48 protein-coding genes are annotated in these 48,924 nt (G+C 64.9%); 24 read left to right on the forward strand and 24 right to left on the reverse strand.

The window, feature by feature from the left end; genetic code table 11:
• Positions 1-149: 149 nt before the first annotated feature.
• The 5 genes from denD to ACP16H_RS14625 form a co-directional block, all read right to left on the reverse strand.
• Complete coding sequence (gene denD, locus ACP16H_RS14605) at positions 150-1,121, reverse strand: D-erythronate dehydrogenase (protein WP_425072829.1); 972 nt, start codon at positions 1,119-1,121, stop codon at positions 150-152.
• Positions 1,118-2,035, reverse strand: a complete 918-nt coding sequence (locus ACP16H_RS14610; RefSeq protein WP_425072830.1) for a sugar kinase — start codon at positions 2,033-2,035, stop codon at positions 1,118-1,120. The genes denD and ACP16H_RS14610 overlap by 4 nt, the downstream gene beginning before the upstream one ends.
• Positions 2,032-3,153, reverse strand: coding sequence for a fumarylacetoacetate hydrolase family protein (locus ACP16H_RS14615; RefSeq protein ID WP_425072831.1), 1,122 nt, complete (start codon positions 3,151-3,153; stop codon positions 2,032-2,034). The genes ACP16H_RS14610 and ACP16H_RS14615 overlap by 4 nt, the downstream gene beginning before the upstream one ends.
• 67 nt (positions 3,154-3,220) lie before the next feature.
• The gene (locus ACP16H_RS14620) at positions 3,221-4,609 is read right to left on the reverse strand and encodes an FAD-binding oxidoreductase (protein WP_425072832.1); all 1,389 of its coding nucleotides are present in this window, start codon (positions 4,607-4,609) and stop codon (positions 3,221-3,223) included.
• Entirely contained in the window at positions 4,602-5,201 is a 600-nt protein-coding gene (locus tag ACP16H_RS14625) for a LysE family translocator (protein WP_425072833.1), read from the reverse strand. The genes ACP16H_RS14620 and ACP16H_RS14625 overlap by 8 nt, the downstream gene beginning before the upstream one ends.
• A gap of 168 nt (positions 5,202-5,369) precedes the next feature.
• Here ACP16H_RS14625 and ACP16H_RS14630 point away from each other — a divergent pair, with 168 nt between their 5' ends.
• The 3 genes from ACP16H_RS14630 to ACP16H_RS14640 all read left to right on the forward strand — a co-directional run bounded on the left by ACP16H_RS14630 (position 5,370) and on the right by ACP16H_RS14640 (position 8,060).
• Complete coding sequence (locus tag ACP16H_RS14630) at positions 5,370-6,131, forward strand: SDR family oxidoreductase (protein WP_425072834.1); 762 nt, start codon at positions 5,370-5,372, stop codon at positions 6,129-6,131.
• A gap of 87 nt (positions 6,132-6,218) precedes the next feature.
• A complete protein-coding gene (locus tag ACP16H_RS14635; RefSeq protein WP_425072835.1) occupies positions 6,219-7,139 on the forward strand; it encodes an NAD(P)-dependent oxidoreductase in 921 nt (306 codons plus the stop codon).
• A gap of 30 nt (positions 7,140-7,169) precedes the next feature.
• A complete protein-coding gene (locus tag ACP16H_RS14640; RefSeq protein WP_425072836.1) occupies positions 7,170-8,060 on the forward strand; it encodes a phytanoyl-CoA dioxygenase family protein in 891 nt (296 codons plus the stop codon).
• Between the two features lie 115 nt (positions 8,061-8,175).
• Here the strand turns inward: ACP16H_RS14640 and ACP16H_RS14645 are convergent, their stop codons facing one another.
• Positions 8,176-8,874, reverse strand: a complete 699-nt coding sequence (locus tag ACP16H_RS14645; RefSeq protein ID WP_425072837.1) for an RraA family protein — start codon at positions 8,872-8,874, stop codon at positions 8,176-8,178.
• A gap of 9 nt (positions 8,875-8,883) precedes the next feature.
• Entirely contained in the window at positions 8,884-9,363 is a 480-nt protein-coding gene (locus tag ACP16H_RS14650) for a hypothetical protein (RefSeq protein ID WP_425072838.1), read from the reverse strand.
• A gap of 228 nt (positions 9,364-9,591) precedes the next feature.
• Between ACP16H_RS14650 and ACP16H_RS14655 the strand changes: the two genes are divergently transcribed.
• Together ACP16H_RS14655 and ACP16H_RS14660 are read left to right on the forward strand one after the other, a co-directional pair.
• Entirely contained in the window at positions 9,592-11,373 is a 1,782-nt protein-coding gene (locus ACP16H_RS14655) for an IlvD/Edd family dehydratase (protein WP_425072839.1), read from the forward strand.
• Positions 11,374-11,465: 92 nt separating this feature from the next.
• Complete coding sequence (locus ACP16H_RS14660) at positions 11,466-12,209, forward strand: SDR family oxidoreductase (RefSeq protein WP_425072840.1); 744 nt, start codon at positions 11,466-11,468, stop codon at positions 12,207-12,209.
• A 40-nt stretch (positions 12,210-12,249) separates the two neighbouring features.
• Here the strand turns inward: ACP16H_RS14660 and ACP16H_RS14665 are convergent, their stop codons facing one another.
• The 8 genes from ACP16H_RS14665 to ACP16H_RS14700 form a co-directional block, all read right to left on the reverse strand.
• Positions 12,250-13,158, reverse strand: coding sequence for a DMT family transporter (locus ACP16H_RS14665; protein WP_425072841.1), 909 nt, complete (start codon positions 13,156-13,158; stop codon positions 12,250-12,252).
• A 56-nt stretch (positions 13,159-13,214) separates the two neighbouring features.
• The gene (locus ACP16H_RS14670; protein WP_425072842.1) at positions 13,215-13,937 is read right to left on the reverse strand and encodes an SDR family oxidoreductase; all 723 of its coding nucleotides are present in this window, start codon (positions 13,935-13,937) and stop codon (positions 13,215-13,217) included.
• A 22-nt stretch (positions 13,938-13,959) separates the two neighbouring features.
• Positions 13,960-15,021, reverse strand: a complete 1,062-nt coding sequence (locus ACP16H_RS14675) for a Gfo/Idh/MocA family protein (RefSeq protein ID WP_425072843.1) — start codon at positions 15,019-15,021, stop codon at positions 13,960-13,962.
• Between the two features lie 149 nt (positions 15,022-15,170).
• A complete protein-coding gene (locus ACP16H_RS14680; RefSeq protein WP_425072844.1) occupies positions 15,171-16,664 on the reverse strand; it encodes a UxaA family hydrolase in 1,494 nt (497 codons plus the stop codon).
• A 148-nt stretch (positions 16,665-16,812) separates the two neighbouring features.
• Positions 16,813-17,763 carry a phytanoyl-CoA dioxygenase family protein gene (locus ACP16H_RS14685; RefSeq protein WP_425072845.1) on the reverse strand — a complete coding sequence of 317 codons (951 nt, stop codon included), beginning with the start codon at positions 17,761-17,763 and terminating at the stop codon, positions 16,813-16,815.
• A gap of 117 nt (positions 17,764-17,880) precedes the next feature.
• A complete protein-coding gene (locus ACP16H_RS14690) occupies positions 17,881-19,473 on the reverse strand; it encodes a TRAP transporter large permease (protein WP_425072846.1) in 1,593 nt (530 codons plus the stop codon).
• Positions 19,473-20,282 (reverse strand): TRAP transporter small permease subunit, encoded by an 810-nt coding sequence (locus ACP16H_RS14695; RefSeq protein WP_425072847.1) that lies wholly within the window; start codon positions 20,280-20,282, stop codon positions 19,473-19,475. The genes ACP16H_RS14690 and ACP16H_RS14695 overlap by 1 nt, the downstream gene beginning before the upstream one ends.
• Before the next feature lie 99 nt (positions 20,283-20,381).
• On the reverse strand, positions 20,382-21,392 hold the full coding sequence (locus ACP16H_RS14700) for a TRAP transporter substrate-binding protein (protein WP_425072848.1): 1,011 nt from the start codon (positions 21,390-21,392) through the stop codon (positions 20,382-20,384).
• 226 nt (positions 21,393-21,618) lie between these two features.
• On the opposite strand from ACP16H_RS14700, the gene ACP16H_RS14705 reads away from it, so the two are divergent.
• The 7 genes from ACP16H_RS14705 (at position 21,619) to ACP16H_RS14735 (ending at position 29,614) form a co-directional block, all read left to right on the forward strand.
• Entirely contained in the window at positions 21,619-22,311 is a 693-nt protein-coding gene (locus ACP16H_RS14705; protein ID WP_425072849.1) for a GntR family transcriptional regulator, read from the forward strand.
• A 46-nt stretch (positions 22,312-22,357) separates the two neighbouring features.
• Positions 22,358-23,203, forward strand: coding sequence for a fumarylacetoacetate hydrolase family protein (locus ACP16H_RS14710; RefSeq protein ID WP_425072850.1), 846 nt, complete (start codon positions 22,358-22,360; stop codon positions 23,201-23,203).
• Positions 23,204-23,396: 193 nt separating this feature from the next.
• Entirely contained in the window at positions 23,397-24,557 is a 1,161-nt protein-coding gene (locus ACP16H_RS14715; RefSeq protein ID WP_425072851.1) for an acyl-CoA dehydrogenase family protein, read from the forward strand.
• Positions 24,557-26,668 carry an acetate--CoA ligase family protein gene (locus ACP16H_RS14720; RefSeq protein ID WP_425072852.1) on the forward strand — a complete coding sequence of 704 codons (2,112 nt, stop codon included), beginning with the start codon at positions 24,557-24,559 and terminating at the stop codon, positions 26,666-26,668. Before ACP16H_RS14715 ends, ACP16H_RS14720 begins: the two co-directional genes overlap by 1 nt.
• A gap of 1 nt (position 26,669) precedes the next feature.
• Complete coding sequence (locus ACP16H_RS14725) at positions 26,670-27,581, forward strand: 3-keto-5-aminohexanoate cleavage protein (protein WP_425072853.1); 912 nt, start codon at positions 26,670-26,672, stop codon at positions 27,579-27,581.
• A gap of 127 nt (positions 27,582-27,708) precedes the next feature.
• Positions 27,709-28,851 (forward strand): Gfo/Idh/MocA family protein, encoded by a 1,143-nt coding sequence (locus ACP16H_RS14730; RefSeq protein WP_425072854.1) that lies wholly within the window; start codon positions 27,709-27,711, stop codon positions 28,849-28,851.
• A 208-nt stretch (positions 28,852-29,059) separates the two neighbouring features.
• On the forward strand, positions 29,060-29,614 hold the full coding sequence (locus tag ACP16H_RS14735) for an NADPH-dependent FMN reductase (RefSeq protein WP_425072855.1): 555 nt from the start codon (positions 29,060-29,062) through the stop codon (positions 29,612-29,614).
• 88 nt (positions 29,615-29,702) lie between these two features.
• Here ACP16H_RS14735 and metF read toward each other — a convergent pair whose 3' ends face one another.
• Positions 29,703-30,569 carry a methylenetetrahydrofolate reductase [NAD(P)H] gene (metF, locus tag ACP16H_RS14740; protein WP_425072856.1) on the reverse strand — a complete coding sequence of 289 codons (867 nt, stop codon included), beginning with the start codon at positions 30,567-30,569 and terminating at the stop codon, positions 29,703-29,705.
• A gap of 133 nt (positions 30,570-30,702) precedes the next feature.
• On the opposite strand from metF, the gene ACP16H_RS14745 reads away from it, so the two are divergent.
• Complete coding sequence (locus ACP16H_RS14745; RefSeq protein WP_425072857.1) at positions 30,703-31,608, forward strand: LysR family transcriptional regulator; 906 nt, start codon at positions 30,703-30,705, stop codon at positions 31,606-31,608.
• Between the two features lie 3 nt (positions 31,609-31,611).
• Here the strand turns inward: ACP16H_RS14745 and ACP16H_RS14750 are convergent, their stop codons facing one another.
• From ACP16H_RS14750 to ACP16H_RS14760, 3 genes are all read right to left on the reverse strand, one after another.
• On the reverse strand, positions 31,612-31,977 hold the full coding sequence (locus tag ACP16H_RS14750; RefSeq protein WP_425072858.1) for a hypothetical protein: 366 nt from the start codon (positions 31,975-31,977) through the stop codon (positions 31,612-31,614).
• A gap of 146 nt (positions 31,978-32,123) precedes the next feature.
• A complete protein-coding gene (locus tag ACP16H_RS14755; protein WP_425072859.1) occupies positions 32,124-32,459 on the reverse strand; it encodes a hypothetical protein in 336 nt (111 codons plus the stop codon).
• A 127-nt stretch (positions 32,460-32,586) separates the two neighbouring features.
• Complete coding sequence (locus ACP16H_RS14760) at positions 32,587-32,793, reverse strand: cold-shock protein (protein WP_425072860.1); 207 nt, start codon at positions 32,791-32,793, stop codon at positions 32,587-32,589.
• 249 nt (positions 32,794-33,042) lie between these two features.
• Here ACP16H_RS14760 and ACP16H_RS14765 point away from each other — a divergent pair, with 249 nt between their 5' ends.
• Complete coding sequence (locus ACP16H_RS14765) at positions 33,043-33,357, forward strand: arsenate reductase family protein (protein WP_425072861.1); 315 nt, start codon at positions 33,043-33,045, stop codon at positions 33,355-33,357.
• A gap of 25 nt (positions 33,358-33,382) precedes the next feature.
• Here the strand turns inward: ACP16H_RS14765 and ACP16H_RS14770 are convergent, their stop codons facing one another.
• From ACP16H_RS14770 to thrS, 5 genes are all read right to left on the reverse strand, one after another.
• Complete coding sequence (locus ACP16H_RS14770; RefSeq protein ID WP_425072862.1) at positions 33,383-33,949, reverse strand: DoxX family protein; 567 nt, start codon at positions 33,947-33,949, stop codon at positions 33,383-33,385.
• On the reverse strand, positions 33,946-34,707 hold the full coding sequence (locus ACP16H_RS14775) for a putative DNA-binding domain-containing protein (RefSeq protein ID WP_425072863.1): 762 nt from the start codon (positions 34,705-34,707) through the stop codon (positions 33,946-33,948). Before ACP16H_RS14775 ends, ACP16H_RS14770 begins: the two co-directional genes overlap by 4 nt.
• Positions 34,704-35,576, reverse strand: coding sequence for a DUF692 domain-containing protein (locus ACP16H_RS14780; protein ID WP_425072864.1), 873 nt, complete (start codon positions 35,574-35,576; stop codon positions 34,704-34,706). The genes ACP16H_RS14775 and ACP16H_RS14780 overlap by 4 nt, the downstream gene beginning before the upstream one ends.
• Positions 35,577-35,631: 55 nt before the next feature.
• The gene (locus tag ACP16H_RS14785) at positions 35,632-35,934 is read right to left on the reverse strand and encodes a DUF2282 domain-containing protein (protein ID WP_425072865.1); all 303 of its coding nucleotides are present in this window, start codon (positions 35,932-35,934) and stop codon (positions 35,632-35,634) included.
• 391 nt (positions 35,935-36,325) lie between these two features.
• Entirely contained in the window at positions 36,326-38,269 is a 1,944-nt protein-coding gene (thrS, locus tag ACP16H_RS14790; protein WP_425072866.1) for a threonine--tRNA ligase, read from the reverse strand.
• Positions 38,270-38,385: 116 nt separating this feature from the next.
• On the opposite strand from thrS, the gene ACP16H_RS14795 reads away from it, so the two are divergent.
• From ACP16H_RS14795 to ACP16H_RS14840, 10 genes are all read left to right on the forward strand, one after another.
• Positions 38,386-39,630 (forward strand): MFS transporter, encoded by a 1,245-nt coding sequence (locus tag ACP16H_RS14795; RefSeq protein WP_425072867.1) that lies wholly within the window; start codon positions 38,386-38,388, stop codon positions 39,628-39,630.
• A 33-nt stretch (positions 39,631-39,663) separates the two neighbouring features.
• Positions 39,664-40,335, forward strand: a complete 672-nt coding sequence (locus ACP16H_RS14800) for a DNA-3-methyladenine glycosylase I (protein ID WP_425072868.1) — start codon at positions 39,664-39,666, stop codon at positions 40,333-40,335.
• Between the two features lie 186 nt (positions 40,336-40,521).
• The gene (locus ACP16H_RS14805; RefSeq protein ID WP_425072869.1) at positions 40,522-41,964 is read left to right on the forward strand and encodes a hypothetical protein; all 1,443 of its coding nucleotides are present in this window, start codon (positions 40,522-40,524) and stop codon (positions 41,962-41,964) included.
• A 245-nt stretch (positions 41,965-42,209) separates the two neighbouring features.
• Entirely contained in the window at positions 42,210-42,950 is a 741-nt protein-coding gene (locus tag ACP16H_RS14810; protein WP_425072870.1) for an alpha/beta hydrolase, read from the forward strand.
• A complete protein-coding gene (locus tag ACP16H_RS14815) occupies positions 42,947-43,858 on the forward strand; it encodes an alpha/beta hydrolase (RefSeq protein WP_425072871.1) in 912 nt (303 codons plus the stop codon). Before ACP16H_RS14810 ends, ACP16H_RS14815 begins: the two co-directional genes overlap by 4 nt.
• Before the next feature lie 31 nt (positions 43,859-43,889).
• Positions 43,890-44,324, forward strand: coding sequence for a VOC family protein (locus ACP16H_RS14820; protein WP_425072872.1), 435 nt, complete (start codon positions 43,890-43,892; stop codon positions 44,322-44,324).
• Positions 44,325-44,503: 179 nt separating this feature from the next.
• A complete protein-coding gene (locus ACP16H_RS14825) occupies positions 44,504-45,466 on the forward strand; it encodes an ester cyclase (protein WP_425072873.1) in 963 nt (320 codons plus the stop codon).
• A 296-nt stretch (positions 45,467-45,762) separates the two neighbouring features.
• On the forward strand, positions 45,763-46,878 hold the full coding sequence (locus ACP16H_RS14830) for a LysM peptidoglycan-binding domain-containing protein (RefSeq protein WP_425072874.1): 1,116 nt from the start codon (positions 45,763-45,765) through the stop codon (positions 46,876-46,878).
• 3 nt (positions 46,879-46,881) lie between these two features.
• On the forward strand, positions 46,882-47,934 hold the full coding sequence (locus ACP16H_RS14835; RefSeq protein WP_425072875.1) for a transporter substrate-binding domain-containing protein: 1,053 nt from the start codon (positions 46,882-46,884) through the stop codon (positions 47,932-47,934).
• 212 nt (positions 47,935-48,146) lie between these two features.
• Entirely contained in the window at positions 48,147-48,857 is a 711-nt protein-coding gene (locus tag ACP16H_RS14840) for an alpha/beta fold hydrolase (protein WP_425072876.1), read from the forward strand.
• Positions 48,858-48,924 lie beyond the last annotated feature (67 nt).

A 48,924-nucleotide genomic window follows, 5' to 3' on the forward strand; every position in this document is an offset into this window, starting at 1 on the left:
AAAAAGGGTTTGGCCCTTGTGGTTGGTGTAGTGGGCGAATGGGTTCATGTGGGGCCTTGCTTGGGGGGGGGGGGGGGGCGCTGCCCCCTCGGCCCGTGCCGGGCCTCCCCCCGGAGGTATTTGGACCAGGAAGAAACAGGCGCGCGCGCTCAGGATTGCGCCGGTGCAATGTCTTCTTCGAGGAAGTAGCGGATGTTGTCCTCGAAGCTGTCGTCGGCTTTGAGGCCGAGGCGGGCGGCCTTTTCCGGGCGGATGTCGAGGCGCCAGCCCTTGAGGATCTCGGCGATCTCGGGCTGTTCTTCCCAGCGGATGAGTTTTGCCGGTTCCGGGCCTGCCACGGCGGTCATGGCGTCGATCATCTGGCGGATGGTCCAGACGCGGCCCGGCATGGTCATTGTCGGGTTCTTGCCCATGTCCTCGGCGGGGATTTCCGCGCCTTTGACGAGGTTCAGCGCGCATTGCTTCGGCGAGAGGTAGAAATGCGGGAAGTCGGGGTCGACGGGGCAGATCGCCTCCTGGCCTTGCAGCGGTTCGCGGAAGATCGAGGACATGAAGGAGGAGGCGGCGCGGTTGGCCTTGCCCGGGCGGACGGAGATGGTCGGCAGGCGGAAGCCGCGCCCGTCGATGAAGCCGCGCCGCGTGTAGTCGTTCACGAGGATCTCGCCGATGGCCTTTTGTGCGCCGTAGCTGATCTGCGGGTTGAGCGCCGAGTGGTCGGTGTAGGGCTGGGGCACCTCGCCGCCGAAGACAGCGATGGAGGAGGTGAAGACCAGAACGGGCTTCGTGCCGAGGGCGCGGCAGCGGTCGAGCACGTTGAGGGTGCCGAACATGTTGACCTTGTAGCCGAAGTCGAAGTCCTGCTCGGCGTGGGCCGAGACCACGGCGGCGAGCAGGTAGATGACATCCGTGTCTTCGGTGATGTTTGCCGCGACCGAGGCCGGGTCGGTGATGTTGCAGGTCGTCGCCTCGACCGGGAAGGGGGCGTCGATCAGGGGCGCGTCCGAGAGGTCTGCGAGGGTGAGCTTCGTGATGGGTTTGCCGCGCAGGGTGCCCTTGGCTGCGAGGGCGCGGGCGAGTTTCTGGCCGACAACTCCGGCGCCGCCGATGATGAGGATGTTCATTTGGATTCTCCTTCGAAGAGGGCGGGGGCGAGCGCTCCGCGATGTTGGATGACGTTCGAGGCGAGGGTAGCGGCCTGTTCGGTGGCCTGTTGCAGCGATTGGCCGAGGGCGCGGGCGGCGAGGAAGCCTGCGGCGAAGCTGTCGCCTGCGGCGGTGCTGTCGGTGACTTGCGCGACGGATGGCGGGGTGACTTGGACCGTGCCCTCGGTGGTGTGCCAGGCCGTGGCGGGGGCGCTGCCGTTCTTGACCACGACGGTTGTCGCGCCGCCCCTGGCGTAGCGGGTGACGGTGTCCCGCGGAGTCTGATCGGGGAAGATGCTTTGCTCTTCGTCGAAGGAGGGCAGGACGGTGTCCGCCACCGAGGCACCGAGGGTGAGGCCGTCGCGCATGGCGTCGATGGAGCCCCAGAGTTTCGGGCGCAGGTTGGTGTCGAAGCTGACATGTGCGCCTTGCGCGCGGGCGCTAGCGAGGGCAGCGCAGAAGGTGGAGCGCGCCTTGGGCGGCAGGATGGCGAGGGTGATGCCGGAGAAGTGGATGTTACGCCGACCCTTCAGCATGGCGGCGAGGCGGTTGGGATCGTCGGCAAGGGTCTTTGCCGCCGACTGGCCGCGCCAGTAGGAGAAGCTGCGCTCGCCGTCCTTCAGCGAGATCATGTAGAGGCCGACGGTGCGCTCGGGGTGGCGGGCCAGCGCGTCGGTGTCGAGGCCCTGGGCGCGGATGAAGTCGGCCATGTCGTCCGAGATGGCGTCCTGCCCGATGACGGTGCCGTAGGAGACGGACCACTCAGGCGGGAGCAGGCGGCGAGCGTACCACGCGGTGTTGAAGGTGTCGCCGGCAAAGCCTTGTTTCAGCAGGCCGTCCTGTGCCGGAGCCAGTTCGACCATGATTTCGCCAAGCGAGAGGAAGCTGCTCATAGCAGGCCTCGGGCGGCGAGGTTCTTCATCAGGGCGGAGACGCCGAAGTCCCACGGCGCGCAGTCGGTAGAGAGGCGCACGGTGTTGGTGAGCGCACCCAGTTTCGGTTCCGCGATGGTCACAATGTCGCCGATTTTATGAGTGAAGCCCTGGCCGGGGGCGTCGCGGTCCTCGGTGGGGGCGAAGAGCGTGCCGAGGTAGAGGAAAAAGCCGTCCGGGTACTGGTGATGCGCGCCGATGGTCTGGGCGACGATCGACCCCGGTTTGCGGCTGATCTTCGACATCGACGAGCGGCCATTGAGGGTGAAGTCATCCTCGCCCGTGACGGTGAGGGTCAGTTCGGCGTTTTCCATGTCCTCCATCGTGTAGCTCTCGTCGAAGAGGCGCAGGAAGGGGCCGATGGCGGCGGAGGCGTTGTTGTCCTTGGCCTTGCCCAGCAGGAGCGCGGAGCGGCCCTCGACGTCGCGCAGGTTGACGTCGTTGCCGAGCGTGGCGCCCACGATCTTGCCCTGCGAGGTCACGGCGAGGACGATTTCCGGCTCGGGGTTGTTCCATTTCGACATGGGGTGCAAGCCCACGTCCGCGCCGTGGCCCATGGCGGCCAGCGTCGGGCATTTGGTGAAGACCTCGGCGTCCGGGCCGATGCCGACTTCGAGGTATTGTGACCAGAGGCCCTCGGTTTGCAGGACGCGCTTGACCTCCATGGCCTTGTCCGAGCCGGGCACGATGCCTGCGAGGCTGTCACCGATCACGGCTGTGACCTTCTTGCGGATGGCGTCGGCGCGGTCGGGGTTGCCGGCGGCCTGTTCCTCGATCACCCGTTCGACCATGGACTGGGCGAAGGTGACGCCCGATGCCTTCACCACTTGCAGGTCGCAGGGGGCAAGGAGGCGCATGTCGGGGGGCATCTGGTCGACGCGGCCTATGTCCTCGCCCCGTTGCGCGTGGACGTAGGTCAGCAGGTCGTCGCGTTCGAGCAGGTCGCGCATGGTGGGGGTGTCGCGCGAGGTTATGTCGAAAAGACGGTCGTCGCGCAGAACGCAGATGGCGGGACCCGTGTTCGGGCGCCAGACGCGGGCGAGGAAGGTGCCTTTGGGATCGGGGTTTTGCAGGGTCATCGGGTCATTCCGTTTTGGACAGGTGCGGACGAATTTTCTGCGAAAATTCAGACGTGGGTGTGCGAGGTCAGGCGGGGGGCAGCATCTTGCCCGGGTTGAGGATGTTGGTGGGGTCGAGCGCGGCCTTGATGGCGCGCATGGTGGCGACGGCGACACCGTGTTCGGCCTCCATGAAATATTGCTTGCCGACGCCGATCCCGTGTTCGCCGGAGACCGTGCCGTTCATCGTGAGGGCCATGGCGCCAAGTTGGTGCACGTAATCCTCGGCGCGTTGCATGACCTCGGGGTTGGCGGGATCGACCGAGAGGCCCACGTGGAAGTTGCCGTCGCCCACGTGGCCGACGATGGTGGCGGTCAGGCCCATCTCGGCGGCCTTGTCCTGCGCCCAAGTGACAGCTTCGGCCAGTCGCGAGATCGGCACGCATGTGTCGGTGGGCCAGATGTTTCCGGCCTGTCCGTCCTTGGCCCCCAGCGCGGCGGAGGCGTAATGCGCGTTGTGGCGCATGGCCCAGAGGGCGTTGCGGTCCTCGGTCGTGGTGGCGGTTTGCCAGCCGGAGACGCCGAAGTCCTCGGCAATCGCGCTGAAGGCGTCCGTCTGTTCCTGCACGCCCGCTTGGGAGCCGTGGAATTCGAGGAAGAGGTGGGGGACTTCGGGGAGGCTGCTTTTGGCGTATTTGTTGAAGCCCTTGACCATGAACTGATCGAGCAGTTCGATCCGGGCCATGGGGATGCCGGACTGGATGGTCAGGATCACGCAGTTCACCGCTTCCTCGACGGTGGCAAAGCGGCAGGTGGCGGCGGCGGTGGCCTCGGGCTGGCCGTGCAGGCGGACGGTCATTTCCGTGATGATGCCGAGCGTCCCTTCGGAGCCGATCATGAGGTGGGTCAGGTCGTAGCCGGTGGCGGACTTGCGCGCCTGCGTGCCGGTGCGGATCACGGTGCCGTCGGCGAGGACGACCTCGAGGGCGAGGATGTTCTCGCGGATGGTGCCGTAGCGGACGGCGGTCGTGCCAGACGCACGGGTCGCCGCCATGCCGCCGAGCGAGGCATCGGCGCCCGGGTCGACGGAGAAGAACAGGCCTGTCGCCCTCAGCTCCTCGTTCAGGCGCTTGCGGGTGATGCCGGGTTGCGCGACGCAGAGCAGGTCCTCGGGGGCGACATGCAGCACCTTGTTCATGCGGTTCATGTCGAGGCACAGCCCGCCGTTCAGCGCCAGGTGCTGGCCTTCGAGGCTGGAGGCCGCGCCATAGGCGGTGACGGGCAGCCCGTGGCGATGGCAGATCTGCATGATCTGCGAGACCTCGGCGGTGGTCTCGGGGTAGGCGACGGCGCAGGGCAGGGTTTCCGGGTAATAGGTCTCGTTCTGGCCGTGCAGGCGGCGGTCGGCCTCGGAGGTGGCGAGGCGGTCGCCCAGCAGGGCGGACAGGTCGGCGAGGGCGGTGGACGTGTCAGGCATTCTTGAGACCGGAGATGAGGGCGAGAGCGACCACCATGAGCATGGAGGCGGCCATCGCGTAGTTGATGCGGCGCTGGGTGCGGTCGGAGAGGTTCATGCGGTGCAGCGAGGCTCCGGCGAACAACCAGCCGAGGTGGATCGGGATCCAGATGGCGTTGACGATGACCAGCTTGGCGAGGGTTTCGAAGACGAGGTTGTCGGGGGCAAAGGGGAAGCCCGCGTAGAGGGTTGTGTTGACGGCGTAGGCCTTTGGGTTGATCGCCTGAAGCGCGATTCCGGCGAGGATGGCGGGGGGGGCCTTGGCCTCGATGAAGGCAATGCGCGCGCCGGCAAAGGCGATGCGGGAGGCGAGGTAGAGCAGGTAGGCCAGCGAGGCGGCCATGAGCAGCCAGCGCACCACGGGAACGGACAGGATGATCGCGGCGATGCCGGTGATGACGGCGAGGGTCACGAGGTTGGTGCCGATGAACAGACCCGTCACGTAGCGCAGCCCGGCGCGGAACCCGTAGGCCGCACCAAGCCCCGCCGTGGACAGAACCCCCGGTCCCGGCGTGACGATCAGGAAAAACACGGCTGCGGCAAAGGTCAGCATGGCGCGACCCCGGCGCGGACCATCTGGTCCTGTTTCAAGATGAATCCTCCCTCGCACCGTCCCGGTGCTTGCATCGGCCCCCGGATGGTATACCATTTTGAAGAAAGCGGCTGACGCGGCGGATGTCAACACGGGGGACGGCTGCGCGATGCCCCGCGAAGGAGGAATATGGAACTTTTCAGTCTGACGGGCCGTCGCGCCCTGATCACCGGCTCGTCGATGGGCATCGGGTTTGCACTGGCGCGCGGGTTGGCGCAGGCCGGGGCGACGGTGGTGTTGAACGCGCGCAATGCGGAGCGGCTGGCCGACGCGGCAGAGGTGTTGCGCGGCGAGGGGCTGGCGGTGGAGACGCTGGTCTTTGACGTGACGGACGTGGCGGCTGTGCGCGCAGCGGTGGATGGGTTCGAGGCCGAGCATGGCGCCATCGACATCCTGGTGAACAACGCCGGGATGCAGCATCGCACGCCGTTGGAGGATTTCCCGCCGGAGATGTTCGACCGGCTGATGGTGACCAATGTCAATTCGGCGTTTTACGTCGGGCAGGCCTGTGCGCGGCACATGATCGCGCGGGGCGCGGGGCGGATCGTCAATATCGCCTCGGTGCAGACCTTGCAGGCGCGGCCCGGGATCGCGCCCTACACGGCGTCCAAGGGCGCGATTGCCAACCTGACCAAGGGCATGGCGACGGATTGGGCCCCCAAGGGCCTGAACGTGAATGCCATCGCGCCGGGATATTTCGACACGCCGCTGAATGCGGCGCTGGTGGCCGATCCGAAGTTCTCGGCCTGGCTGGAGGAGCGCACGCCGCAGGGGCGCTGGGGCCGGGTAGAGGAACTGGTGGGCGCTTGCGTCTTCCTGTGTGCGGAGGCGTCGAGTTTCGTGAACGGGCACGTGTTGTTCGTCGACGGCGGGATCACGTCGCGGCTGTAAGGGTCGGGGGCGGCTCTGTCTGGCCCTTGGCCAGAAGCGCCCGCCCGCCGACCCTTGGGCCGTTTGGGACAATTGGGAGGAGAGACTATGACTGACAAACCGATCATCGGCTTCATCGGGCTGGGCTACATGGGCCATGGCATGGCGAAGAACCTCGTGGAGAAGGGCTACACCGTCTTCGTGAAGGGCAACCGCAACCGGACCCCGGTGGACAGCCTCGTGGCGAAGGGGGCGACCGAGGTGGCGACGGCGCGCGAGATGGCGGAGCGCTGCGACGTGATCCACACCTGCCTGTCGAACTCGCCGCAGGTGGAGGCGGTGTTTCGCGGTGCGGATGGTATCCTGGCCGGGGCGCGCGCGGGGCTGGTGGTGATCGAGACCTCGACCGCCGATCCGGTGTCGACCGAGGCGCTGGCGGCGGAGCTGGCTGAGAAGGAGGGGCACATGGTGGATGCGCCGCTGGGCCGGACGCCGAAGGAGGCGGAGGCCGGGACGCTGGATTGCATGGTGGGGGCCGATGAGGACGTGTTCGAGCGTGTCTTGCCGGTGATCCAGTGCTGGGCGGGCAACATCAACCGCGTGGGTGGTGTCGGCGCCGGGCACAAGATGAAGCTGCTGATGAACACCATCAGCATGGGGTATGCGGCGCTGTATGCCGAGGTGACCGTGCTGGGGGCGAAGTCCGGGATTTCACCGCAGACCGTGCAGAAGGTCATCGGGTCGTCGCGGCTGGGCAACGGGTTCTTTGACACGTTCATGCGTTGCGTCGTGGATGGGGAGCGGGACGTGCATAAGTTCTCGATCGCCAATGCGTCGAAGGATCTGCGCTATGCGTCGAACATGGCGGCAGCGGCGGATGTCATGACGCTGTGCCTGTCGGCGGCACGGCAGTATTTCGTGCATGCCGAGGCGACGGGTCATGCGCAGGATTACGTGCCCTGGCTGGCCGACCACGTCGGCGCGCTGAACGGGATCGACATGGTGAAAGAAGCAGAGAAGGGGCGCTGAGGCGTCCCTTTTTCTTTGGGAGGATTGGAGATGCTGACGGAATACCAGAGGGAGTTTTATGCGCGTGAGGGCTATCTGAGGGTCGAGAACGTGCTGACGCCGGAGGAGCTGGCGCGGGCGCAGGAGATCGTGGCGGAATGGATCGAAGGGTCGCGGAGGGTCAGCGAGAGCGATGAGTTGTTTGATCTTGACCGAGGGCATTCGGCGGAGACTCCACGCCTCACGCGGGTGAAGCTGCCGCATCGCAACCATCCATTCTTTTGGGAACTGCTGCGCGGGTCGCGGATCACGCAGGTGCTGAACGACCTGTTGGGGCCAGACACGGTCATCAATACGTCGAAGCTTAACTGCAAGGCTCCAAGCGGCGGGGCTGCGGTGGAGTGGCATCAGGACTGGGCGTTCTACCCGGCGACGAATGACTCGCTTTTGGCCTTTGGTGTGTTGCTGGAAGACATGGACGCGGAGAACGGTCCGTTGATGGTGATCCCGGGCTCGCATCGCGGGCCGGTGTTGTCGCATCACCATGACGGGGTGTTCTGCGGCGCGATTGATCCCGCGGACCCGGATTTCGACCTGTTGAAAGCGGTGACGCTGACCGGCAAGGCGGGGGACATGACGGTGCATCATGTGCGCATCCTGCATGGATCGGCGCCCAATACCTCGACGCGGGCGCGCAAGATCCTGTTCTACGAATGCACGGCGGCGGATGCCTGGCCGTTGTTGGGGGGATCGAGCTACATTCACGGGTTGGGACAGCGCGGGTTTCACGCGGATTTGCTGGACCGGGTGGTTACCGGCGCGCCGTGTTATGCGCCGCGGGTCGAGGCGGTGCCGGTGCGGATGCCTTTGCCGCCTGCGAAGGACAATACGTCGATCTTCAAGACGCAGATGATGGGCGGGATGAAGAGCGCCTTCGTATAGGGGGCGGTTCGGGGCGGGCCCTGCGGGCGGGGGGCTCTGCCCCCGTCTGCCTGAGGCAGACTCCCCCGAGGGTATTTGGATCAAGATGAAGGTCAAGCCTGCGTGCGTGGTGAGGTCAGTAGATCACCACGGCGCGGCCTTCGGCGAGCATCTTGCGGGTGTCGAGGGGTTCTCGGAAGCCGTCGCGGACCTTGGCGGCGAGCTCTTCTTCCATGCGTTTGACCTCGGCAACCTTTGCGATGACGTCGTCGATACGGGCGAAGGGGACGACCACGACTCCGTTCAGATCGCAGACGACCATGTCGCCGGTGGAGACGTGGCGGCCGCCGACGACGGCACTGGTGGCGGTGACGCCGGGGCCGTTGGCGGAGGGCGAATTGGGGTTCAGGCCGGTGCACCAGCAGGGCAGGCCGGTCTTTACGATGCCCTCGTAGTCGCGCATCGGGCCGTCGGTGACGAAGGCCGCAGCGCCGGCGTTCTTCAGCATGCCGGACACCTGGTCGCCGATGGTGGCGCATTTCTGGTTGCCGTGGGCGGCGTGCACGAGGATGTCCCCGGGAAACATGTGTTCGATGGCGCCGAGCGTGGCGATGATGTCGGACGGGCCGCTGTCGCAGACCAGCGCCGGACCGGCGGCGAAGGTCGGCAGGTCGCGCCCGAAGCCCAGCGGCGAGATCGTGGTGTCCATGGCGGCGGTGCCGCCCATGGCGTCGGCGATATGCGCGGTTTCGACCCCCTGAAAGGCGGCGATCTGGGCCTCGGTCGGGCGGGGGGCAGAGGCGATGAGCGTGAGGGCGGGCGGGGATTCGATCATGGGGTCCTCTCAGTCCTTGGTGACGCGCCACAGAAGGCGGATGTAGGCGAGGCCGGTCGCGGTGGCTTCGCAGCGGGTCTTTTCCAGCAGGAGCCGGTCGTCTTCGATTTCGGTCAGGTGGCCGAGTTCTTCGAGCCGGTCGCATTGCAGGAGCCCGGCGAGCAGGTCGTATTTCGTGTCGATGCGGGTGCGTGCGCCAATCTGTTCGGGCGCGTCGTGGGTGATCTCGTCAAGGCGCGCGGCGGTGGCGCGGGTCCAGGCCTCGCGGGCCGTGTCGAAGCATAGGGTGACGAGGGCCGGGGTTTCGGCGCTGATCGACTGGCAAGGGGCGTGGACCTGCGCGAGGCAGAGTTTCGGGTCGGCGCCATCAGAGCGGGCGCGTTCGACGCAGGCAGGTGTGGCCGCCGTGGAAATGTCCTGTGCCAGTGCGGGCAGCGTCCAGCCGGTCAGCAGGAATGTGGCGGCCAGGGCCACGGGTCTTGAAAACATGTATCCTCCGGCACCCTTCGAAGGGGTGTCTTTGCGATGGTATACCAGATGGCCACGGGCAGGTTGTCAAGGGGTGGCTGCGCAGGGTGCTTGCATTTGGTATACCAAATGGCAAGGATACCGCAGCGGCGCCCGCCGGGATTCGGGCTGTTTGGGCTTTGGTCCTTGCAGTGATCCGAGGCAAGGATGCGCCCGACCAGACAAGCCCGAACCGGGCAGGGAGGAACAATGTCAGACACCCGCGCGAACAAGCGGTTTCGTAGCCAGGAATGGTTCGACAACCCGAACAACCCGGGGATGACGGCGCTGTATGTCGAGCGTTACCAGAACAGCACGTACACGCAAGAAGAGCTGATGTCCGAGCGTCCGGTGATCGGCATCGCAAACAGCGGCAGTGACATCGCGCCCTGCAACAAGATCCACGTCTTCCTGATGGACCGGATCAAGGCGGGCATCCGTGAGGCGGGTGGCATCCCGATGGAATTCCCGGTGCATCCGATCCAGGAGACGGGCAAACGGCCGACGGCGGCTTTGGACCGGAACCTGACGTATCTTGGGCTGGTGGAGGTGCTGCATGGCTACCCCATCGACGGGGTGGTGCTGACCACGGGCTGTGACAAGACCACGCCTGCCATGCTCATGGGTGCGGCCACGGTGGATATTCCGGCCATCGCGCTGAACGGCGGGCCGATGCTGGACGGGTGGTGGAAGGGCAAACGCGCGGGCTCGGGTGCGATCATCTGGGAGAGCCGTCGTCTGCTGGCCGAGGGCAAGATCGACTACGAGGAGTTCATGAGCCGGGTGTGTTCGTCGGCGCCCAGCCTTGGGCACTGCAACACGATGGGCACGGCCTCGACGATGAATGCCATGGCCGAGGCGCTGGGCATGTCGCTGACCGGGAACAGCGCGATCCCGGCGCCGTTCCGCGAGCGGATGGCCATGGCTTACGAGACCGGCAAGCGAATCGTGCAGATGGTGCTGGATGATCTGAAACCCTCCGACATCCTGACGCGGGAAGCATTCGAGAATGCCATCGTAGTGAATGCGGCGATTGGCGGGTCGACCAACGCGCCGCCGCATTTGCAGGCCGTCGCCCGCCACGCCGGTGTCGAACTGAACGTGAAGGACTGGGAGACGGTCGGCTTTGACGTGCCGCTTTTGGTGAACATGCAGCCTGCGGGGGAGTACCTTGGCGAAAGCTTCTTTCGCGCGGGCGGGGTGCCGGCAGTCATGGGCGAGTTGCGCAAGGCGGGCCGCATCCATGACGGCGCGATGACCGCGACGGGCAGGCCCATGGGTGAGAACCTCGATGGGTGGGAGAGTCAGGACACCGAGGTCATCAAGACCTACGATGCCCCGATGCGCAAGAATGCAGGGTTCAAGGTGCTGACGGGCAACCTGTTCGACTCGGCGCTGATGAAGACCTCTGTGATCTCGGCGGACTTCCAGAAACGCTTCCTGTCGCATCCCGGGGCCGAGGGGGTCCACGAGGCGCGGGCCATCGTGTTCGAGGGCCCGGAGGATTACCACGACCGGATCAACGAGCCGGCCTTGGCCATCGACGAGAACTGTATCCTGTTCATTCGCGGTGTCGGCTGCGTGGGGTATCCCGGTTCCGCCGAGGTGGTGAACATGCAGCCGCCGGACGCGCTGATCCGGGCAGGCATCAATCATCTGCCGACGGTCGGGGATGGCCGTCAGTCCGGGACATCGGAAAGCCCGTCGATCCTGAACGCCTCGCCCGAGGCGGTGGTCGGCGGTGGTCTGGCTTATTTGCAGACCGGCGACATGGTGCGCCTGGACCTGAACGCGTCGCGCATGGACGCGCTGGTGGACGAGGCAGAGTGGCAGGCGCGGATCGATGCCTGGGAGGCACCGGAGATCGTGAACCAGACGCCATGGCAGGAGATCTATCGCACCCATGTGGGCCAGCTGGCCGATGGCGGCTGTCTGGAACTGGCCACGGCCTATCAGAAGGTGGCCAGGGCGCTGCCGCGTGACAATCACTGAGCCATTTGCCCGGCGGTGAGACCGGGGAGGCGCTGCCTCCCCGGACCCCTCCGAGGTATTTTTGAAACCAAAGAAGCAGGGAGGGGGCGCGCATGTCTGACGCGAAATCCATCATCATCACCGGGGCTGGGGCCGGGATCGGCAAGGCCTGTGCGCTGAAGTTCCTTGAAGCGGGCTGGAAGGTCGGCCTCGTCGGGCGGCAGCCGGGGCCGTTGGAAGCAGTGGCCGATGGTCACAAGGGCGCGCTTGTGCTGCCGGGCGACGTGGCGCAGGAAATGCAGGTCGAGCAGATTTTCAATCGTGCCGCCGCCGAGTGGGGGCATATCGATACGCTGTTCAACAACGCGGGCGTGTCGGTCATGGGCGCGACCATCGACGAGATCAGCGTGGCCGACTGGCGGCGCTGCATGGATATCAACGTCACCGGGTCGTTCATCTGCGCCCGCGCGGCGTTCAAGCGTATGCGCGCGCAGGACCCGCAGGGCGGACGGATCATCAACAATGGCTCTGTCTCGGCGGATGTGCCGCGCTGGGGATCGGCACCCTACACGGCGTCGAAGCACGCGGTCACGGGGTTGACGCGGTCGATCTCACTCGACGGGCGGCCGTTCAACATCGCCTGTGGGCAGATCAACATCGGCAATGCCCTGACGGACATGGCGGAGGCGATGACCAAGGGCGTGCCGCAGGCGGATGGGTCGATTGCGGTGGAACCGGTGATGGATGTGCGCCACGTGGCCGACGCGGTCCTGCACATGGCGGAGCTTCCGCTGGAGGCCAACGTGCAGTTCATGACGGTGATGGCGACCAACATGCCCTATATCGGGCGCGGCTGAGGTCTTTTGGTTTCGTAGCAAAGGGGGCTTCGGCCCCCTTTTATCGTTGTACTGGCAGGGGACGCCGAACCTTGCCGCGGACCATGCGTTCGCGTTGCCAGATGTAGAGGCCAGAGGCGATGATGATGGACCCGCCGCCCAGAGTGTAGATCGTCGGCAGCGTGTCGAACAGCAGCCAGCCTGCAAAGGCGGCCATGAAGAGCTGGACGTAAATCACCGGCGCAAGGATCGACGCGTCCGCCATGCGGTGCGCAACGGTGGCGCAGATATGCCCTGCTGCACCGAAGCAGCCGATCAGAAGGAACGGGAGCCACGCGGTGCCTTCGGGCCATGTCCAATTCTGGAAGACGAACGGCATGAGTGCGAGGGCTGCAAAGCCTGAGGACCAGAGTTGTTGCGTGGCATTGGCTTCGATATCGGCCAGCATCCGAGTCATGACAAAGTAGAGCGAGGCGCAGACCAGCCCGCCCAAGGTCAGGAACATGGCCGGGTGAAACTCCGCCCCCCAGGGCTGCATGACGACAAGCACGCCGATGAAGCCGGTGCAGACGGCGACGATGCGGCGCAGGCCGACCTTTTCGCCCAGAAGCGGGATCGCCAGCAGGGTGATGACGATGGGACCGGCGAACATGATCGTGGTGGTCACGGTGATCGGCAGGAACTTCAGCGCCATGAAGTTGAGAATGGTCGACCCCAGCAGGAAGGTTGAGCGCAGCAGTTGCCGCCATGGTGCATGGCTGCGGAAGGCAGAGGGATCACGCAGGCCGAAGGCAAGGACGGCGACAATGAAATGCCCGGTGTAGCGGGCAAAGACCACTTGCAGCGCGGGCAGTCCGGCGAGGATCAGGAGCTTCGCCGAACTGTCGATGCAGGTGAAGAAGGCCACGGCCAGGACCATCAGCAGGACGCCGGTGCGGGTGCGCTCCTCGCGCGGTTTTGCTTCGGTCATGGCCTTGTTCCCCGTGCATGAGCCTGTCGGTCGCGCCTTTAGGTCGCGCTTGTGGGTTACGCTGCCGCCCAACCGCCGTCGATCACATGCGCCTGACCGGTGGTGAAGGCGCTCTCGTCCGAGCCGAGGTAGATGGCCAGGTGCGCGATCTCTTCGGCGGTGCCGATGCGGCCCATGGGCTGGCGGGCCTCGAAGGCGCGGCGTGCCTCGTAGTAGTCGCCCATGGCGCGCAGGCGGTCATGCAGCGAGGGGCTGTCGACGGTGCCGGGGCAGATGCAGTTCACGCGGATGCCCTGCTTGACGTAATCGACGGCGACGGATTTCGTCAGGCCGATGACGGCGGCCTTGGACAGGCCGTAGATGCAGCGGTTGGGCGCGGCAACAATGCTGGACGCCACGGAGGCGATGTTGACGATCGAGCCGCCGCCGCGTTCGATCATGCCGGGCAGCGCCGCCTGCATGGCATGGAATTGCGATTTCACGTTGAGCGCGATGGCGAAGTCGAACTCGTCATCGGTGCCGTCCAGCAGCGGGCCGGCGTGCACGAAGCCTGCGCAATTCACGAGGATATCCGGCGCGGCATTTTCGATCGCCGAGGTCAGCGCGGCCTTGTCGGTGACGTCCAGCGCCTGCGTGGTGGCGTCCAACCCGTCCAGAAGGTCGGCCTTCAGGTCGGTGGCCGTGACGGTCGCGCCCTCGCGGGCAAAGCTTTCGGCAATGGCGCGGCCGATGCCCTGTCCGGCGGCGGTGATGAAGGCGCGTTTTCCTGCAAGTCTCATGTCTCGTCCTTTCGCGGCGGGGTCAGACCCCGGTGTAATCTCCCGGCACATCCGCCGGCGTGACAGGGCGCGCTGTTTTGCCTGACAGGGCGCATGCCAATGTCATCTCCATGGCGGCGATGCCGTCCGCAGCGGTGCAAAGCACGTCGTCGCGACCACCGGCGACCACCGCGGCAAAGCGGTCGATCTGGGCCAGCAGCGGATCGAGCTTTTCGAAGCGGCGCGCGTCGTGCAGCGCGAGGGGTTTCGACCACTCGATCTCTCCGGGCGCGGAACGGCCCCATCGCGTGACAGACGGAAAGGCCAGCGCACCCTCGGTGCCTATGATGCGCAGGTAGTCCTCGCCGGATCCGGCAATGGCGGGGTTCTCATGGCTTGCCGCTTCGAAGGACCACGGTGACGCGCCAGCGTCCGAGATCAGGAACGACCCCAGGGCACCATTGGCAAAGCGAAAGGCCAGGGCGGCGGTGTCCTCGATCACAAGACCACGGCGGGCGGAGGACAAAAGGGCTGTCGCTTCGATCATCTCGCCCACGAGAAAGCGCAAAAGGTCGATTTCATGGGTCAGGTTGGTCAGCAAGGGGCCAGCCCCGGGCGCGCGCCGCCAATCTGCCTCGTAATAGCTGTCATGCTTGCGAAGCGACCAGAGACCCTGAATACCGACGAGGTCTCCGATCTCGCGCAGGGCGTCGCGTGCAGCGATGGAGAACGGGTGGCAGCGACGATGGTGCCCGGTAAAAAGGGGCAGGCCCTTGGCTTCGGCCTGATCGCGCATGAGGCGCGCCTCGTCCAGCGTGGCGCCAAGCGGCTTCTCTCCGATGACGGCCCATCCGCGCGTCAGACAGCCCGTCACAGAGGTAAAATGGTCCTGCGTCGGAGTGGCGACAATGGCGGCCTGTACGTGCCCGGGCACATCATCCAATGCGGCAACCATCGGCAACCCGGCCTGCTCCAGCCTGTCGCGCAATGCCGCGTGAGGCTCCACGACGGCCACAAGCTTGATGTGGGCAGATTGGCGCGCCACGTCGATATGGCGCTGTCCGATGGACCCTGCGCCCACGATACACAGCGGAAGTCCGGCCATTGCTAACCCTTTCGCACTTGATTTGGGGTGATGGTCGACGCACCGCCCCTGCCTTCATCTTGATCGAAATACCTCGGGGTTCGGGGCAGAGCCCCGCCGCGCCCGAAGGGCGCGCAGGTCGCCCCGGCCAAAGAACGGGGCGACGTTCCCTACATCACGGCGCCAATCTGCCAAGGCACGAATTCATAGTCGCCCAGGCCCTGTTCCTCGGACTTCGATACCTCTCCCGAGGCCATGCGCAACCACATCTCGTAGATCTCGCGGCCTACCTCCTCGACGGTCTTGCCCTCGGTCAGGATGCTGCCGGCGTTGACGTCCATGTCCTCGGTCATTCGGTTGTACATCTCGGTGTTGGTGGCGACCTTCATCGAGGGACTGGGTTTCGCGCCGAAGGCAGAGCCGCGCCCGGTGGTAAAGCACACCAGATTGCAGCCGCTGGCGATCTGACCGGTCACCGAGGCGGGGTCGTAGCCGGGGCTGTCCATGAAGGTGAAACCTTTGGCGGTCACCGGTTCAGCGTATTTGTAGACCCCGGTCAAAGGCGTGGTGCCGCCCTTTGCCGCGGCCCCCAGCGATTTTTCCAGGATGGTGGTCAGGCCACCTTTTTTGTTGCCGGGTGAGGGGTTGTTGTCCATCGAGCCCTTGTTGCGGGCGGTGTAGTCCTCCCACCAATGGATCAGGTCGACAAGTTTCTCGCCCACTTCCCGGTTGCTGGCGCGGGCGGTCAGCAGGTGCTCGGCACCGTAGATCTCGGGCGTCTCGGCCAGAACGCCGGTGCCGCCCTGGGCCACGAGAAGGTCACAGGCATAGCCGACGGCGGGGTTGGCGGTGATGCCGGACCACGCGTCCGAGCCGCCGCATTGCAGCGCGACCATCAGCTCGGAGGCCGGGCATTCCTCGCGTGTGGCCTGGTTGACGATGGGCAGCATGGCTTCGATCTTCTTGATGCCCAGATCGACGGTCTTGCGCAGGCCGCCCACGTCCTGGATGTTCATGGACTGGAACAGGGGGCCGGGCTGCAGACCGTAGGCCTCGACCAGCCAGTCGATCTGGTTCATCTCGCAGCCGAGGCCCGCCATCAGCACACCCCCGACATTGGGATTGCGGGCGTAACCCCACATGACGCGCTGGAGGGCTTCGAAGCCTTCGGAGCCCTGACCCGCCATGCCGCAACCGGTGCCATGCACGAAGGCGACGACGCCGTCAACGTTCGGGTAGGCGGCCAATTTTTCATCCGAAAAATGCGCCGCGATCCTGCGGGCGGCGGTGGCGGAACAGTTCACCGAGGTGAGGACGGCAATGTAATTCCGGGTGCCGACGCGGCCCGTAGGGCGTTTGTAGCCCATGAAGGTGTCGCGCGACGTGACCGCGGGGGCGGGGCGAATATTCGTCGAATATTCGTACTCCGTGTCGACGTTGCGGAACTCGAGATTGTGGGTGTGGACATGGCTGCCGGTGGCGATGTCTTCGGCAGCGTAGCCGATGACCTGTGCGTATTTGATGACCGCTTCGCCCTTTGCGATGTCCTGCGTGGCCAGCTTGTGACCGCGTGGGATCAGTTGGGTTGCGCCGTGCTGGCCGACTTCGAGGGCGGTGACGGCGGTGACGACGTTGTCGGCATCTGAGAGGCGGACGGTGCTCATGTTGACCTCGGGTCTGTGGCGGAGGTGGAGGATCGGGGGCCAGCCCCCGACCCCCTGCGGTATTTGGAAAACCAAAGAAGCAGGGGGCGGTGATCTACTAATATGCCAGTCATGTCTGCGCCTTCCAGCCGCAGGTTGCAAGGGGGACTCAGGCGCAGACGGGGGCGTCGGATGACCAGCGGTGGATCGGGATGTGGGGACGGGTCGCCAGTTCGGCGCGCGCGGCTTCCCACAGGCCTTTCCACGCCTCCCAGTCGCGCAGTTCGGCGGCCGGATGGGCTTCGGACCGGGCGATAAAGGAGGGAAAGTGGCTGCGTCCTGTGGGGTGGCCTGTCACGTTGAAACGGATGTCGAAGGACCAGCGGAAGTCCTGCGACTGGTTGGCCAGAGACGCGTGCGGCGTCAGGGGATGGAAAAGCACCGCGCCGCCAGCCTTGACCGGGAGGGTCAGCGCCTTTGTCTCGTCGAGACATCCGGGCGCGATGGCGGTCTGCTTCTGCGGACAGTGTGGATACATTTGCGGTTTGCCGGGGACGACCTGCAGGCAACCGTTCTCGACCGTGGCGTCCGAGATCGCCAGCCAGACAGTGACCATCCGGGTGCTGTCGGCCTCGGCATGGGCGACGGCCTTGTCCTGATGCCAATCCGTGGCCGTGATGTGGGCGCGGGGTTCGTCCTTTACCAGGGTTGGAGCCGGGGGCTTCAGCCGGACGTGCTGGATGGGGTTGGAGGTCAGTTCCGGGCCGATCAGGTCCTGCACCATGTCCAGCAGCCGCTTGTGTGTGATCATGTCAAAGACGGCCGGGCCAAAGTGAAAGGGAGTATCGGCAGTGATCTCGCCGCCCGGCAGGGAGATGTCCATCGGTTGGAACCAGTCGCAGCCTGCGGCGTAGGAGGTCAGCAGCTTTTGCCAGAAATCCTGATCCCCGGCGGAGGGAACGCGGCCTTCGGTTTCCCATCCGGCATAGAGGCGGTCGAGCAGGGCCGCATATTCAGAGCGGACGGCGTCGAGGGTCGCGGTGTCGAGCACGTTGTCGACGACGAGGTAGCCCTCGGTCTCGAACTGGCGGATCTGATCGTCGGAGAGCATCAGGGACATGGGTGTGCCTTTCCGTGAAACGCGCGGCGCGCGCGGGCGGGTCGGGAGCAGGTCCGGCGCAAAGCGCGAGTGGCAGTCAGTGGTTCAGGGGCGCCGTGTGGGGCGCCCCTGCGAGGATCAAAGGAAGATCGTCACGATTGGCGGCCATGCCAGCAACACCAGCAGCGCCAGAAGCTGCAGGGCGATGAAGGGCAGGAAGCCTTTGAAGATGTCGGTGAGCGAGATATGCGCAGGGGCCACGGACTTCAGGTAGAAGGCAGCCGGACCGAAGGGCGGCGACAGGAAGCTCACCTGCATGTTCATGCAGAACACCACGCCGAACCAGATCGGGATCATGCGCGCGTCGATGTGGCCGAACCAGCCGATTTCTTCGGCGGGCAGGCGGGTGACGATGGGCAGGAACACCGGCATGATGAGCAGCACGATCCCCACCCAGTCCATGAACATCCCCATGATGAGGAAGATGAACATCATGATGAGGATCACGCCCATGGTCGGCATGTCTGCGCCCACGATCAGGTTGGCCACGTAGGTCGGGCCGCCGGCCAGCGTGTAGGCCGCTGCCAGAGCCGCCGCGCCGATGGTGACCCAGATGATCGTGCCGGTGGATTTCACCGTGCGCATCAGCGCGTCCCAGACGATTTCGAAGGTCATCTCGCGGCGCAACAGGCCGATGACGAAGACAGCGACGACGCCCATGCCCGCAGCTTCGGTGATGCCGGTGATGCCGCCGTAGATCGAGCCGAGGACAACGCCGATCACGACAGTCGGAGCAATCAGGCCGCGGCCCATTTCCCAGCCTTGCGCGGTACGTTCCTTGCCCACCAGGACAAAGGCGACCAGTCCGAAAATCACGAAGGCACCGGCCAGCCAGGGCAGGTCAGACGTCATGCCCAGCAGGATCGGATCGACGCCTTCGGTCGGCACGTTGGCCCCGGTGACGGTGAAGAACAGAGCGCGCAGGAAAAGGGCAGCCGTGATGTACATGCCGAACTTCGACAGGAAGCCGAGGAACATCATGCTCTTCTCGCGGCCTTTGGGGGCGGTCGGGTCCTCGGGCGGCAGCGGTGCCATGTCCGGATTCATCTGGGTGCGGACGATGATGTACACGATGAAGAACGAGGCCAGCATGAAGCCGGGCAGGAAGGAGGCTGTGAACAATGCCTTGATCGAGGTTTCCGTCACCAGCCCGTAGAAGATGAGGACGATGGACGGTGGAATCATGGTGCCCAGAGAGCCGGAGGCGCAGATCGTGCCGATGGCGAGGTTCTGGTTGTACCCAAGCCGCAGCATCTGGGGCAGGGCGATCAGGCCAAGCAGCACGACTTCGCCGCCGATGATGCCTGACATGGCGGCCATGATGACGGCCATGACCGAGGTCACGATGGCGATGCCGCCGCGCACCCGGCTGAGCCAGACGTTCAGCGAGGAATACATGTCCCGCGCGATGCCGGATCGCTCCAGCAGTGCCGCCATGAAGATGAAGAGTGGCACCGAAATGAGGACGTAGTTCACCATCTGCCGGTAAACCGCCTGCCCGAGGACGGAGAACGGGCCTTTGCCGAAGGAGCGGAAGAGGATGTCCGCGTCGAATTTCATCAAGAGCGTGACGACTGCCAGGAATGCCGAGGCAAAGCCCAGCGGCATCCCGATCGCCAGCAGGGCGAACATGCCCAGCAACAGGACCAGGGAGATCGTTCCAACGTCCATCAGTGTTTCTCCTCGAGGGTCTTGCGGATGTTCTCGATCTCGTGCTCGTCGATGTCATCGGCGGAGTGATGTTCAGGCGCCTTGTTCCAGTCCGCGATCAGGTTCGAGATGGCTTGCAGCCCGACGAGGATCGCGATGATCAGAACGGTCGCCTTGACGGTGCCGGGAATGGGCGGATCCCAGGCGGAGCCATAGCCTTCGAGGGTCAGCAGGCGCTTTTCGGCATCGGCGTATCCCCCCCAGACGAGGCAGAAGATGAAGACCCAGATCAGGAAGACCGAGACCACATCGGAGGCCTTCTGCATCCAGCGCGGCATCAGGTCGTAGATGACGTAGATCCGGATGTGGCTGCGCTGCTGCATGGCATAGAGGCCGGAGAACAGAAAGACGAAAGCCGCGATCCACAGCGACAGTTCATTCGCCCAGAGCGTGCCCCCGTTGAAGACATAGCGGGCAACGACTTCGAAGCTCATGGTGATGACGATAAATACCGTGGCCAGCATCGAGAGGCGCCCGAGGATGAGGCTCACGATGTCGAAGGGGCCGGAACGGTCTACCTCGATCACGCCCTTGATGTCGGACATCCAGATGGCGCCGAAGAGCAAGGCCAGAGACAGGCAGATCAGCATGGCCCAGACGATCGGACGCCCGGCGGGGCGGATCATCTCGTGCATGCCGATAGGCTCGGCGGTGACGAATTGTGCAATGACGAGCCAGACATAGATGGCTGCCGTCAGGGCCATGAAAAGAAACATGGCCGACTTGATTGGTCCCCGGAGGGATCCGAGCCAGACGCTCTCCCCGTTCATGTGTTGCCTCCCCGCAATTCACGAACTCTTTGTTTGTATTGTGAAAACGGCGGGCCCTTTGCCCGGGCCCGCCGTCCGTTTCAAACCGTCAGTCGCGCATCACTGGGACAGCAGGCCCAGGTCGCTGAGGTACTTGCGGTGGCTTTCCACCAGTGCGGCAGCTTCGGGCGAGCGGGTTGCCCAGTCGTCCCATGCCACCTGCGCGCCCTTGCGGAACGCGGCGCGGTCTTCAGCGGACCAGTTATGCAGGGTCACGCCCTTTGCGGTCAGCATGGCTGCCGCTTCGGCGTTCTTCTTTTCGTTCGACAGGGCGGTGTGCAGGGACAGTTTCTGCATCGCGGTGTCGATGATGCGGCGATGTGCGTCGCTCAGGCCGTCCCACACGTCCTTGTTGCAGGCGAGGTGGTCGGAGGGCATCGAGTGGAAGCCGGGGTAGGTGGCATGGTTCACAAGGTCATAAAGACCGAGGCCCACGTTGTTCGACAGGCCCGACGCGTCGGCGCCGTCGATGATTCCGGTTTCCAGAGCGGTGAAGATCTCGGTGAAGTCCATCACGATCGGCTGCGCGCCCAGACCTTCGAAGATCTCGGTTTCCAGACCCGGAGGCGAACGGAACTTCCAGCCCTTCAGGTCTTCGAAGCCGGCCAGCGGCTTGGACGAGGACAGCGATTCCTGACCGTAGATCCACCAGCCGATCAGCTGCATGCCCTGCGCGTTGTACAGCTCCTGCGCGGCATCGTAGCCACCGCCGTAGTAGAGCCAGGACAGCTGCTGCCACGGGGTGTCGTAGCCACCCATGATGTCACCGACGAACTGGAACGCGGGGTTCTTGCCGGTCTGGTAGGCGCCGCCGGTCATGTCGCAGTCGAGGATGCCGTTGATCGCGGCGTCGAAGGTCTCGGTCGTGGCGACGACGGACGAGGAATAGAACATCTCGATGTCGATGGCGCCGCCGGACATGGTTTCGATGTCATCGGCGAACTGCGCGGCCAGGATGCCCGAGGGATGCTCGGAGGCGTAGTGCGTCTGGATACGCAGGGTCACGTCCTGTGCGGAAGCGGCAGTTGCAGCAATGGCAACGGCCGCGGCCGTCGTCAGAAGTTTCTTCATGTTGTCCTCCCGTGTGACGGCTCAGAGCGGCCGCCTTCATGAATTAGGAAAGGCTCCTCCGCCTCCCGTTTCAGGATGGTATACCAACCCGGTGTTCGCACGCTAACGAAACCCCCGTCGACAGGCAAGGATTTTTGGTATACCAAATTTCGACTATGGGAGGCCTTGCCCATTGGGTAAGGAAAACGGCGAAAAGTCAGAAAAAACCAGAAAGGTGGGCTGCGCCATGCCGGAGGAGACACTGCCGGAACAGATCGCGAATCGCCTGCGACGGGACATCTTGCGCGGGGATCTTGCGCCCGGGACACCGGTGAAGGAACGCGATCACGCCGGGGAACTGGGGGTCAGCCGGACCCCGATGCGCGAGGCGATTCGCATCCTGGCGAAGGAAGGGCTGGTTCTGCTGCGCCCGGCGCGTTCGCCCATCGTGGCGGAGCCATCCTTTGAAGAGATCGCGCATAACATCGAGGTCATGACCTCGCTGGAGCTTTTGTCGGCGCGGCTGGCCTGCGACCGGGCTTCGGACGAGGAGATCGAGGCCATCGCCGAAATCGCCGAACGCATGGCGCGGGAATACGACGAAATGGACATGCTGGACCTGTTCGAGCTGGACATGGGGTTCCACCGCGCCATTGCGGAGGCCGCGCACAATCCTGTGCTGGCCGAAATGCACGCGGCGCTTCTGGCGCGGCTGTGGCGGGCGCGCTATCTGTCGGCGACGCGCAAACGCTCGCGCGATCGGGTGCTGCATCAGCACGCCGAGATCGTGAAAGGCCTGCGCGCCCGTGATCCGGAACTGGTGACGGAGAATGTGCGCGCGCATCTGTTCCGGCTCCTGATCAACGTAAAGGACTTCTTCCTGAGCGAAGGCGAATTGCCCCCGGAAGAAACCCAGACACCCGCCGCCGCGGGCGAATGACGCGCGTGGCAAAAGACATTGAACAAAACCCTATGAAGGAGCGGTTATGAAATTGTTGCGCTACGGCCCGGTGGGTCAGGAGAAACCGGGGATGTTGGATGCGGAGGGGCAGGTGCGTGACCTGTCGGCGCATGTCAGCGATTTCGCGGGAGAGACCGTTTCGCGGGCGGCGCTCGACAAACTGCGCGCCATCGACGTAAACAGCCTGCCCGTGGTGGCAGAGCCGGGCCGCATCGGGGCCTGCGTGGCATCGGTGCCGAACTTCTTTTGCGTCGGCCTGAACTATGCCAAGCACGCGGCCGAAAGCGGCATGGCCGTTCCTGCGGAACCGATCCTTTTCAACAAGGCGACGTCTGCCCTGTCCGGACCTTTCGACGACGTGGTGATCCCGCGTGGATCGGAGAAGTCCGACTGGGAGGTCGAGCTGGGCGTGGTGATCGGCAAGGAGGCGTCTTACGTGTCCGAGGCCGACGCGCTGGATTACGTGGCGGGCTATTGCACCATCAACGACATGTCCGAGCGCAGCTTTCAGATCGAGCGCGGCGGTCAGTGGGTAAAGGGCAAGTCGGCCCCGACCTTCGGTCCGACCGGCCCGTATCTGGTGACGGCAGACGAGGTGGGCGATCCGCAGACGCTGCGCGTGACGCTGAAGCTGAACGGCGAGACCGTTCAGGATTCGGAAACTTCGGACATGATTTTCACCGTGGCACAGATCGTGTCGCACATGAGCCAGTTCATGAAGCTGGTGCCGGGCGACATCATCGCAACCGGAACGCCTTCGGGCGTGGGCATGGGCATGAAGCCGCCGCGCTACCTGAAGCCGGGCGACGTGATGGAGATCGAGGTTCACGGGCTGGGCGCACAGCGCCAGACGGCAGTGGCGGCGTCCTAAGCGCCTGCCACGCAGTACGAATTTCGGAAGGAGGCGCTGTGCGCCTCCTTTTTTGTCTGGGCGGCTTTATTCGGGCGGCTTTAATCTGGGCGGCGAAATCGACCGGAGATGTCGCGGACGGAACAGGTCGGAGGTGTTTCTCGTTTGAATGCCCGGACGAATCCCTCTCTCATGAGGCCAACAGGAGGCGCTCATGCATTTCGGACTGACCGATGAACAGGAGATGATCGTCTCCACCGTGCGGACCTTTGTCGAGAAGGAGATCTATCCCCATGAGGCGGAGGTCGAGCGCACGGGCGAAGTGCCGCCGGGACTCGGAGAGGCGCTGAAACAGAAGGTCATCGACCTTGGGTTCTACGCCTGCAACTTCCCCGAGGAGGTCGGCGGCGCGGGGCTGTCGCATCTGGATTTCACGCTGGTGGAGCGCGAGTTGGGTCGAGGGTCCATGGCGCTGACGCATTTCTTTGGCCGCCCGCAGAACATCCTGATGGCCTGCGTGGGCGAGCAGCGTGAGAAGTACCTTCTGCCCGCGGTGCGCGGCGAGCGCATGGATGCGCTGGCCATGACAGAACCGGACGCGGGGTCGGACGTGCGCGGGATGAAATGCGCCGCGCGACGCGACGGCGGCGACTGGGTGGTGAACGGCACGAAGCACTTCATCTCTGGCGCGGATCACGCTGATTTCTTTATCGTTTTCGTGGCCACGGGGGTGGATGAGACGCCCAAGGGGCCGAAGAAGCGGATCACCTGTTTCCTCGTGGACCGGGGGCATCCGGGGTTCACGGTGCGCGAGGGCTATCGGTCTGTCTCGCACCGGGGCTACAAGAACTGCATCCTTGAATTCAACGACTGCCGTCTGCCGGAGGCTCAGGTCCTGGGCGAGGTGGATGGCGGTTTCGCCGTGATGAACGAATGGCTGTATGCCACGCGTCTGACCGTGGCGGCTTTCTGTGTCGGGCGGGCGCGGCGCTGCTTTGACATGGCGGTGGACTACGCGGCGCAGCGCAAGCAGTTCGGGCAGGAAATCGCCAAGTTCCAAGGCGTTGGGTTCCAGGTCGCCGATATGGTGACCGAGATCGACGCGGCGGATTGGCTGACGCTGGCGGGGGCGTGGCGGCTGGATCAAGGCCTGCCTGCCAACCGCGAGATTGCCTCGGCCAAGGTTTATGCGTCGGAGATGCTGGCGCGGGTGACAGATACGAGTTTGCAGATCTTTGGCGGCATGGGGTTGATGGACGACTTCCCGATCGAGAGGTTCTGGCGCGATGCGCGGGTGGAGCGGATCTGGGACGGCACGTCGGAGATCCAGCGGCACATCATCAGCCGGGAGATTTTCCGGCCTATGGGCGCGTGATGCGGGGGGAGTCGGGGCACAGCCCCGACCTACGCCTGCAACGGCTGTTGCGCCCGAAGAACATCGCCGTGGTGGGCGGTGGCGCGTGGTGCGCCAACGTGGTGCGCGAGTGTCGCAAGATCGGGTTTGCCGGTTACGTCTGGCCGGTGCATCCGACGCGGGGGGAGGTTGGCGGCGTCGCGGCCTTTGCGTCTGTTAACGATTTGCCGGGGGCGCCGGATGCGGTGTTTATCGGCGTGAACCGGGGGGCCACGGTTGAGGTTCTGCGGGCCCTGTCGGCGCTGGGGGCGGGAGGTGCGGTGTGCTTTGCCGCCGGGTTTTCCGAGGCGCAGCAAGAGCTTGCCGATGGCGGGGACTTGCAGGCGGCGCTGGTCGAGGCCGCCGGGGAGATGCCGTTCCTGGGGCCGAATTGTTACGGCTTCGTCAATGCGCTGGAGGGAGCGGCACTGTGGCCCGACCAGCATGGGCTGGTCAGGGCCGAGCGTGGCGTGGCGATCCTGACGCAGAGTTCCAACGTCGCGCTGAACCTGTCGATGCAGGCGCGAGGGCTGCCGATTGCGCTGATCGGGACGGTGGGGAACCAGGCTGCGGTTGACCTAGCGCGCCTCGGTGAGGCGGTGCTGGAGGACCCGCGCATCACGGCGCTGGGGCTCTATATCGAGGGCATTCGCGATGTACGGGGCTTTGAACGGCTGGCGGCGCGGGCGCGGGAACTGGGCAAGCGCATCGTGGCGATGAAGCTGGGCGCGTCCGAGCAATCGGCGCGGGCGGCGGTGTCGCATACGGCGTCCTTGACCGGGTCGGATGCCGGGGCGCGGGCGCTTTTGCGCAGATGCGGCGTGGCGCAGGTGTCGTCCCTGTCGGCACTGCTGGAGACGTTGAAGATCTTGCACGGGGTGGGACCGCTGGCGTCGAACCGGGTGGGGTCGATGTCCTGTTCCGGGGGCGAGGCGAGCCTGATGGCGGATACCGGGCTGGCCTATCCGGTGGCGTTCCCGGAGCTGGATGAGGTGCAGCGCGACGGGCTGCGGGCCGTGCTGGGGCCGAAGGTGGCATTGGCCAACCCGTTGGATTACAACACTTATATCTGGGGTGATCTGCCCGCGATGACGGGCTGTTTCGCGGCCATGATGGCGGGGGACGTCGGGCTGGGCACCGTGGTGCTGGATTTCCCGCGTGGGGATCGTTGTTCGGACGCGGACTGGCTGCCGGTGCTGGATGCGGTGGAGGGGGCCGCACGGGCATCGGGCAAGCCGATGGCTGTTCTGGCCACATTGGTGGATACCTTGCCGGAGGCTGTGGCGGAAAGCTGTTTCGCGCGCGGAATCGTGCCGCTGTGCGATTTGCCGGCAGCGTTGGAGGCGATCGGGGCGGCGGCGTTCCTGGGGGAGCCGGTGTGCGCGGAGCCGGTGTTGCAGGTAGAGGGGGCGCCGCCCCCCGTCGCCTTTGGCGACTCCCCCCGGAGGTATTTGGACCAAGAAGAAGCTGGGCTGTTGTCCGAAGATCGGGCGAAGGCGCTGCTGGCGTCCGTTGGGGTTCGGGTGCCGGGGCGGGTGGTTGTTGCCGGTGTCGAAGCGGCTGCGGAGGCGGCGCGGGGGATCGGCTTTCCGGTGGTGCTGAAGGGCACGGGGTTTGCGCACAAGTCCGAGGCGGGGGCGGTGAAACTAGGGCTTTTGTCGGCGGAGGCGGTTGCTGCGGCTGCGAAGGACATGGGCTGTGACGGCTTTCTCGTCGAAGAGATGGTGACGGGCGGTGTGGTCGAACTGCTGGTCGGTGTCTTGCGCGATCCGGCGCATGGATTTGTCCTGACGCTGGGCGCGGGCGGGGTGATGACAGAAGTCTTGCGCGATACGGTTACGATGCTCTTGCCGGTGCGGCCGGAGGAGGTTCGTTCGGCGCTGGCGCAGCTGCGGATTGCGCCGGTGCTTGCGGGGTGGCGCGGGTCGCTGGGCGTCGACATGGAAGGACTGGTGGAGGCCGTGATGGCCGTGCAGCGGCTGGTGGTGGCCGAGGTGGAGCGGATCGAGGAGGTGGAGATCAACCCCTTGATCTGCAAGGCGGATGGCGTTGTGGCCGTGGATGCCTTGATACGTTTGAAGGAAGGGAACTGATATGCCGTTGACGATGAATCGCGAGGTTTTCATCACCTGTGCCGTGACCGGGTCGGGGGGGACGCAGGACCGCTCGCCGCATGTGCCGCGCTCGCCTGCGCAGATTGCCGAGAGCGCCATCGCGGCGGCTGAGGCCGGGGCGGCGGTGGTGCATTGCCATGTGCGCGACCCCGAAACGGGGGCGCCGTCGCGACGGTTGGAGTATTACCGCGAGGTGACGGATCTGATCCGTGCGGCGGATGTGGACGTGGTGCTGAACCTGACGGCGGGGATGGGGGGCGACATGGTCTTTGGCCCGACATCATCGCCGTTGCCGCTGAAAGAGGCCGGGACGGATATGGTGCGCGCGGCGGAAAGGGTCGCCCATGTGATTGAATGCAAACCGGAAATCTGCACGCTCGATTGCGGGACGATGAATTTCGCCGAGGCCGATTACGTCATGACCAACACGCCCGGGATGTTGCGGGACATGGGGCGGATGATGACCGAGGCCGGGGTGAAGCCGGAGATCGAGGCATTCGACACCGGGCACCTGTGGTTTGCGCAGGAGCTGGTGAAGGAAGGCGTGTTGGAGGGACCGGCGCTGGTGCAGTTGTGCATGGGTGTGCCTTGGGGCGCGCCGGACGATCTGAACACCTTCATGGCCATGGTGAACAACGTGCCAAGGGATTGGACCTTCAGTGCTTTTTCGCTGGGGCGCAACCAGATGGCCTATGTTGCCGCCGCCGTGCTGGCAGGGGGCAATGTGCGCGTCGGGTTGGAGGATAACCTGTGGCTGGACAAGGGTGTTCTGGCGACGAACGCGCAGCTGGTCGCGCGGGCGAAGGGCATCATCGAGGCCATGGGCGCGCGGGTGATCGGGCCTGCGGAGGTGCGCGAGAAGCTGGGATTGGTGAAGCGTTTGCCGGGGTGAAACCGGGCTGTGCAGGTGCAGAAAATCCGGCGGTTCCGGCGGATTTTGGCGATGCAGAATCCATGCAGAAACCATGCGGAAACCATGTGTATCGCATGTGCAGCATTCTGGTCTGGGGAGGGGATGAATGCGGAAGATCAATTGGGGGTTGATCGGCGGCGGTGAAGGCAGCCAGATCGGTCCGGCACACCGTCTGGCGGCGGGGCTGGACGGGGCCTTTGACCTCGTTGCCGGCGCTTTGGATCATCGGGCGGAGGCGGGGCGGGCCTATGCGGTGCGGCTGGGCATCGCGCGCGGCTATGGCGACTGGCGCGAGATGCTGGAGGGCGAGCGCGGGCGCCAGGGCGGCGTGCAACTGGTGACGGTGGCGACGCCCAATGCGACGCATTTCGAGATCACCAAGGCCTTCCTTCAGGCGGGTATCCATGTGCTTTGTGAGAAGCCCATGACCATGAGCGTTGCCGAGGCCGAGGAGATCGTGGCGTTGTCGCGCGAGACAGGGGCGATCTGCGCGGTGAACTATGGCTACACCGGTTATGCGCTGGTGCGGCACATGCGGGCCATGGTGGCGCGGGGCGATCTGGGCCGGGTGCGGCTGGTGGTGGCGGAGTTCGCGCATGGCCATCACGCGGGCGGTGATGATGCCGAGAACCCGCGCGTGCGCTGGCGGTATGATCCGGCACAGGCGGGGGTCTCGGCGCAGTTTGCCGATTGCGGCATTCATGCGCTGCATATGGCGAGTTTTGTCATCGGGCAGGAGGTGAAGCGGCTGGCGGCGGATTGTGTGTCCTGTGTCGAGGGGCGGGTGCTAGAGGATGACGCACAGGTCAACCTGCGGTTCGACGGGGGCGCGGTGGGGCGGTTGTGGACATCCTCGGTGGCGCTGGGGCGGCAGCATGGGCTGACCTTGCAGGTGTTCGGCGAGAAGGGCGGGCTGGCCTGGGCGCAGGAGCAGCCGAACCAGTTGATGTGGATGCCTTTGGGCGGGCGCAAGACGGTGATCGAGCGCGGCGAGGGCGGGCTGTCGCCCGAGGCGGACCGGGCCAGCCGCGTGACGGTGGGTCATGCGGAGGGGATGCCGCTGGCTTTTGGCAACATCTATGCCGACCTTGCGGAAGCGATCCGGGCGCGGGCGGAAGGGCGGGTGATGGACCCGGCGGCGGACCTGTATCCGAAGGCCGTAGATGGCTTGCGGTCGATGGCGGCGATTGCCGCCGTGGCCGAGAGCGGCGGGGTCTGGGTGGACGCGCGACCCCCGTCCTTGCGGTAAAGGGCTGGGCGCCGCCATGTGCCGCGGGATGAAAGGTCGGTAGAGGGCTCTGCCCCCGTCCCCTTCGGAGACTCCCCCGGAGGTATTTGCGCCAAGAAGAAGCAGGGGCGTGGTTTCGCGCACAGGCTGTGTTCGGCCATGGGCAGGCGACATTTTTGTCGGACGGGTTATCTCTGGGTCAAGCGCCCTTGGTGGGCGGGACAAGGAGATGACAATGAGTTACGAAGTTGCCGTTCTGGTGGGGTCGCTGCGCGACGGATCCTACAATCGCGCTTTGATCGAGGCGATGATTGCGCTGGCACCGGAGGGAATGAATTTCCGGTTTGTCGAGATTGGCGACCTGCCGTTTTACAACCCCGATCTGGAGGGCGAGGGCGTGCCCGCGGCCTGGACGCGGTTTCGCGGCGAGATGGCGGATGTGGACGCGGTGCTGTTCGCGACGCCGGAATATAACCGTTCCGTCCCTGCGGTGGTGAAGAACGCGCTGGACGTTGGCTCGCGCCCCTATGGCGAGAGCGTCTGGGGCGGCAAACCGGCGGCGATCGTGACGGCCTCGATGGGGGCGACGGGCGGCTTTGGTGCCAACCACCATTTGCGGCAGTCGCTGGTGTTCCTCGACATGCCAACCATGCAGCAGCCGGAAGCCTATGTCGGCAAGGTGCAGGATATCCTGACCGACGGCGGTGTCGTGGAAGGCAGCCGCGAGTTCCTGGCGGGGTTCATGGCACGCTTCGCAGCCTGGGTGCAGACCCACAAGGGGTGAGCGGCGCGGCCTTCGCCGCGTGATGGTAGAATGCAAAACGCCCCGGCCATCAGGCGCGGGGCGTTTCCTTTGTCTGGGTCGCCTTGGCTCAGGCGACGTTTTCCAGCTTCAGCTCCGGCGTGACGCCGAGGGCAAAGCAGACGTCGCGGGTCAGTTCCGGGCGGTTGAGCGTGTAGAAATGCAGCTTGTCCACGCCGCCCTGGATCAGCTCGTCGCAGAGTTCGGTGCAGATCGCGGTGGCCAGCAGGTCGGACCGACCGTCACGCTCGGCGGTCTCGAAGGCGTCGACGACCCACTGGGGGATCTTGGTGCCGCAGCCCTCGGCAAAGCGGCGCGCGCCTTTCCAGTTCTCGATCGGCAGGATGCCGGGGGTGATATACTGGTCGATCCCGGCCTTTGCGCAGGCGTCGCGGAAGCGGAAGAAGGTCTCTGCCTCGAAGAAGAATTGTGTCAGCGCCTCGGAGGCACCGGCGTCGAGCTTGCGCTTCAGCCAGTCGATGTCGGCCTTGGCGGTCGCGGCTTCGGGGTGGACGTCCGGGTAGGCGCCGACGCGGATGGTGAAGTCGCCGGTCTCGGCCAGCGCTTCGATCAGCTCGACCGAGTTGGCGAAGCCCTCGGGGTGGGGCACGAAGCCGTTGGAGCCCTTGGGCGGGTCGCCGCGCAGGGCGACGATGTCGGTGACGCCGACCTTGGCGAAGTCGCGGGCGACTTGCAGGGTCTCTTCCTTCGTGGCGTCGACGCAGGTCAGGTGGGCGGCGGTGCGCAGGCCGGAATGCTTGTGGATGGTGGCCACCACGTCACGGGTCAGATCGCGCGTGGTGCCGCCGGCGCCGTAGGTCACGGAGACGAAGCGCGGCGCCAGCGGGGCAAGCACCTGCACCGAGTCCCAGAGGCGGAAGGTGCCTTCGATGTTTTTCGGCGGGAAGAATTCGAGGCTGATCTCGGGGCGGGTCATGGTCTGTCTCTCTATCTTTCGGGGCCGGGTCGCGATTGCGACGCATCGGCTGCTGTTTGCGTCTTGTCCTCTATATGGCACTTGCAGCATGGTGAGGCAAACTCATAAAACTCATCTTCAACATGAGGTGAATATGCATATCGAATTCCGTCACCTGCGGACAATCAAGGCGATCCACGACCATGGCGGGCTGGCAAAGGCGGCGGATGTGCTGAACATCACGCAGTCCGCTTTGTCCCATCAGATCAAGGGGCTGGAGGATCAGGCCGGGGTGGAATTGTTCGTGCGGCGGTCCAAACCGATGAAACTGTCGGCGGCGGGGATGCGGCTGTTGAGGCTGGCAGAGCAAGTCTTGCCGCAGGTGGAAGCCGCGCAGGAAGAGTTCATGGGTCTGCGTGCGGGGCGGTCCGGGCGGCTGCATATCGCCATCGAGTGCCACGCCTGTTTCGAATGGCTGTTCCCGGTGCTGGAGGGTTTTCGCAAGAAATTCGGCGATGTGGACGTGGATATTCGCCCCGGCCTGGCCTTTGACGCGCTGCCCGCGCTGATGAAGGAAGAGGTGGACGTGGTGATTTCCTCCGATCCGGAGGAATTGCCGGGGGTCGAATTCGTGCCCCTGTTCGATTATGCGCCGGTCTTCGTCGCCTCGGCGCAGCATCCGTTGGCGGAGAAGGATTATATCGACGCAGAAGATTTCCGTGGGCAGACGCTGATTACCTACCCGGTAGACCGCGCTCGGTTGGATATCTTCAAGCTGTTGCTGACGCCTGCCAAGGTGGAACCGGCGGCAATCCGGCAGGTGGAACTGACGGCGGTGATCCTGCTGCTGGTGGCGTCGAATCGCGGGGTGTCGGTGCTGCCGGACTGGGTGGTGCGCGAGGTGAAGTATTCCTCGGACTACATCACGCGGCCCTTGACGAAGGACGGGGTTACGCGCCGGTTGTATGCGGCGGTGCGGACGGAGGATCTGGAGAAGCCCTACATGAAGGAGCTGATCCGTCTGGCGGGGCAGGAGGCCAAGCGGTTGCAGGCGGCGTGATCGCTAGCGGCAGGCGCTTTCGGCCTGAGATCGGGCGAGGTCCCAGTCGTTGGCGTAGCGCCAGCCTGCGGCCCGAGGGTTGCGGTCTGCCAGAACCTGCGCTGCGGTCTGGCGGAAGCAGGCGCAGTTCACGCCGGGCAATTCCTCGCGGCAGTAGGCCGCAGGGTCGAAGACCTGCGTGCGGCCGCTGGCATCCTTTGCCTCAAGCAGTCCGCGCTGGCCGTCGAGCGGCCGATAGTGCTGGAATTCGGGGAATGTGCCGGCATCGGGCTGCGTCAGGGGGGGCAGGAATTGTACCCCGACGACAAGCGCGCCGGTGGTCAATAGCCCGGCGGCGATGAGGATGGCATTGGTCCCGACAAGTGGCATGCAAGCTTTCCCAGGCCGGGTCGCATTTGTCGTCGCCCGGCGCGGGTACAGTCTGGCGGGATCGGGTTAACGAGACCCTTGCCGGATGAGGTCAGCCGCACACCAAGTGTCGACAATCTGATCTTTTCGGCAGGTGCCGGGCAGAGTTAACTGCAGACGTCGGCGGCCTGTGTCCTGACCAGGTCCCAATCGTCGGCATATTTCCAACCGCTTGCGCGCGGATTGCGGCTGTTCAGCAGTTGGCGGGCCGTGGCGTTGAAGCAGCCGCAATTGACGCCGGAGAGCTGCGCCTTGCAATAGGCCATTGGGTCCGTTGCGACCTTGCGAATGCCACTGCGCAACCGGAAAGGATGAAATTCCGGAAAGGTCTCGGCATCGGCTTGGGTCAGGGGCGGCAGGCGTTGAACCCCGAAAAAGACCGAACCGGTTGTGGCCAGAAGCGCAGCGGTGATGAGCGCGGTTGTGTTGCCGAGGATGGGCATGACGTCCTCCTTTTCCGGGACGCATGTACCAAATCCCGAGTCGCTCTCATTTTAAGCAAATCGGGTTAACGCTTGGCTTGACGGGACGCGAAACTGGCCGCGGCCCGTAAACTCGTTCCGGTAACCGTCACATGAGCTGAAGGTCCGAGGCCATGGTGCGACCGTCGCGGCCTTCACGCAGCTCGAAGCTGACTTTCTGGTTGTCCGCGAGGCCGGTCAGACCGGACCGCTCGACTGCTGAAATATGTACAAAAACGTCTTTTCCGCCTTCGTCAGGCGCAATGAAGCCGTAGCCTTTGGTGGTGTTGAACCATTTCACGGTGCCGCTCGGCATGGTTTCCGCGCTCCTTTCCAAGTCCATCGTCAGGCCCCATGATAGGGTGGGGCCACCCTGTCACGTTCGCCTTTCAGAACCGGAAGCGCAGTAATCCCTGCGTGTCGGTCGCAGATCGTCGAAGGTCACTCTACTTTTGGATAGGTCGCTTTCGGAAAAATCAAGAAAAACTGAATCGTGTTTCAGTGGAGGGCCGTTTATGTGAACTTGGTTAACGAGGTTTGGGCACAAAGCGGGCGAGGACGGCGCATGGTTCTGTATGGTTTGAAAACCTGTGACACCTGTCGGAAAGCGTTGAAGGCGCTGGAGGGCGCGACGTTTGTCGATGTGCGCGCGGAGGGCGTTCCGGACGAGGTGCTGATGTCCGCGCTTGAACGCTTTGGTGACAGGGTGCTGAACACGCGGTCGACGACGTGGCGCGAGATGGATGCGGCGGCCCGGCAGGGCGCACCGTTGGATCTGATCCGCGCGAACCCGACGCTGATGAAACGGCCGCTTATCGTGGATGGCGCAGCGATGTATCTGGGCTGGGACAAGGCCACGCAGGCCGCGCTGGGCGTCTGACAGGCGCAGGCAGGGAGTCTCCGCCCTACGCAGTGACGGGACGGGTGCCGGGCAGACGCCGGGTCACCAGTCGGTCAAGGGACAGTGCGCCCGCGCCGGTGATGACCAGCGCCAGCAGAAGCGTGATCCAGAGCAGCCGTTCGTCGATCAGTTGATAGCGGGCATCGAAGAGGCGACCCAGCGTGCCGCCGTGACCTAACACGTCGGTGGCGGTCTGCACGGCGATGAAGCCAATCATCCCCAATGCGGCGAGGCGGGTGGCGAGGCCAAGCACGATCAGCAGGGGCAGGGCGAATTCGGCGAATGTGCCCATGGCGGCGACAAGGTCGTGGAACAGGCTCAGTTTCGATGGGTCATAGCCCGCAGCCTCGAACTGGCGGGGGAAGATCTGCGCGTAGACGCCTGATTCCAATGTGAAGATGTCGAAGGGGCCGCCGCCTTGGCGGGCAAAGACCTTTGTCCCCGCGCTTTGCCAGTAGTAGCCGAACAGGCTGGCGGCAAAGGCCGCGCGTAGCAGGAGCGGTAGCAAGGGAGTGAGGCGGTCGAGCCGGCGATGGATGGCCGGGAGCAGGGTCGTGGCGAGGCGGATCATATGGCATCTCCGTCGATGTGCAGGGTGGCAATGGCCGCGTCCCTGAGGAGTAGCGTCAGCGTCGCGGTCGGGTCGAAGTCGGGGCCTGCGGTGGCTGCGGCTTCTGCCAGTGGCAGGCTGCGCCTCAGGGCTTGCAGAAAATCCGCGCCGCCCTTGGGCAAAACACGCGGCAGCGGGTCGAGTGTCGGGCGGGTAATGAGAATGTCCTCGGCCACGGGCTTGGGTGCGGGGCTGCCGGGGTCAAGCGCGCGGCGGTGGATCTGGAGGATCGGCCAGGGGGAGCGGACAAGGCGCGTGGCGGGCGCAAGGGTCAGGCGGGCGTGGGCGAGTTGCGCCTCTGTCAGCGACGCGATGCGGTCGGGCGCAAAGGGCGGGACATCGGCAGCGTGGTAGGATTGACGCAGCGCCAGCTCCAGCCGCGCCAGATCGGGCAGGTAGCCCATGTGGGAGAGATCCGGGAGGGTTTCGAGGAAGGCCGGGAAGGTCTCTCCGTAGAGCATGAGGATTGGCGAGGCGGGCGGGGTGAGACGCAGGTAGCGCGTTGCGACGCTGGCAAAGTTGCGTTCGCCCAAGAGGCTGGCGGTGGCCGGGAAACCGGTCTCCAGCGCCTCGCGCACGGAGGCGGTGACGTTGTTGCGGTAGACATCGTAGCGGCGTCCGGCGGGGCGGCCAAGCGCGTCGCGCAGACCGGGCGGCGCGGGCTGTGACGGGTCGAGCAGCCCGGCGCGGAATTGTTCCTGAGGGATGAGGGACGTCATGCGGGCACGCCGTGGTTTGCCGGTGTGGCGAGGCGGGTCAGGGCGTCTGCGGCGCGGGTGGCCTCGGTCGCAAGCGTCGGCCAGTCCGGTACGTCGGTGTCCCACTCGATGAGCAGCGGCAGCGGGCCGGAGCGCGCAAGCGTCAGGTCGAGCAGCCGCCAGACGGGATCGGCGACCTCGCGTCCATGGCTGTCGATCAGCAGGGGCGCGCCGTGCTCGTCCTCCTGCGTGTCGTGGCCCGCGAGGTGGATTTCGCCCACGGCATGCAGCGGGTAGTGCGCGATGTAGTCCTGCGGCGAGAAGTCGAGATTGGTGGCGGACACGAAGACGTTGTTGATGTCCAGCAGCAGCCCGCAGCCGGTGCGGCGGGTGATTTCGTGCAGGAAGTCGGGCTCGGCCCAGGTGCTTTCGGCGAAGGCGAGATAGCTGGAGGGGTTTTCCAGCAGCATCGGGCGATCAAGGGCCTCTTGCACCTGGTCGATATGGGTGCAGACCCGGGCGAGGGTCGCGTTGGTGTAGGGCAGGGGGAGGAGGTCGTTGAGGAAGGCCCCGTCATGGGTGGACCATGCAAGGTGTTCCGAGAAAGAGGCGGGGTGCAGCCAGTCATTCAGGTGGCGCAGGCGGGCGAGGTGGTCGCGATCGAGGGGCGCTTCGCCGCCGATCGACAGGCCGACGCCGTGCACCGAGATTGGGAAGCGTTCGGAGAGGGCGCGGAGAAGCGCGTGGGGGCGGCCACCGTCGCCCATGTAGTTCTCGGCGTGGATTTCCAGCCATGCGACGGGGGCGGGATCGTTCAGTATCGCGGTGTGGTGCTGCGGCTTGTAGCCGACGCCGGGGGCGGGCGGGAGTATGTTGGAACGGTCGAACATGGGCGGCCTCGCTTGGGGAAGGCAGGTCGGGGAATAACCCCGACCTACGCGTGGTTCAGGCGTTCGGCAGGTCGCGGTCGAGCGCCTCGAGGCTGCCCATGCGGGCGTGGCCGTCCGCCATGGCGGGCAGTTCGATGGTCGTGCAGGTGCCTGCGTCCACCAGCGTCCAGGCGTTGCCCTGGTAATCGACGGTAGAGGTGCCGGCACAGGTCGTGCCCGGACCGGCGGCGCAGCCGTTCTCACCAGCCAGCGCGACGCCGTAGCACTTTTCCTGCTCCATGGCCGATGCGCCCGATGCTGCGGACATGGCGGCGGCGAAGGCGCCCATGAGGGCGACGGTCTTGATGCGTGCGGTCATTGTGTAATCTCCGTGTGGTTGTTTGCGTAACCGTTTCCGCCGGTCGTCCCCATGACGAGGCGGTGCCCTGACGATGCCGCGCAGTCTGCGGATCGGCCATTCACGGGCCTGTGGGTCACGCCGCTGTCAGCGCGCGTCATGGCGATGTGAGAGGGGAGGCGGTGCGAAAGCCTGCAATTAAAGGGCGAATCGCGGAGTTGACGTAACAATTGACGCTTGGTCAGGCGCTTTGCCCGACGAATTGTTACAGGCGCGCGGGGTGGAGGGCTGTCGGCGAAAGCTTGCTCACGCAGTTCGTCAGCGATGTTACAGCCCGGGGCGCGGTGAGGTGGTCGCGCCGCAAGCAAAAGGGCGGCCAGTCAGGCCGCCCTTCAGCGTCATTTCAGCACTGTCAGCGCAGGTCCGGCGGCGTGGCCTCGAGACCCAGTTCCGACGTGATCGCGTCGAGCGTTGCCGTCGACGTCTGTTTCTCACCCAGGCGACGTACAGAGACGGTGCGCTCTTCGACCTCGCGGTGGCCGACGGCGAGGATCACCGGGACCTTGCCCAGCGAGTGTTCGCGGACCTTGTAATTGATCTTCTCGTTGCGGATGTCGGCCTCGGCGCGGACGCCTGCAGCCTGCAACTGCGCGACGACCTCGTGCACGTAGTCATCGGCGTCCGAGGTGATCGAGGCGACAACCACCTGACGGGGTGCGAGCCAGAAGGGCAGCTTGCCGGAGTGTTCCTCGATCAGAATGCCGATGAACCGCTCGAAGGAGCCGAGGCAGGCGCGGTGCAGCATGACGGGGCGGTGCTTTTCACCATCCGCGCCGATGTAGTTCGCGTCGAGCCGTTCGGGCAGGACGAAGTCCACCTGGAAGGTGCCGCACTGCCAGACTCGGCCGATGGCGTCGGTCAGCGAGAATTCAAGCTTGGGCCCGTAGAAGGCGCCTTCGCCCGGGTTCATTTCCGGTTCGACACCTGCGGCGCGGGTCGCGGCCAGCAGGGCGGATTCGGCCTTGTCCCAGACCTCGTCGGATCCCGCGCGTTTCTCCGGGCGGTCCGAGAACAGCACGCGGAATTCGGCGAAGCCGAGGTCCTTGTAAATCGCCGAGAGGAAGTCGATGAACTTCTGGCATTCGGAGCCGATCTGTTCCTCGGTGGCGAAGATATGCGCGTCGTCCTGCGTGAAGCCGCGCACCCGCATGATGCCGTGCAGCGCGCCCGAGGGTTCGTAGCGCGCGCACGACCCGAATTCGGCCATGCGCAGCGGCAGGTCGCGGTAGGATTTCAGGCCGACCTTGAAGATTTCCACGTGGCAGGGGCAGTTCATCGGCTTCAGCGCGTTGATCGCCTTTTCGCGGGCATGGTCCTCGTCCACTTCGACGATGAACATGTTTTCCTGGTACTTTTCCCAGTGGCCGGATTTTTCCCACAGCTTGCGGTCGACCACCTGTGGGGTGTTGACCTCGACATAGCCGCCCTTCTTCTGCTGGCGGCGCATGTAGTCCTGAAGCGTGGTGTAGATTGTCCAGCCGTTCGGGTGCCAGAAGATCTGGCCCGGGGCCTCGGGCTGGAGGTGGAACAGGTCCATTTCGCGGCCAAGGCGGCGGTGGTCGCGCTTGGCGGCTTCTTCAAGGAAGTTGAGGTGCGCTTTCAGCTCCTCACGGTTGCGGAAGCCCACGCCGGTGATGCGTTGCAGGTTGCGCGAGGTGTCGCCGAACCAATGCGCGCCGGAGACGCCCATCAGCTTGAAGGCGTCGCCCGGCAGCTGGCCGGTGTGTTGCAGGTGCGGGCCGCGGCAGAGGTCCTGCCACTCGCCGTGCCAGTACATGCGGATCGGCGCACCCTCGGGGATGCGGTCGACGAGTTCCACTTTGTACTGTTCGCCCGCGTCCTCGTAGTACTTGCGGGCGCGGTCGCGGTCCCAGACCTCGGTGCGGACTTCGTCGCGGGCGTTGATGATCTCCTTCATCTTCGCCTCGATGGCGCCGAGGTCCTCGGGGGTGAAGGGCTCTTCGCGGTCGAAGTCGTAGAACCAGCCGTGTTCGGTCACGGGGCCGATGGTGACCTTCACGTCCGGCCAGATCGCCTGAACGGCGCGGGCCATGACGTGGGCAAAGTCGTGGCGGACGAGCTCCAGCGCCGGGGCCTCGTCCTGCAGGGTGTTGATGGCGATGCTGGCATCGGCCTCGATCGGCCAGGCGAGATCCCAGTGCTGGTCGTCGACCTGCGCGGAAATCGCCTTCTTGCCGAGGGATTTGGAGATGCTGGCAGCCACTTCGCCGGGCGTCACGCCCTTGTCGAAGTCACGTTTCGAGCCATCTGGGAAAGTCAGGGAAATCTGGGCCATCGGCCTCGTCTCCTCGTCGGTTTGGCGCCCACGGAACGCCCGGTTGCGGGTTATGGTTTACGGTGCCCTCATTGGCGGTGCAGGGCGGGGCTGTCAAGCGCCGCGAGGGATGCGAGATGAGCGATACGACGAGTGAGGTTTACGACCGGTTGACCGGGGCCGAGGATGCGCCGGAGGTCGAGGCCCGCAACGGCTTGCGGCACATGCTGTCGCTGTCGATGAACAAGGTGGCGGACGGACTGATCGACCCGAAGCTGGTGCTGAGCTGGCTGGCGAATGCCTTGGGTGTTCCGGCGGCGGTGGTGTCGAGTTTCGTGCCGATCCGCGAGGCGGGGGCGCTGTTGCCGCAGATCCTGCTGGCGGGGCGGGTCGAGGCGTTGCGGCATCGCAAGTGGGCCTGGGTGACAAGCGTCGTGGGGCAGGGGATCGGCGCTGCGCTGATCGCGCTCGCGGCACTGACGCTGGATGGCATGGCGGCGGGACTGGCCATCGCGGCAGCGCTGGCGCTGCTGGCGATCAGCCGGTCGCTCGGGTCGGTGAGTTACAAGGACATCCTCGGCAAGACGGTGGCCAAGACGCGGCGCGGCGCGGTGACGGGCGTGGCGGGATCGGTGGCATCCTTCGCCGTGCTGGTTTTTGCGCTGGTGCTGATCTTTGGCACGGGGCAGGCGCAGGGACCGGTGGTGATCGCCATCGGGCTGGCGGCGGTATTGTGGCTCGGCGCCGGGGCGGTGTTTTCGACGCTGGAAGAGAAAGCCTCGGACCCGGACCCGGAGGCCCCTGGCATCGACCTGACGCCGCTGAAGACCGATCCGCAGTTCCGGCAGTTCATCTATGCGCGCGGGGCGCTGACCGTGACGGCGCTCGCGCCGCCGTATTTCGTGCTGCTGGGTGGCGGGCAGGACGCGCTGTCAGGGCTGGGCGCGCTGCTGCTGGCGTCTTCGGCGGCGGCCTTCGTGTCCAGCTATGTCTGGGGGCGGTTGTCGGACCGCTCCTCGCGCTTGGTGCTGGCGCTGTCGGGCTTCGTCGCGGCGGGGTTCATGGCGCTGGCGGTGGTGCTGGAGGTCATGGGGCTGGCCAGCGGATACGTGATCCCGGTGGTGCTCTTCGGCTTGATGGTGGCCTATCACGGTGTGCGGCAGGGGCGGTCGATCTACCTCGTGGACATGTCGCCGGAGGACGCACGGTCGTCCTACGCGGCGCTGGCGAATACGCTGATCGGGGTGTTGCTGCTGGCGGTGGGCGCACTGGGGGGCGTGCTGTCGGCCTTTGGGCCGGTGGTGGCGCTGTCAGGGTTTGCGGCTCTGTCAGTTTGTGGCGGCTTGCTGGCGCTGGGGCTTGACGAGGTCGAGGAGGGGTGACCTTTTTTCCACGGAAAAAAGGAGTACCGAGTGATGCGGTCATTTGAAGAAATCCTCGACATCGCGGCGGACCGAAAAGGTGGGCGGTCGGTGGTGCTGGCGGATATGCCGAAGGTGAAGACGGGCGACGAGATTGCCGCCACTCCCGACCGGGACTGGTTGGCGCAGATGGCGCGGGCGCTGTTGCCCGCGGGCATCTCGTGGACCGTGGTCGAAAAGAAGTGGCCGGGCATCAACGAGGCCTTTCACGGCTTTGACGTGGCGCGGGTGGCGCATATGTCCGAGGATTGGTTCGATGAACTCATCACGGACACGCGGATCATCCGTTCGCCGCCCAAGGTGCGGGCGATTCAGCAAAACGCGGTGCTGATACAGGAGGTCTCGGCGGAGCACGGGTCCTTTGGCCGTTATATAGCGGATTGGCCGTCGGAGGATTTCGCGGGGCTTGCGCTGTGGCTGAAGGACCGGGGCGCGCGGCTGGGCGGAACGACGGGCGCCTACGTGATGCGTCAGATGGGGGTGGAGAGTTACATCCTCAGTTCTTCGGTCGTGGCCCGGTTGCGGGCAGAAGGCGTGGTGGACAAACTGCCGACCTCCAAAAAGGGCTGGGCAGCGGTTCAGGCGGCGTTCAACCAGTGGAAAGCTGAAAGCGGCGAAAGCCTGACCACGATCAGTCGCGTGCTGGCGCAAAGCGTGGACGGGTGATTCCGGCGCGGGCGTTAACTTTTAGTGGCCAGAATTTGCATTTTTTCGCGCAACTTGTGCCGTATTAAACTGGGCGGTCTGACAGTGCGATAAACTCTCCCTGAGCTTGCCGAGCTTGACCGCGTATCGACGCTGGGTCGATGCGCCGCGAAAGGGAACAAGACGATGCTTACCTGATCTGGAAAGATGAAACTTCTTGGTACGGTCGCCCTCATCATGGCGGCTATGCCGGCAACACTCGTGATGTTCGACGCCCCTCCGGCCTTTGCTGCCGGAAATGGTGGCGGCGGCGGTGATGGTGGCAATGGCGGCGGCGGTGATGGTGGCGGCTCGGGCGGGTCTGACTCGGGTTCTGGCTCTGGCTCTGGCGCGGGTGGCAAGTCCGCCACCTCGCAGCAGGGCAGTTCCGGCCATACCGTCGATCCGGATGCGCCCATCGTGGAGCCGGAAGGGGCGGGCGGTTCTGCCGGGGCAAAGTCGTCTGGGGCAAGCAAACCGGCTACCAGCAAGGCATCGACCAGCCGGTCCGGCAGTGCCAAGGCTCCGGTGGTTCAGGCGGCCCCTGCGGCTCCGGTCGTGAAAGGGGATGACGGCGTAAACCAGCAGGCGGCGCGGACCGGTGGGGCGGAGGCCGGTGGCCAGATGGCTGCTCAGGCCGAGGCCACCACGGGCAAGCCCATGACGGACCTGTTCCTGGACCTGACAGGCGAAGATGACGATTCTGACCGCCCGCTTTGGGCCGGTGTTCCCGGCGGCAAGGACGGCGTCGGAGGCGGTCAGCCGGACAATTCCGGCACCACCAAGGGTGACCTGTTTGGCGACCTTTACGTGATCCTGCGCGATGACAACGGGGTTCCGATCCTGTCCGCCGAGGGCTTTCCGCAGCCGCTGGACGCCGACGGCAACCTGATCCCGCTGGACGAGGACGGCCATCCGCTGGACGAAAGCCTCGCCCAGGAGGTCGAAATCGGGCGACTGAACGTCGGGCGTGCGCCGACCTCGGTTCTGGATCGTCGCGCCGACGAGGTGATCGACCTGTTCAACGCCGCGACCCAGATCACGACAGATGCCGCCGGGCGTCTGGTCCTGACGGTGGACGGCGTGGAGCAGACCATCGATTCGCCGCTGGAGAACCTCGCGATCTACGTCTCGCTAATGACCACGGGCACGATCCCGGGCGTCGATGACCTGCCGGGCACGGACTTCGACTACATGGTCGATGGCACCTATACCGCCGAAGACCTCGCCGGATCGGTGGCGTTCCTTGCCGCGGCCACGGACAAGTCGGGGGAGTTCACCTCGGACGAGATCGCCTACATCAACGCCTTCATCGGCGTGAACACGGAGACGATCGGGTCGGTGACCTATTCCGACATCGACTACAGCAGCTTTACCTATGACCGGGTGTCGACCTACGCCGACGTGACCGCCGAGGTGCTGGTGCAGCAGCCGGACGGATCGTGGGTGGCTGAGACGGTGAACGTCTACGAGGTGGTCTTTGGCAACGCCAATGTCTCTGCCGAGGGGACGCTGGATGCCTACACGCAGGCCGCTGACGATGCGCTGGCCATCGTGGACTACATCCACGAATACGCGATCCCCGAGACCTTCGTGGCCGCCAACAACTGATCCTTTGGGTCCTGACGGAAAGATGTGTCCCGGCCGACAAGGCCGGGACATTTTTATTTGGATGTCCGATGGCTGCTTCTGTTGGCCGCGCGGGCGTGTTGCTTGGCGTTACGGGACGCGCGGGATGACGGTCCCCTGTGTCCAGCCATGTGTTCCTCGCGCAGAGCCATGCGGTGGGCGCGTGGGTCGGGGTCTTGGCCTTTGCAACAGTTGCGCTAAGGTCAGGACAACACGGGAGGATTTTCATGGCAGAGATTGCCTTCATCGACGGACCACGCGGCGACCGTCTGGCCTATGCGTATACCGGAGGGGATGGCCCCTGCGTGGTGTTCCTGTCCGGCTACCGCTCGGACATGGAAGGCACCAAGGCGGTGCATCTGGAGGCCTGGGCAGAGGCGCGCGGGCGGGCATTCCTGCGGTTGGACTACGCCGGGCATGGGCAATCGGGGGGCATCTTTGAACTGGGCTGTATCGGCGATTGGGCGGCAGATGCCGAGGCGGTGATCCGTCACGTCTGCACCGGGCCGGTCGTGCTGGTGGGGTCCTCGATGGGGGGCTGGATCGCGTCGATCCTCGCGCGGCGGCTGAAGTCGGTCGCGGGGTTCGTCGGCATCGCCGCCGCGCCAGACTTCACCGAGGACGGGTTCTGGGCGAGCTTCTCTTACGAGCAGCGCCGACAGGTGATGGAGGACGGGCAGGTGCTGTTGCCCTCTGCCTATGAAGACCCCTACGTCGTGACTCGGAAGCTGATCGAGGACGGGCGGCGCAACCTGGTGTTGCGCGCGTCCCTGAGGATGAACTGGCCGGTGCGCCTGTTGCAGGGCACCGAGGACGAGGCGGTCACGCGGGCAACGGCCTTGACTTTGCTGGACCATATCGAGGGGCCGGACGTGTCGCTGACGCTGGTGAAGGGGGCGGACCATCGGTTTTCGACGCCGGACTGCCTTGCGCTGGTCGAGAAGGCCATCATCGAGGTCGGCGGGTGACCTCGGCGCGGTTCGACGAACGTCAGCTGGATGGTGGCGTCGACCTGTTCCTTTCGGTGCAGGAGGCGCGCGTGCCGGACCTGCGCGAAGGAGTCGCGAAGCGTGTCGTCTGGCATGGCGCGCCCGAGACCGGCACGGATTGGGCGGTGGTCTACGTGCATGGGTTCTCGGCTACGTCCGAGGAACTGCGACCCCTGCCGGACCGGGTGGCCGAGGCATTGGGGGCGAACCTGCATTTCACGCGGCTGAAGGGGCACGGGCGGTCCGGGCCGGCTATGGCCGAGGCCACGCTGGATGGCTGGATGGAGGATATGGCCGAAGCGCTGGCAATCGGGCGGCGGATCGGCAGGCGGGTGCTGGTCATGGGATGCTCCACCGGCTGCACGCTGCTGACGCTGGCGTTGCAGCAGGATATGGCGCGGGGCGTTGCGGGGGCGGTGATGCTGGCACCGAATTACCGGGTGCGCGATCCCAAGGCCGTGTTGACCACATGGCCCGGCGCACGTTGGTGGCTGCCGCTTCTGGCGGGGCGGGAGCGCGGGTTTACGCCGTCCTCCGAGGCGCATGGGCATTTCTGGACATCGCGTTACCCCTCGGTGGCCCTGCTGCCCATGGGGCAGGCGGTGAAGGCGGTGAACGCCATGGACCATGGGGCGACGCGGGTGCCGGGGCTGTTTGTCTTCGACGACCGCGACGCATTGGTGGACCACGCGCGCACACGACAGATCGCGGCGGACTGGGGCGCTGCGGCAGAGATATTTGCCGTGGAGACCGGGGCCGGGGACGATCCCGGGCATCACGTCATCGCAGGGGACATCATGTCGCCCGGAATGACCGCGCCGATTGCCGCGCGCGTGCTGGACTGGGTGCGCAGCCTGCCGCCGGAAACTGGCAGTGGTTCCGGGTAGGTCTGACGGCGGTACGAACAGGAGATTTTCGATGGATCAAAGGGTAAGCCTCATCACGCTGGGCTGTCGGGACATCGCCGCAGAGGCCGCGTTTTACGAGGCGCTGGGCTGGGCGCGGGTGCCAAGCCAGGACGGCATCGTGGTGTTCGATCTGATCGGACAGTCGCTTGGGCTGTACGGACTGGAGGATCTGGCGCGCGATATGGGCGTGCCGGTGGAGCGTCTGGGCCACGGCGCTGCGACCTATGCCTACAATGTGCGCGAAAAGGACGAGGTGGCCGCTGTTCTTGATGCGGTGCGCGTTGCCGGTGGCGAGGTGCTTCGGGAGGCGCATGACGTGTTCTGGGGCGGGCATATCGGCTATTTTGCCGATCCCGAGGGGCATATCTGGGAAGTGGCCTGGAATCCCTTCTCGGCGCTGGGACCGGAGGGGCAGTTCCGCTGGGCCGGATATTCAGAGAGTTGATGATCCGCCAACGGGAAGAGGGGGCTCTGCCCCCGTCTCCTTTGGAGACTCCCCCGAGGGTATTTTTGAAACCAAAGAAGCACGAGCGTGGGAGCCTGTCAGGGGCATGCCGCAGCTTGGTAAACGGATTTTCATCAATTTGAGCGATCCCCTAGGGCGAGACAGGCCGGAGGGGCGACATGAAGGAATTCGATGCACGGTTTAGGGATATTCAGGACTATTTTCTGACCGGGGCCCGTGAAATCTGGGAGGAGCGCGGGTTGGCGGCGGCGCTGCCGTCTTATTATCACCCGGCCATCATTCACCGCGATGCGCGGGGCGTGGCACAGGGGCCGGGAGCGGTTCTGGCCGCGGGACTGCCGGACATGGCGGCCGTTCCGGATCGCAGGCTGCTTGGCGAGGAAGTCATCTGGACCGGGTCCGACCGGCGGGGTTTCCTCGGATCACATCGCATGGTGGTGGTCGGGCGACATTCCGGCGAGAGCGCGTGGGGCAGTCCCACGGGCAAGGCGCTGCGCTACCGTGTGATGGCGGACCGCTTTGCCAAGGCCAACCAGATCAGTGACGAATGGCAAGTGGTTGATACCGCTGCAATACTCTCTCAGATCGGCCAAGATGTCCAAGGCTTTGCCCGGGCGCGGTTGGAGGACCCGGGGAGCGAAGAGCCCGTCTTTTGCCCCGAAGTCGACGTGCCCGGTCCTTACACCGGGAAAGGCAACGACAGCACGTGGGGGCTGGCCTTCGAGTTGCTGTTGGAGCGGCTCATGGCCGGGCAGTTGTCGGTCGTGCCGGAGCAATATGACCGCGCTTGTCATCTGAATTATCCGGGCGGCGCGGAATGCCACGGTTGGGCTGCTGCAGAGCGGTTCTGGCTGGGGCTGCGGCAGGCGCTGCCGGGCGCGCAATTCGTGGTGCATCACCGCATTGGACTCGAGGAACCGATGCTTCCGCCGCGCGCGGCGCTGCGCTGGTCGCTGACCGGACGGCACGAGGGTTGGGGACTGTTCGGCCGCCCGACCGGTGCGCATGTCCACATCATGGGAATCAGCCATGCCGAATTCGGGCCGGAGGGGCTGCGTCGCGAATGGACCCTGTTCGACGCCGTTGCGGTCTGGATGCAGATCCTTGCATCCGAGGCTTGAACGGGGGCCTGACCCAAAGGAGTGTTCCATCTATTCCAAAGGCTAGTTTTTGTGGTGATGTCGCGGATGTGTTAACCTAACGTTAACCGGTCAACCGTTTCGGCGGTTCGAGATTTGATTCTGTGGATAAGGTCGTCCGATACACGGGACTGGCGATTCGGACGTATGGTGATCGTCGCACTATCGTGTGCGAAGTCATTGATACATATGGACAAGACCACATTCCCTAGATGTAGCGTTGACCAGTCCCACCATATCCGGGCATTTTTCGCGGCATAACTTTGGGGGAAATCGACATGGTCACGCGCGCCAGCGTATGGGCGGCGGCATTCGTGCTTGCCGGAACAATGGGGGCATCCGCACAGGAAACCTGTGGCGGCCTGTACAAGGTCCAGCCGGGAGACTCGCTGACGCTGATCGCTGACCATCTTTATAAAGACGTGGGTGCCTGGACCGCCATCTTCCGCACTAACATCGACAAGATCCCGGCTCCGGATGCCATCCAGGTGGGCCAGACCTACCGGATGCCGTGCATCAACGGTCTTCCCAAAGGCTTGAAGGGCGGCACGCCGATCGAACAGGTGGCTGCGGTCGAAACGACCGCCGTCGCTCCGCCGCCGCAGGAAACTCAGGCGCAGCGCACCCGTGCCGAGGCAGAGCGCAAGCGGGGCGTCGACGTGAAGCTGCTGGCGGGAGACGACTTCCGTCCCTTTACCAACCGTTTGCAGATGTCATCGGGGATGATTACCGACATCGTGAACCGCGCCTTCGTGAACAACGAGGACACCGGGCAACACAAGATCTACTGGATCAATGACCGGTCGGCGCACCTCGATCCGATGCTTTCGGAAGGAATGGTCGACATCGCCTTTCCCTGGCGCAAGCCCGAGTGTGCCGAGGGCACGACGAACCGGATGTGCACCGATTTCGTCTACTCGGAGCCGATGTTCGAGATGCTGGTCGTGCTGTTCACGGCCAAGGGTTCGGGCGTGACCTATCGTGCCGAGTCAGACCTTGCCGGGCTGCGCGTCTGTGCGCCGCTGGGTCATGCCGCCGCAACGCGGGAAGGCCAGAGCGCGGGTTACCTGGCGAAGGTTGGTGCGCGCCTGCAGCAGGCGCAAACGGCCGAGGAATGCTTTATGCGGCTGGTGTCCGGGCAGGCCGACGGGGTCGCGATCAACGAGTTCACCGGCCGGGTGGTGCTGCGCGACATGCGCCTGAACGATGCGGTTGAGCTGCAACTGAGCCGCCCCTTGGCCATCGAGACCTTGCACGCGGTGGCGCATACCTCGAACCCGCGCGCCGATACGCTGATCGCCGCTTTCAATGATGGGTTGGAGAAGATGCGCGCCTCGGGCGAATACCTGAAGATCGTCGACAAGCACATGTCGAGCATCTGGGCGGGGCTCTGATCCATGGCATTCAGGAGGAACGCGGCGGCCGTAGTGGTCGCCACACTGGCCCTGACGCTGGGCATCGGCGAAGCATCCGCACAGAGCTGCACGCCTGAAGACTACGTGGTGAAGCCCGGCGACACGGTCTTTACCATCGCGCAGACCAAGTACGGCGATCCGGAGAAATGGACGCTTATCTACTATGCCAACGAGGCGGCCTTGCAGTCTTCTGTGTTTCAGGTCGCGCCGGGCGACAGCCTGAGGCTGCCCTGCGAGCCGGGCACCGAGAAGGTGGTCGAGGACGCCACGCCCTTGCGGGTGGACAACGCCGAGCTGAAGCTGCTGACAGGCGGCAACTTTGCCCCCTTTACCGATCAGGACTGGCCGGGGCAGGGGATGATCACCGAGATCGTCAACGCCGCGATGGAGTCGACGCCCGCGCCGGTGACCTATTCGATCACCTGGGAAGACGACTGGTCCAAGCACCTCTTTCCTGCTCTGGCCGAAAAGACGTTCGACATGGGCTTCCCCTGGTACAAGCCCGACTGCGACGCGACGCCGGACAACGAGCGCTGCGCCAACTTCCATTTCAGCGATCCGCTGGTGGAGATCCTCGTGCTGCTGTTCGTGAAGTCCGACAGCGGCTTTGATTACCGTGACGATGCCGACGTGGTGGGCAAGACGCTGTGCCGTCCGGCGGGGTATTTCACGCATGATCTGGACCGCCCGGGCCGAGAGTGGATCACGAAAGGTCTGATAAGGCTGGTGCAGGCCGAGAGCCCGCAGGCTTGTTTTCAGAAGCTGCTGGACGGCGAAGTGGATGCCGTGACGGTGAACGTCTTCCTTGGGGCGCAGACGATCGAGGAAATGGGCCTGCGCGGGCGCGTGGTGCCGCTGGACAAACCGCTGGCGGTGGAAGGGTTGCACGTGGTGATTTCCAAGACCCACTGGCGGGGAACGACCTTCCTTTACCGCTTCAACGCGGGGCTGGCGGCGCTGAAGGAAAGCGAGCGCTACGGGCAGATCGTGTCCAAGCACCTCGGCGTGTTCTGGGATGAAATCAAGACGCAGTAGACATCACCGTATGACAGGTGTCTCAAGGGCCGCGTTCAAGGGAGCGCGGCCCTTTCACGTTTCGCGGAGGTTTGGGCAAATTTCATCCTGTTCTCGCCCGCCCCCTTTCGCTTGGTCCTGCTTCTGTTACCTTGCGTTTACGATTGAGACGTCTTCACGAGGGGTTGGGGTGACGAGGGCAGCGGCAGAACGCGGGCAAAGGGCGCGTCGGGATGCGTGAGCCCATCGTCTTCCTGCCCGAGATGATGTGCGACGCCCGGCTCTTCGGCCCTCAACTTGCTGAGCTGTCGCGCAAGCATGCGGTCATGGCCGCCCCCATCACCAGCGGGGAGCGCACCGAGGAGATTGCCTCGAACCTTCTGGACATATTGCCGAAGCGCTTCGCACTGGCGGGGTGTGGCATGGGCGGCGTCGTGGCGATGGAGGTCGCACGGCGCGCGCCGGACCGGCTGACGCGGCTTTGCCTGATCGACACCTCTCCGCTGCCCGAGACGCCGCAGCAGGCGGCCTTGCGCGACCCGCAGATCATTCGCGCAAAGACAGGCAAATTCGAGAGCGTGATTGACGAGGTGTTGCATTTGTCCGAACTGACCCCAAGTCCGTGGCGTTCCGAGATCGTCGCGCTGGTCAAGGACATGGCGCAAGGTCTGGGGTCAGAGGTGTTCATCCGCCAGACCCGTGCGCAGCAACGTCGGCGCGACCAGCAAAGCACACTGCGCAAGCTGGCGATGCCAACTATGGTGATGTGCGGTGCCGAGAACAGGCAACTGCCGGTGAAACGCCATCAGTTCATGGCAGAGCTCATCCCGGGAGCGGCCTTGCGGGTAATCGACGGAGCGGCACATCTGGCCATGCTGGAACAGCCCAACGCGGTTGCGGACGCCATAGCGGACTGGCTGGCGATGCCGCTGCTTTTGCGGTGAACGCAGCGTATTGATCGGAGTGTTGTCGAGCGGTTTCGCTTGCCTTCGGCAAGCGACCCGGGGGGGG

Source organism: Sagittula sp. S175, from assembly GCF_049800975.1.
Classification (GTDB): Bacteria; Pseudomonadota; Alphaproteobacteria; order Rhodobacterales; family Rhodobacteraceae; genus Sagittula.

What these genes read in the sequence shown, in the direction of transcription:
- denD (WP_425072829.1), bottom strand. Translation starts at nt 1,121, where the DNA reads ATGAACATCCTCATCATCGGCGGCGCCGGAGTTGTCGGCCAGAAACTC.
- ACP16H_RS14635 (WP_425072835.1), top strand. Translation starts at nt 6,219, where the DNA reads ATGACTGACAAACCGATCATCGGCTTCATCGGGCTGGGCTACATGGGC.
- ACP16H_RS14805 (WP_425072869.1), top strand. Translation starts at nt 40,522, where the DNA reads ATGAAACTTCTTGGTACGGTCGCCCTCATCATGGCGGCTATGCCGGCA.
- ACP16H_RS14745 (WP_425072857.1), top strand. Translation starts at nt 30,703, where the DNA reads ATGCATATCGAATTCCGTCACCTGCGGACAATCAAGGCGATCCACGAC.
- ACP16H_RS14795 (WP_425072867.1), top strand. Translation starts at nt 38,386, where the DNA reads ATGAGCGATACGACGAGTGAGGTTTACGACCGGTTGACCGGGGCCGAG.
- ACP16H_RS14610 (WP_425072830.1), bottom strand. Translation starts at nt 2,035, where the DNA reads ATGAGCAGCTTCCTCTCGCTTGGCGAAATCATGGTCGAACTGGCTCCG.
- ACP16H_RS14785 (WP_425072865.1), bottom strand. Translation starts at nt 35,934, where the DNA reads ATGACCGCACGCATCAAGACCGTCGCCCTCATGGGCGCCTTCGCCGCC.
- ACP16H_RS14770 (WP_425072862.1), bottom strand. Translation starts at nt 33,949, where the DNA reads ATGATCCGCCTCGCCACGACCCTGCTCCCGGCCATCCATCGCCGGCTC.
- metF (WP_425072856.1), bottom strand. Translation starts at nt 30,569, where the DNA reads ATGACCCGCCCCGAGATCAGCCTCGAATTCTTCCCGCCGAAAAACATC.
- ACP16H_RS14750 (WP_425072858.1), bottom strand. Translation starts at nt 31,977, where the DNA reads ATGCCACTTGTCGGGACCAATGCCATCCTCATCGCCGCCGGGCTATTG.
- ACP16H_RS14640 (WP_425072836.1), top strand. Translation starts at nt 7,170, where the DNA reads ATGCTGACGGAATACCAGAGGGAGTTTTATGCGCGTGAGGGCTATCTG.
- ACP16H_RS14830 (WP_425072874.1), top strand. Translation starts at nt 45,763, where the DNA reads ATGGTCACGCGCGCCAGCGTATGGGCGGCGGCATTCGTGCTTGCCGGA.
- ACP16H_RS14700 (WP_425072848.1), bottom strand. Translation starts at nt 21,392, where the DNA reads ATGAAGAAACTTCTGACGACGGCCGCGGCCGTTGCCATTGCTGCAACT.
- ACP16H_RS14620 (WP_425072832.1), bottom strand. Translation starts at nt 4,609, where the DNA reads ATGCCTGACACGTCCACCGCCCTCGCCGACCTGTCCGCCCTGCTGGGC.
- ACP16H_RS14725 (WP_425072853.1), top strand. Translation starts at nt 26,670, where the DNA reads ATGCCGTTGACGATGAATCGCGAGGTTTTCATCACCTGTGCCGTGACC.
- ACP16H_RS14710 (WP_425072850.1), top strand. Translation starts at nt 22,358, where the DNA reads ATGAAATTGTTGCGCTACGGCCCGGTGGGTCAGGAGAAACCGGGGATG.
- ACP16H_RS14695 (WP_425072847.1), bottom strand. Translation starts at nt 20,282, where the DNA reads ATGAACGGGGAGAGCGTCTGGCTCGGATCCCTCCGGGGACCAATCAAG.
- ACP16H_RS14800 (WP_425072868.1), top strand. Translation starts at nt 39,664, where the DNA reads ATGCGGTCATTTGAAGAAATCCTCGACATCGCGGCGGACCGAAAAGGT.
- ACP16H_RS14655 (WP_425072839.1), top strand. Translation starts at nt 9,592, where the DNA reads ATGTCAGACACCCGCGCGAACAAGCGGTTTCGTAGCCAGGAATGGTTC.
- ACP16H_RS14760 (WP_425072860.1), bottom strand. Translation starts at nt 32,793, where the DNA reads ATGCCGAGCGGCACCGTGAAATGGTTCAACACCACCAAAGGCTACGGC.
- ACP16H_RS14835 (WP_425072875.1), top strand. Translation starts at nt 46,882, where the DNA reads ATGGCATTCAGGAGGAACGCGGCGGCCGTAGTGGTCGCCACACTGGCC.
- ACP16H_RS14625 (WP_425072833.1), bottom strand. Translation starts at nt 5,201, where the DNA reads ATGCTGACCTTTGCCGCAGCCGTGTTTTTCCTGATCGTCACGCCGGGA.
- ACP16H_RS14730 (WP_425072854.1), top strand. Translation starts at nt 27,709, where the DNA reads ATGCGGAAGATCAATTGGGGGTTGATCGGCGGCGGTGAAGGCAGCCAG.
- ACP16H_RS14650 (WP_425072838.1), bottom strand. Translation starts at nt 9,363, where the DNA reads ATGTTTTCAAGACCCGTGGCCCTGGCCGCCACATTCCTGCTGACCGGC.
- ACP16H_RS14720 (WP_425072852.1), top strand. Translation starts at nt 24,557, where the DNA reads ATGCGGGGGGAGTCGGGGCACAGCCCCGACCTACGCCTGCAACGGCTG.
- ACP16H_RS14680 (WP_425072844.1), bottom strand. Translation starts at nt 16,664, where the DNA reads ATGAGCACCGTCCGCCTCTCAGATGCCGACAACGTCGTCACCGCCGTC.
- ACP16H_RS14810 (WP_425072870.1), top strand. Translation starts at nt 42,210, where the DNA reads ATGGCAGAGATTGCCTTCATCGACGGACCACGCGGCGACCGTCTGGCC.
- ACP16H_RS14820 (WP_425072872.1), top strand. Translation starts at nt 43,890, where the DNA reads ATGGATCAAAGGGTAAGCCTCATCACGCTGGGCTGTCGGGACATCGCC.
- ACP16H_RS14825 (WP_425072873.1), top strand. Translation starts at nt 44,504, where the DNA reads ATGAAGGAATTCGATGCACGGTTTAGGGATATTCAGGACTATTTTCTG.
- ACP16H_RS14780 (WP_425072864.1), bottom strand. Translation starts at nt 35,576, where the DNA reads ATGTTCGACCGTTCCAACATACTCCCGCCCGCCCCCGGCGTCGGCTAC.
- ACP16H_RS14775 (WP_425072863.1), bottom strand. Translation starts at nt 34,707, where the DNA reads ATGACGTCCCTCATCCCTCAGGAACAATTCCGCGCCGGGCTGCTCGAC.
- thrS (WP_425072866.1), bottom strand. Translation starts at nt 38,269, where the DNA reads ATGGCCCAGATTTCCCTGACTTTCCCAGATGGCTCGAAACGTGACTTC.
- ACP16H_RS14715 (WP_425072851.1), top strand. Translation starts at nt 23,397, where the DNA reads ATGCATTTCGGACTGACCGATGAACAGGAGATGATCGTCTCCACCGTG.
- ACP16H_RS14755 (WP_425072859.1), bottom strand. Translation starts at nt 32,459, where the DNA reads ATGCCCATCCTCGGCAACACAACCGCGCTCATCACCGCTGCGCTTCTG.
- ACP16H_RS14645 (WP_425072837.1), bottom strand. Translation starts at nt 8,874, where the DNA reads ATGATCGAATCCCCGCCCGCCCTCACGCTCATCGCCTCTGCCCCCCGC.
- ACP16H_RS14670 (WP_425072842.1), bottom strand. Translation starts at nt 13,937, where the DNA reads ATGAGACTTGCAGGAAAACGCGCCTTCATCACCGCCGCCGGACAGGGC.
- ACP16H_RS14735 (WP_425072855.1), top strand. Translation starts at nt 29,060, where the DNA reads ATGACAATGAGTTACGAAGTTGCCGTTCTGGTGGGGTCGCTGCGCGAC.
- ACP16H_RS14665 (WP_425072841.1), bottom strand. Translation starts at nt 13,158, where the DNA reads ATGACCGAAGCAAAACCGCGCGAGGAGCGCACCCGCACCGGCGTCCTG.
- ACP16H_RS14675 (WP_425072843.1), bottom strand. Translation starts at nt 15,021, where the DNA reads ATGGCCGGACTTCCGCTGTGTATCGTGGGCGCAGGGTCCATCGGACAG.
- ACP16H_RS14630 (WP_425072834.1), top strand. Translation starts at nt 5,370, where the DNA reads ATGGAACTTTTCAGTCTGACGGGCCGTCGCGCCCTGATCACCGGCTCG.
- ACP16H_RS14705 (WP_425072849.1), top strand. Translation starts at nt 21,619, where the DNA reads ATGCCGGAGGAGACACTGCCGGAACAGATCGCGAATCGCCTGCGACGG.
- ACP16H_RS14660 (WP_425072840.1), top strand. Translation starts at nt 11,466, where the DNA reads ATGTCTGACGCGAAATCCATCATCATCACCGGGGCTGGGGCCGGGATC.
- ACP16H_RS14615 (WP_425072831.1), bottom strand. Translation starts at nt 3,153, where the DNA reads ATGACCCTGCAAAACCCCGATCCCAAAGGCACCTTCCTCGCCCGCGTC.
- ACP16H_RS14690 (WP_425072846.1), bottom strand. Translation starts at nt 19,473, where the DNA reads ATGGACGTTGGAACGATCTCCCTGGTCCTGTTGCTGGGCATGTTCGCC.
- ACP16H_RS14840 (WP_425072876.1), top strand. Translation starts at nt 48,147, where the DNA reads ATGCGTGAGCCCATCGTCTTCCTGCCCGAGATGATGTGCGACGCCCGG.
- ACP16H_RS14765 (WP_425072861.1), top strand. Translation starts at nt 33,043, where the DNA reads ATGGTTCTGTATGGTTTGAAAACCTGTGACACCTGTCGGAAAGCGTTG.
- ACP16H_RS14685 (WP_425072845.1), bottom strand. Translation starts at nt 17,763, where the DNA reads ATGTCCCTGATGCTCTCCGACGATCAGATCCGCCAGTTCGAGACCGAG.